The organism is Pseudomonas sp. GZD-222, from assembly GCF_049310525.1.
Lineage (GTDB): Bacteria > Pseudomonadota > Gammaproteobacteria > Pseudomonadales > Pseudomonadaceae > Aquipseudomonas.
This window is the reverse complement of record NZ_JBMOWO010000091.1, coordinates 1-43,825: the sequence shown is the minus strand read 5'-3', so window position 1 is coordinate 43,825 and position 43,825 is coordinate 1. Positions and strand designations below refer to the sequence as shown.

The 43,825-nt window shown below is 60.9% G+C and carries 44 protein-coding genes; 22 read left to right on the top strand and 22 right to left on the bottom strand.

The annotated features are described in order from the left end of the window. Nucleotides 1-543: 543 nt before the first annotated feature. Both ACO6VD_RS17570 and ACO6VD_RS17565 read right to left on the bottom strand, forming a co-directional pair. The gene (locus ACO6VD_RS17570) at nt 544-2,037 is read right to left on the bottom strand and encodes a CoA-acylating methylmalonate-semialdehyde dehydrogenase (RefSeq protein ID WP_400172615.1); all 1,494 of its coding nucleotides are present in this window, start codon (nt 2,035-2,037) and stop codon (nt 544-546) included. Nucleotides 2,038-2,110: 73 nt separating this feature from the next. Further along, nucleotides 2,111-3,457 (bottom strand): aspartate aminotransferase family protein, encoded by a 1,347-nt coding sequence (locus ACO6VD_RS17565; protein WP_422420908.1) that lies wholly within the window; start codon nt 3,455-3,457, stop codon nt 2,111-2,113. Between the two features lie 118 nt (nt 3,458-3,575). Here ACO6VD_RS17565 and ACO6VD_RS17560 point away from each other — a divergent pair, with 118 nt between their 5' ends. The 4 genes from ACO6VD_RS17560 to ACO6VD_RS17545 all read left to right on the top strand — a co-directional run bounded on the left by ACO6VD_RS17560 (nt 3,576) and on the right by ACO6VD_RS17545 (nt 6,832). Beyond that, nucleotides 3,576-4,493 (top strand): LysR family transcriptional regulator, encoded by a 918-nt coding sequence (locus tag ACO6VD_RS17560; RefSeq protein WP_422420906.1) that lies wholly within the window; start codon nt 3,576-3,578, stop codon nt 4,491-4,493. Between the two features lie 64 nt (nt 4,494-4,557). Then, a complete protein-coding gene (locus ACO6VD_RS17555) occupies nt 4,558-5,220 on the top strand; it encodes a TetR/AcrR family transcriptional regulator (RefSeq protein ID WP_422420904.1) in 663 nt (220 codons plus the stop codon). Between the two features lie 10 nt (nt 5,221-5,230). Beyond that, on the top strand, nt 5,231-5,815 hold the full coding sequence (locus ACO6VD_RS17550) for an IMPACT family protein (RefSeq protein ID WP_422420903.1): 585 nt from the start codon (nt 5,231-5,233) through the stop codon (nt 5,813-5,815). Nucleotides 5,816-6,151: 336 nt separating this feature from the next. Further along, complete coding sequence (locus tag ACO6VD_RS17545) at nt 6,152-6,832, top strand: SDR family oxidoreductase (protein WP_422420901.1); 681 nt, start codon at nt 6,152-6,154, stop codon at nt 6,830-6,832. A 15-nt stretch (nt 6,833-6,847) separates the two neighbouring features. Here the strand turns inward: ACO6VD_RS17545 and ACO6VD_RS17540 are convergent, their stop codons facing one another. Then, entirely contained in the window at nt 6,848-7,927 is a 1,080-nt protein-coding gene (locus ACO6VD_RS17540) for a calcium:proton antiporter (protein WP_422420899.1), read from the bottom strand. A gap of 147 nt (nt 7,928-8,074) precedes the next feature. Between ACO6VD_RS17540 and ACO6VD_RS17535 the strand changes: the two genes are divergently transcribed. After that, nucleotides 8,075-9,028, top strand: a complete 954-nt coding sequence (locus ACO6VD_RS17535) for an adenosine deaminase (RefSeq protein ID WP_422420897.1) — start codon at nt 8,075-8,077, stop codon at nt 9,026-9,028. Between the two features lie 46 nt (nt 9,029-9,074). On the opposite strand, the gene ACO6VD_RS17530 is transcribed toward ACO6VD_RS17535, so the two are convergent. Continuing rightward, entirely contained in the window at nt 9,075-9,791 is a 717-nt protein-coding gene (locus ACO6VD_RS17530) for an ArsR/SmtB family transcription factor (protein ID WP_422420895.1), read from the bottom strand. Between the two features lie 478 nt (nt 9,792-10,269). Continuing rightward, on the bottom strand, nt 10,270-11,187 hold the full coding sequence (locus ACO6VD_RS17525) for a LysR family transcriptional regulator (RefSeq protein ID WP_422420893.1): 918 nt from the start codon (nt 11,185-11,187) through the stop codon (nt 10,270-10,272). Between the two features lie 119 nt (nt 11,188-11,306). On the opposite strand from ACO6VD_RS17525, the gene ACO6VD_RS17520 reads away from it, so the two are divergent. Together ACO6VD_RS17520 and ACO6VD_RS17515 are read left to right on the top strand one after the other, a co-directional pair. Continuing rightward, a complete protein-coding gene (locus ACO6VD_RS17520; protein ID WP_422420891.1) occupies nt 11,307-12,320 on the top strand; it encodes a zinc-binding alcohol dehydrogenase family protein in 1,014 nt (337 codons plus the stop codon). 124 nt (nt 12,321-12,444) lie between these two features. Beyond that, nucleotides 12,445-12,609, top strand: coding sequence for a hypothetical protein (locus ACO6VD_RS17515; protein ID WP_422420890.1), 165 nt, complete (start codon nt 12,445-12,447; stop codon nt 12,607-12,609). Here ACO6VD_RS17515 and ACO6VD_RS17510 read toward each other — a convergent pair. Continuing rightward, nucleotides 12,593-13,774, bottom strand: coding sequence for a multidrug effflux MFS transporter (locus ACO6VD_RS17510; RefSeq protein ID WP_422420888.1), 1,182 nt, complete (start codon nt 13,772-13,774; stop codon nt 12,593-12,595). The two genes, ACO6VD_RS17515 and ACO6VD_RS17510, sit on opposite strands and share 17 nt — an antisense overlap. Before the next feature lie 102 nt (nt 13,775-13,876). Further along, nucleotides 13,877-14,074, bottom strand: coding sequence for a heavy-metal-associated domain-containing protein (locus tag ACO6VD_RS17505; protein ID WP_422420886.1), 198 nt, complete (start codon nt 14,072-14,074; stop codon nt 13,877-13,879). Nucleotides 14,075-14,221: 147 nt separating this feature from the next. Between ACO6VD_RS17505 and ACO6VD_RS17500 the strand changes: the two genes are divergently transcribed. Next, on the top strand, nt 14,222-14,608 hold the full coding sequence (locus ACO6VD_RS17500; RefSeq protein ID WP_422420884.1) for a hypothetical protein: 387 nt from the start codon (nt 14,222-14,224) through the stop codon (nt 14,606-14,608). Nucleotides 14,609-14,673: 65 nt separating this feature from the next. Next, entirely contained in the window at nt 14,674-15,078 is a 405-nt protein-coding gene (gene cueR / locus ACO6VD_RS17495; protein ID WP_400172601.1) for a Cu(I)-responsive transcriptional regulator, read from the top strand. A 4-nt stretch (nt 15,079-15,082) separates the two neighbouring features. Here cueR and ACO6VD_RS17490 read toward each other — a convergent pair whose 3' ends face one another. Together ACO6VD_RS17490 and ACO6VD_RS17485 are read right to left on the bottom strand one after the other, a co-directional pair. Then, nucleotides 15,083-15,976: a PA4780 family RIO1-like protein kinase gene (locus ACO6VD_RS17490; RefSeq protein WP_422420882.1), complete on the bottom strand. Its 894-nt coding sequence runs from the start codon at nt 15,974-15,976 to the stop codon at nt 15,083-15,085. Nucleotides 15,977-16,159: 183 nt separating this feature from the next. Continuing rightward, nucleotides 16,160-16,948, bottom strand: a complete 789-nt coding sequence (locus ACO6VD_RS17485; protein ID WP_422420880.1) for an AraC family transcriptional regulator — start codon at nt 16,946-16,948, stop codon at nt 16,160-16,162. Between the two features lie 87 nt (nt 16,949-17,035). On the opposite strand from ACO6VD_RS17485, the gene ACO6VD_RS17480 reads away from it, so the two are divergent. Then, nucleotides 17,036-18,055 (top strand): bile acid:sodium symporter family protein, encoded by a 1,020-nt coding sequence (locus ACO6VD_RS17480; RefSeq protein WP_422420878.1) that lies wholly within the window; start codon nt 17,036-17,038, stop codon nt 18,053-18,055. Here ACO6VD_RS17480 and ACO6VD_RS17475 read toward each other — a convergent pair. Beyond that, nucleotides 18,042-19,319 (bottom strand): acetyl-CoA C-acetyltransferase, encoded by a 1,278-nt coding sequence (locus ACO6VD_RS17475; protein ID WP_422420876.1) that lies wholly within the window; start codon nt 19,317-19,319, stop codon nt 18,042-18,044. The two genes, ACO6VD_RS17480 and ACO6VD_RS17475, sit on opposite strands and share 14 nt — an antisense overlap. A gap of 119 nt (nt 19,320-19,438) precedes the next feature. Here ACO6VD_RS17475 and ACO6VD_RS17470 point away from each other — a divergent pair, with 119 nt between their 5' ends. The 7 genes from ACO6VD_RS17470 to ACO6VD_RS17440 all read left to right on the top strand — a co-directional run bounded on the left by ACO6VD_RS17470 (nt 19,439) and on the right by ACO6VD_RS17440 (nt 26,093). Continuing rightward, nucleotides 19,439-20,791 (top strand): 3-oxoacyl-ACP reductase, encoded by a 1,353-nt coding sequence (locus ACO6VD_RS17470; RefSeq protein ID WP_422420875.1) that lies wholly within the window; start codon nt 19,439-19,441, stop codon nt 20,789-20,791. A 2-nt stretch (nt 20,792-20,793) separates the two neighbouring features. After that, on the top strand, nt 20,794-21,648 hold the full coding sequence (locus tag ACO6VD_RS17465) for a MaoC family dehydratase (RefSeq protein WP_422420874.1): 855 nt from the start codon (nt 20,794-20,796) through the stop codon (nt 21,646-21,648). 61 nt (nt 21,649-21,709) lie between these two features. Further along, nucleotides 21,710-22,015 (top strand): nucleotide pyrophosphohydrolase, encoded by a 306-nt coding sequence (locus ACO6VD_RS17460; RefSeq protein ID WP_422420873.1) that lies wholly within the window; start codon nt 21,710-21,712, stop codon nt 22,013-22,015. Further along, nucleotides 22,012-22,761, top strand: a complete 750-nt coding sequence (locus ACO6VD_RS17455) for a methyltransferase domain-containing protein (RefSeq protein ID WP_422420872.1) — start codon at nt 22,012-22,014, stop codon at nt 22,759-22,761. Before ACO6VD_RS17460 ends, ACO6VD_RS17455 begins: the two co-directional genes overlap by 4 nt. 19 nt (nt 22,762-22,780) lie before the next feature. Further along, on the top strand, nt 22,781-23,446 hold the full coding sequence (locus ACO6VD_RS17450; protein ID WP_422420871.1) for a DUF4136 domain-containing protein: 666 nt from the start codon (nt 22,781-22,783) through the stop codon (nt 23,444-23,446). 19 nt (nt 23,447-23,465) lie between these two features. After that, on the top strand, nt 23,466-24,026 hold the full coding sequence (locus tag ACO6VD_RS17445; RefSeq protein WP_422420869.1) for a DUF4136 domain-containing protein: 561 nt from the start codon (nt 23,466-23,468) through the stop codon (nt 24,024-24,026). A gap of 114 nt (nt 24,027-24,140) precedes the next feature. Beyond that, nucleotides 24,141-26,093, top strand: a complete 1,953-nt coding sequence (locus tag ACO6VD_RS17440; protein ID WP_422420867.1) for a pilus assembly protein TadG-related protein — start codon at nt 24,141-24,143, stop codon at nt 26,091-26,093. Here the strand turns inward: ACO6VD_RS17440 and ACO6VD_RS17435 are convergent. Together ACO6VD_RS17435 and ACO6VD_RS17430 are read right to left on the bottom strand one after the other, a co-directional pair. Continuing rightward, nucleotides 26,078-28,774, bottom strand: coding sequence for an ATP-binding protein (locus tag ACO6VD_RS17435; protein ID WP_422420865.1), 2,697 nt, complete (start codon nt 28,772-28,774; stop codon nt 26,078-26,080). The two genes, ACO6VD_RS17440 and ACO6VD_RS17435, sit on opposite strands and share 16 nt — an antisense overlap. Then, nucleotides 28,771-29,214, bottom strand: coding sequence for a TadE/TadG family type IV pilus assembly protein (locus tag ACO6VD_RS17430; RefSeq protein ID WP_422420862.1), 444 nt, complete (start codon nt 29,212-29,214; stop codon nt 28,771-28,773). Before ACO6VD_RS17430 ends, ACO6VD_RS17435 begins: the two co-directional genes overlap by 4 nt. Nucleotides 29,215-29,288: 74 nt before the next feature. Here ACO6VD_RS17430 and ACO6VD_RS17425 point away from each other — a divergent pair, with 74 nt between their 5' ends. Next, entirely contained in the window at nt 29,289-29,759 is a 471-nt protein-coding gene (locus ACO6VD_RS17425; protein WP_400172587.1) for a prepilin peptidase, read from the top strand. A gap of 131 nt (nt 29,760-29,890) precedes the next feature. Continuing rightward, complete coding sequence (locus ACO6VD_RS17420; RefSeq protein ID WP_422420860.1) at nt 29,891-30,673, top strand: response regulator transcription factor; 783 nt, start codon at nt 29,891-29,893, stop codon at nt 30,671-30,673. A gap of 26 nt (nt 30,674-30,699) precedes the next feature. On the opposite strand, the gene ACO6VD_RS17415 is transcribed toward ACO6VD_RS17420, so the two are convergent. Genes ACO6VD_RS17415 through cpaB form a run of 8 tightly spaced genes read right to left on the bottom strand, consistent with a single transcriptional unit; the run spans nt 30,700 to nt 38,136 of the window. Beyond that, complete coding sequence (locus tag ACO6VD_RS17415; protein WP_422420858.1) at nt 30,700-30,963, bottom strand: DUF3613 domain-containing protein; 264 nt, start codon at nt 30,961-30,963, stop codon at nt 30,700-30,702. Between the two features lie 7 nt (nt 30,964-30,970). After that, on the bottom strand, nt 30,971-31,699 hold the full coding sequence (locus tag ACO6VD_RS17410) for a tetratricopeptide repeat protein (protein WP_422420856.1): 729 nt from the start codon (nt 31,697-31,699) through the stop codon (nt 30,971-30,973). A gap of 14 nt (nt 31,700-31,713) precedes the next feature. Then, on the bottom strand, nt 31,714-32,601 hold the full coding sequence (locus ACO6VD_RS17405; protein WP_422420854.1) for a type II secretion system F family protein: 888 nt from the start codon (nt 32,599-32,601) through the stop codon (nt 31,714-31,716). Between the two features lies 1 nt (nt 32,602). After that, complete coding sequence (locus ACO6VD_RS17400; protein WP_422420852.1) at nt 32,603-33,484, bottom strand: type II secretion system F family protein; 882 nt, start codon at nt 33,482-33,484, stop codon at nt 32,603-32,605. After that, nucleotides 33,481-34,752: a CpaF family protein gene (locus ACO6VD_RS17395; protein WP_422420850.1), complete on the bottom strand. Its 1,272-nt coding sequence runs from the start codon at nt 34,750-34,752 to the stop codon at nt 33,481-33,483. The genes ACO6VD_RS17400 and ACO6VD_RS17395 overlap by 4 nt, the downstream gene beginning before the upstream one ends. Next, nucleotides 34,749-35,939, bottom strand: a complete 1,191-nt coding sequence (locus ACO6VD_RS17390) for a pilus assembly protein (protein ID WP_422420849.1) — start codon at nt 35,937-35,939, stop codon at nt 34,749-34,751. The genes ACO6VD_RS17395 and ACO6VD_RS17390 overlap by 4 nt, the downstream gene beginning before the upstream one ends. Then, a complete protein-coding gene (locus ACO6VD_RS17385) occupies nt 35,936-37,186 on the bottom strand; it encodes a type II and III secretion system protein family protein (protein ID WP_422420848.1) in 1,251 nt (416 codons plus the stop codon). The genes ACO6VD_RS17390 and ACO6VD_RS17385 overlap by 4 nt, the downstream gene beginning before the upstream one ends. A gap of 20 nt (nt 37,187-37,206) precedes the next feature. Next, nucleotides 37,207-38,136 carry a Flp pilus assembly protein CpaB gene (gene cpaB, locus ACO6VD_RS17380; RefSeq protein ID WP_422420847.1) on the bottom strand — a complete coding sequence of 310 codons (930 nt, stop codon included), beginning with the start codon at nt 38,134-38,136 and terminating at the stop codon, nt 37,207-37,209. A 321-nt stretch (nt 38,137-38,457) separates the two neighbouring features. On the opposite strand from cpaB, the gene ACO6VD_RS17375 reads away from it, so the two are divergent. Continuing rightward, on the top strand, nt 38,458-38,685 hold the full coding sequence (locus ACO6VD_RS17375; protein ID WP_422420845.1) for a Flp family type IVb pilin: 228 nt from the start codon (nt 38,458-38,460) through the stop codon (nt 38,683-38,685). A gap of 62 nt (nt 38,686-38,747) precedes the next feature. After that, entirely contained in the window at nt 38,748-39,155 is a 408-nt protein-coding gene (locus ACO6VD_RS17370; protein ID WP_400172578.1) for a response regulator, read from the top strand. Nucleotides 39,156-39,181: 26 nt separating this feature from the next. Here ACO6VD_RS17370 and ACO6VD_RS17365 read toward each other — a convergent pair whose 3' ends face one another. Both ACO6VD_RS17365 and pbpC read right to left on the bottom strand, forming a co-directional pair. Then, on the bottom strand, nt 39,182-40,846 hold the full coding sequence (locus ACO6VD_RS17365) for a ShlB/FhaC/HecB family hemolysin secretion/activation protein (protein ID WP_422420843.1): 1,665 nt from the start codon (nt 40,844-40,846) through the stop codon (nt 39,182-39,184). Nucleotides 40,847-41,004: 158 nt separating this feature from the next. Next, nucleotides 41,005-43,338: a peptidoglycan glycosyltransferase PbpC gene (pbpC, locus tag ACO6VD_RS17360; RefSeq protein ID WP_422420841.1), complete on the bottom strand. Its 2,334-nt coding sequence runs from the start codon at nt 43,336-43,338 to the stop codon at nt 41,005-41,007. 103 nt (nt 43,339-43,441) lie between these two features. On the opposite strand from pbpC, the gene ACO6VD_RS17355 reads away from it, so the two are divergent. After that, nucleotides 43,442-43,735: a hypothetical protein gene (locus ACO6VD_RS17355; protein ID WP_038615042.1), complete on the top strand. Its 294-nt coding sequence runs from the start codon at nt 43,442-43,444 to the stop codon at nt 43,733-43,735. The last annotated feature ends 90 nt before the right edge of the window (nt 43,736-43,825 follow it).

Sequence of the window (43,825 nt, the reverse complement as noted above, 5' to 3'; positions counted from 1 at the left end):
CTTGGCTCAGCAATCTCAAATGACTAATTCGAAGTCTTTCGACTTCTCGTGCAGTCACTTGTGATGCTGATAATCTTTCTGACTATCAGTCTGAGCCACAAGCACCCACACGAATTGCTTGATTCGATTGTTAAAGAGCGGTGGTTGAAGTCTTTCGCCTCAACCGAGGCGCGCATTCTACGCTTTCCTCAGAGTCTGTCAAGCGTTTATTTTGAAGTTTTTCAGAATTTCTCTTTCAACTTCAACCGCTTAACTCGCTGCGATCTCTCGTCAGCGGGAGGCGAATTCTACAGCGTTTCAATCCGCTGTCAACCACCTTTTTCACCGCTGCCGATCTTTCGATCGAAGCCCCTCCGACACTACCTGGAACATCTAACTCGTTGAATCACAAAGAGTTTTCCGTTCCGACTGCGCCGGAAGTGGGGCGAATTATAGAGAGATCTACAGGGGCGTCAAGGCCTTATTTCAATAAAACTGTCATAAAGGTCAAAAACCCCTAAAACAAAAGGGGAGGCCTATCGGCCTCCCCTTCTCTACCCAGCCTTACAGGCTAGGGAAAGCGAACTGCGACGCCTCGTGGCTGGCACGTTGCGGCCAACGCTGAGTGATCGCCTTGCGACGGGTGTAGAAACGCACACCGTCCGGACCGTAAGCATGCAGGTCACCAAACAGCGAACGTTTCCAGCCACCGAAGCTGTGGTAGGCCACTGGCACCGGCAGCGGCACGTTGACGCCGACCATGCCCACTTCGATCTCGTCGCAGAACAACCGCGCCGCTTCGCCGTCACGGGTAAAGATGCAGGTACCGTTACCGTATTCGTGCTCGTTGATCAGGCGCATGGCTTCTTCCAGGCTGTCCACGCGAACCACGCAGAGCACCGGGCCGAAGATCTCTTCTTTATAGATACGCATGTCCGTGGTCACACGGTCGAACAGCGTGCCACCGACAAAGTAGCCATCTTCATTACCGGCAACGCGGTAGCCACGACCGTCCACCACCAGTTGTGCACCGGCAGCAACGCCGTCGTCGATGTAACCGACCACTTTGTCACGGGCAGCGGCGGTAACCAGCGGGCCCATGTCCAGGCCACAAGAGGTACCGGCACCGATCTTCAGCGCCTTGATTTGCGGTTCCAGCTTGGCGATCAGTGCATCGGCGACCTGGTCGCCGACACAGACAGCTACGGAGATGGCCATGCAACGCTCGCCACAAGAACCATACGCTGCGCCCATCAGTGCGCTCACGGCGTTGTCCAGGTCCGCGTCTGGCATCAGCACAGCGTGGTTCTTCGCGCCACCCAGTGCCTGAACGCGCTTTCCGCGCTTGGTGCCTTCGGAATAGATGTATTCGGCAATTGGCGTCGAACCGACAAAACTCAGCGCCTTGACCTCTGGCGCTTCGATCAACGCATCCACCGCTTCTTTATCACCGTGCACCACGTTCAGGACGCCTTTAGGCAGGCCGGCTTCGTGCAGCAATTGGGCAATCAGCAGCGTCGAGCTCGGATCACGCTCAGAAGGCTTGAGAATGAAACAGTTGCCACAGGCGATGGCCAGCGGGTACATCCACAGCGGAACCATGGCCGGGAAGTTGAACGGCGTGATGCCGGCCACAACGCCCAGCGGCTGGAAATCGGACCAGGCATCAATGTTCGGGCCGACGTTACGGCTGTACTCGCCCTTGAGCACTTCTGGCGCAGCACAGGCGAACTCGACGTTCTCGATACCGCGCTTCAATTCACCGGCAGCGTCTTCAACGGTCTTGCCGTGCTCTTCGCTGATCAGTTGCGAGATGCGCGCTTCGTTCTGTTCCAGCAGTTGCTTGAAACGGAACATCACCTGGGCGCGCTTGGCTGGCGGGGTGTTGCGCCATGCCGGGAACGCAGCCTTGGCCGAGTCAATGGCCTGTTGCACGGTTTGCTTGCTGGCCAGGGCGACCTTGTGGATAGCCTGGCCAGTCGACGGGTTGAAAACATCAGCGGTGCGCTCGTTGCCAGCAACCAACTCGCCATTGATCAAATGTTGAACAGTGCTCATGCAAAACTCCAGAAAGGGGGCATATCTGGACGCGAGCTCGCTCGCGTCCTCTTCTTATATATAGGTATGAGAATCAGCTGACCTGGTTGATGGCCTCGCCGACCGCGTCGAACAGACGATCCAGTTCCTGCGGCTGGCTGTTGAAGGTCGGGCCAAACTGCAGCGTGTCACCACCGAAGCGCACGTAGAAGCCGGCTTGCCATAGCTTCATGGCAATCTCATAAGGACGCACGATGGCATCACCGTCACGGGCGGCAATCTGGATTGCGCCGGCCAGACCGTAGTTACGGATGTCGATGATGTTCTTCGCACCCTTGACGCCGTGCAGCACCTTCTCGAAGTGCGGCGACAGCTCAGCGGCAGACTGCACCAGGTTTTCTTTCTCGAGCAGATCCAGCGCCGCGAGACCGGCCGCGCAAGCAACCGGGTGCGCCGAGTAGGTGTAGCCGTGGGGGAATTCCACAGCGTATTCCGGGGTCGGCTGGTTCATGAAGGTTTGATAGATCTCGCTGCTGGCAATCACCGCGCCCATCGGAATCGCGCCGTTGGTGACTTGCTTGGCGATGCACATCAGGTCCGGAGTAACGCCAAAGGCTTCAGCACCGGTCATTGCCCCCATACGACCAAAGCCAGTGATGACTTCGTCGAAGATCAGCAGGATGTTGTGCTGGTCGCAGATTTCGCGCAGGCGTTTCAGGTAGCCCTTAGGTGGAGGCAGAACACCGGCGGAACCGGCCAGCGGCTCGACGATCAGCGCGGCGATGTTCGAGGCGTCATGCAGCTCGATCAGCTTGAGCATTTCATCGGCCAGGGCGATACCGCCCTCTTCCGGCATGCCCTTGGTAAAGGCGTTGCTGGCCAGTAGGGTGTGCGGAATATGGTCAACGTCGAGCAACTGGCCGAACATTTTACGGTTGCCGTTGACGCCGCCCAGGCTGGTGCCGGCGATGTTCACCCCGTGGTAACCGCGGGCACGGCCAATCATTTTGGTCTTGGTGGCCTGACCTTTGAGGCGCCAGTAGGCACGCACCATCTTCACCGCAGTGTCGGCGCACTCGGAACCAGAGTTGGTGTAGAAGACGTGATTGAGATTGCCCGGCGTCAGATCAGTGATCTTCTCGGCCAGCTGGAACGACAGCGGGTGACCGAACTGGAAGGCTGGCGAGTAATCGAGCACGCCCAACTGACGAGATACGGCTTCCTGAATCTGCTTGCGGGTGTGACCGGCACCGCAGGTCCACAGGCCCGACAGCGCGTCATAGATCTTGCGACCTTTGTCGTCGGTCAGGTAGCTGCCTTCGGCGGCAACGATCAGCCGTGGATCGCGCTGAAAATTGCGGTTGGCGGTGTAGGGCATCCAGTGGGCATCCAGCTTGAGCTGGCTGGCCAGACCGACAGGAGCGTTTTCAGGCAGATTCATCGGGCAAGTCCTCGCAAGGCAATTGGGCAGCGACAAGTGTTGTTGCGACTAAGTTGTCATGACGATAAAGTCTGGAAAACCCAACTTTTCTAATCTTCAGGTAGACGACTACTAAACTATGAGCCGCCGCCCCGATCCCCTCGCTCAAGTCAGCGACTTTGACATTCGTCTCCTGAAGATCTACCGCAGCGTGGTGGAGTGCGGCGGCTTTTCTGCCGCAGAGAACGTGCTGGGAATCGGTCGCTCGGCGATCAGCCAGCAGATGAGCGATCTGGAGCAGCGCCTGGGATTGCGCCTGTGCCAGCGCGGGCGTGCCGGCTTCTCGCTGACCGAGGAAGGTCGCGAGGTGTATCAGTCAGCCTTGCAGTTGCTCAGTGCCCTGGAAACCTTTCGCACCGAGGTCAACGGCCTGCACCAGCACCTGCGTGGTGAGCTGAACATCGGCCTGACCGACAACCTGGTGACTTTGCCGCACATGCGTATCACCCACGCCTTGGCCCAGCTCAAGGACCGCGGCCCGGATGTGCGCATCCAGATTCGCATGATCGCCCCCAGCCAGGTTGAACAAGGTGTGCTCGATGGCAGCCTGCATGTCGGTGTAGTGCCGCAAACCAGTCCACTCTCGGGCCTGGAGTATCAGCCGCTGTACAGCGAGCGTTCGTTGCTCTATTGCGCAGTGGGCCATCCGCTGTTCTATGCCGACGACCGCCAGCTGGACGACGAACGCCTGAATGCTCAGGATGCCATCGCCCCGACCTTCCGCCTGCCTGCCGATGTCCAGGCGCACTACCAGGCACTCAACTGCACGGCCAGCGCCTCGGACCGCGAAGGCATGGCCTTTCTGATCCTTACCGGACGCTATATCGGCTACCTGCCGGATCACTACGCCAGTTTCTGGGTACAACAAGGCAGGCTGCGCGCTCTCAAGCCGACACAGTGCTTCTATGACCTGAGCCTGTGCTGGGTAACCCGCAAGGGACGGCGCCCGCATCTGGTCCTGGAAAGCTTTCTGGAAAGTCTGGCGGCGACGCGCTGAAGGCTGATGCTGTGGTAGGTTAACCGATCAAAAACGATACCCATTGCCTTGTCTGGAACCGTCCATGTCCCTCGAAGTCCCTGCGCATCGTGTCACCGCCCCGGGCAAGCCCGCCGGCCGCATTCGTCAGAAGAATGAGCAAGCCATCATCCAGGCTGCCGAAGACGAGTTCGCCCGTCATGGCTTCAAGGGCACCAGCATGAACACCATCGCCCTCAAGGCCGGACTGCCTAAAGCGAACCTGCATTACTACTTCACCAACAAGCTCAGCCTTTATGTGGCGGTGCTGAGCAACATCATCGAGCTGTGGGACAGCACCTTCAATGCCCTCAACGTCGAAGATGACCCGGCACAAGCGCTGAGCACCTACATCCGCACCAAAATGGAGTTCTCCCGGCGCAACCCCCAGGCTTCGCGGATTTTCGCCATGGAGATCATCAGTGGCGGCAAGTGCCTGAGCGACTATTTCAGCCAGGATTACCGCGACTGGTTCAAGGGCCGTGCCGCCGTGTTCCAGGCCTGGATCGACGCCGGCAAGATGGACCCGGTCGACCCTGTGCACCTGATTTTCCTGCTCTGGGGCAGCACCCAGCACTATGCCGACTTTGCCACCCAGATCTGCCAAGTGACCGGCCGCAGCCGCCTGACCAAGCAAGACATTGAAGATGCCAGCAACAATCTTATCCACATCATTCTTAAAGGCTGTGGCCTGAAACTTCCCGACTGAATCTGCGTTTATGCCTTTTACCCTGCTCGACACCTGTGAATTTCGCGAAGAGATTCGCAAGAGCCGCTTCATTACCCTGGCAGCGCCGATCAACAGCGCTGCCGAGGCCATGGGCTTCATTGAACAACACAGCGACCCGGCTGCCACTCACAACTGCTGGGCCTGGAAGCTCGGTGCGCAGTATCGCAGCAGCGACGACGGCGAACCCGGCGGCACCGCCGGACGCCCGATCCTGGCGGCTATCGAAGCCCAGGACTGTGATCAGGTCGTGGTGCTGGTAATCCGCTGGTACGGCGGTATCCAGTTGGGCACGGGAGGGCTGGCCCGCGCTTATGGCGGCGGTGCCAACAAATGCCTGCAGCAGGCAGAAAAGAGGCTGCTGGTCAGCCGCAGCGAAGTCAGTTGCAGTTGCAGCTTCAGCGAGCTGGCCCTGCTCAAGCTGCGCGTGGCCGAGGCAGATGGCCTGGTACTGGAGGAGCACTTCACGGCCAACGGCGTCGACTTGTTGCTGGCGTTGGGTGAAGAACAGATCGAAGCACTGCAGCGTCAGTTGGCAGACCTGAGCCGCGGCCGGATCCTGCTGGAGCGACGCTGATCACTTGCCCACATTCACTGTGGGCCTGGCTGTGGATAAGCTCTGGGCATTCGCCTGAGCCCCTTTATTTACGTGGCTTACAGGCAAACGATCATATTTTGATCAAGATTTGATGACAGCGTTTCAACTGCCGAAAAATCAGTCAGTTATCCCCATTTATTACCCCCCGGAGGAAGCCTGCAGGCGCTTATATCCACATCCCGTGCTTGCGCACAGATACTGTGGAGCAATCTGTGGATAAGCCGTGTAACCCTTCACCAATAGCCTGCTCGGCCACGCTTTGACTAGACTGATCATTCTTTGATCAACGACTCATCCATTAAAAGGAGTTCCTTCATGCCCTCGAACAAGACCGCACTGATCATCGGTGCCTCACGTGGCCTCGGATTGGGTCTGGTGCAGCGCCTGCGGGAAGACGGCTGGGATGTCGTCGCAACCGTCCGTGACCCGGCCAAGGCGCCGGCATTGACGGCTATGGCTGGCGTTCAGGTGCAAACCCTGGAAATGAACAGCACCGAGCAACTCGATGCGCTGCAAGCGCAACTCAAAGGCCAGGTTTTCGACCTGCTGTTCGTCAACGCCGGGGTCATGGGCCCAGGCGACCAGAACGCCGAGCGCGCACAGCTGAGCGATGTCGGTGATCTGTTCATGACCAATGCGGTATCGCCGATCCGCGTCGCCCAGCGCTTTGCCCCACAATTGCGCGACGATGGAGTGCTGGCATTCATGAGTTCGATCCTGGGTAGCATCGCCATCCCCGACGGCAGTGAGATCTGCCTGTACAAGGCCAGCAAGGCGGCACTGAACTCGATGATCAACAGTTTCGTCACCTTGCAGCAGCCACAGCAGACTGTGCTGGCCATGCATCCGGGTTGGGTCAAAACCGACATGGGTGGCGAGAATGCAGAGATCGACGTGCTCACCAGTACCCGCGGCATGCTCGAACAGGTCAAAGCCAACGCCGGCAAAGGTGGCCTGCACTTCATCAACTACAAGGGCGACAGCCTGATCTGGTGAGTGCCGGCTGATACTTCAAAGGCCGAGAAACGCCAGCATGATAAAGGTGGCGAACAATACGAAGTGGGTCATGCCCTCGATCGCGTTGGTTTCGCCATCATTGAGGTTGATCGCGCTGACAATCAGGGTGATGGCGATCATGACCGTCTGCACCGGGGTCATGGCCATCTGAAAAGGCTGGCCGGTATACAGCGCCATCGCCTCCATCAGTGGCACGGTCAGTATCACCGTGGACAGCGACGCACCCAGAGCGATATTGACCACCGACTGCATACGATTGGCCAGCGCTGCGCGCAGTGCGGTAAGGATTTCCGGCGCTGCAGAAATCGTCGCCACCACGATGGCCATCAACACGGGCGGCGCGCCACTGCCCTGCAGACCAAATTCCAGCGGGTGCGACATCGCCTCCGCCAGCACACCGATAATCAGCACCCCGACGATCAGGATGACAATCGAGCGCACCTTGTTCACCGGAATTGGCAATGGGTTTCGGCGTTTTTTCTGCGGATAGCTGTAGCTGAAAAAATAGCTGTGGGGGCCGACCTGCATGCGCAGGAACAAGGTGTAGAGCAGCACCATCGCACCAATGGTGAACGCCGAATAAAGCTTCCAGTGTTCCCGCGCAATGAACTCGGGAACCACCATCGAAACGCCCATGGCGGTCATGATCATCACGCTGTATGTGCGTGCCGAATCATCGTTGTACGGCTGCTCGCCATGCTTGAGCCCCCCCATTAGCGCAGCCAGACCAAGGATCCCGTTGATATCGAGCATCACCGCCGAATAGATGGTGTCACGTACCAAGGTGGGCGAAGACTGGTTGCTCATCATGATCGCCAGCACCAGCACCTCGACCATCACCGCAGATAGCGTCAGGATCATGGTGCCGTAAGGATCGCCGACCTTCTCCGCCAGTTGTTCAGCATGTTGGGCGACACGCATCGACGCGCAGATGATCGCCACCACCAGCACCAGCCCCGCCACCAACGCGAACGTGTGCCCATGCCCGAGCAGCTGATCCTGAAGTGGCCAGGCGCAAGCCGCCAGCAGCATGGCCAACAATAAAGGCTTTTCCTGGTTAATCAGGGCAAACATCGGCGGCGTTGTTCCGGTGATGAAGGTCGAAGTGACTGTAGTCGCTTTGCAAGGATTCCGGCACCTTCCACCCGGTCAGCTTTCTCGGCCAGCAACGGGCAACCCCTGTAGAATGCTGGCAACCGCACCTGATGAGAAACAGACTTTATGTACGACTGGCTTAACGCGCTGCCCAAGGCAGAATTGCACCTGCACCTGGAAGGATCGCTGGAGCCCGAGCTGCTGTTCGCCTTGGCCGAACGCAACAAAATCGCCCTGCCCTGGAACGACGTCGAGGCTCTGCGCGCGGCCTACGCGTTCAATAACCTGCAGGAATTTCTCGACCTCTACTACCAGGGCGCCGACGTGCTGCGCACCGAGCAGGACTTCTACGACCTGACCTGGGCTTACCTGTTGCGCTGCAAGGCGCAGAACGTGATCCATACCGAGCCGTTCTTCGACCCGCAAACACATACCGATCGCGGTATTCCCTTTGAAGTGGTGCTCAACGGTATTAGCGCAGCCCTCAAGGATGGTCAGCAGCAACTGGGCATCAGCAGTGGCTTGATCCTGAGCTTCCTGCGTCATTTGAGCGAAGATCAAGCGCAGAAAACTCTCGACCAGGCCTTGCCGTTTCGCGATGCCTTCATCGCCGTGGGCCTGGACAGCTCGGAAATGGGTCACCCACCGAGCAAGTTCCAGCGCGTGTTCGACCGCGCCCGCGGCGAGGGCTTCCTGACCGTTGCCCACGCGGGTGAAGAAGGTCCTCCCGAATACATCTGGGAAGCTATCGACCTGCTCAAGATCCAGCGGATTGACCATGGCGTGCGCGCCATCGAAGACGAGCGGTTGATGCAACGGATTATCGATGAGCAGATCCCACTGACCGTTTGCCCACTGTCCAACACCAAATTGTGCGTGTTTGACCATATGAGCCAGCACAACATTCTCGACATGCTCGAGCGCGGCGTGAAGGTCACGGTGAACTCGGATGATCCGGCCTATTTCGGTGGCTATGTGACCGAAAACTTCCATGCCCTGCATACCCACCTGGGCATGACCCAGGATCAGGCTCGACGCCTGGCGCAGAATAGCCTGGATGCACGCTTGATCAAAGCGTAAACCCGCGGGTCAAGCCCGCTCCTGCAGGAGCGGGCCTCCTTCGGTACTAGCCGACGGACTGCAACGTCAACGGTTGGGCGATCCGGTTGATCTGATGCAAACCTGCCGCGCTGATCTGAAATCTGCGTGAAGTCTCACTTTCACGGATCCAGCCAGACTGCAGGAACAGTTTCAGCAAGCTGCTGCCCAACGCTCCGCCCAGGTGTGGACGATGGTCAGTCCATTCACTGCAGCACCGACAACTGCTGAAGCTCTTGCGTTGCTGCCGAGCCAGGGACTCAATGAAAATGCCGTAACGGGCAAACTGCACCCGCCCCTCCTGGGTCACCTCGATCTGCTGCTCCATCCCCTCCAGCCAACCGGCATCGAACAGGCGCTGATACAGATCGGCAGCCAGGTCCCCTCCCAGGTGATCGCCGCACAGGCGGGCCCGGCGCATAGACAGTGGAATACCAAGATCCTCACGTACCGCCCCTGTTTCTCGGGTGGTGACCTGAACGCTGGCCAGCGCTTCCACGGCAGCGCCAACCTCAGGCCCGGCAAGTCTGAAATAGCGTTTTCTCCCGCGCGGCTCCAGTTTGAGCAAGCCGCTGGCCGAAAGCCTGGCCAGGTGAGCGCAGGCCGAAGAAGGCGTCAGGCCAGCCAGGTCTGCCAGTTCATCAGTGGGCCGAGCCACTCCGTCGATCAATGCCCAAAGCATTGCGCTGCGCTTGGGGTCGGCAAGCAGGCTGGCAATCTGGCTGATACTTGTTACGGGTTTCATATCTCAACTCCCTGCGAGATCACATCTGAAATCGATTGAATAACCATGTCGGCAGCATTTACTGCGAGGTTCCCGATGCCAGAGCGGCTGGAAGTTTCAGTGATGACCCACCGGCAGTCTGCCAGTGCTGTAAACCAGGCAAAGTTAGCGCGGTCGCGATGTTTGCCGGCCGTTGACGTGGAAGTTCCTCTCGCTGGAAACGACTGCTGGAATCATTATAAGCCGCCTCAGGGATACAATTTCCGAGGCTGCAAACCGGCCACAGGGGAAAACAACCCTGCTTGGCCAAACCATGGCCATTACTCGACCGGATAGTTAGAAAGTTAACTTTGGAAACGAACCGCGCAGAACCGCAACCTATGCCCGCTAGTTAAAACTTATAAATAAATACTCATACAAAAATCAGACATTATCCCTACAACTAGCGTAATCAAAAGCCACAAACAATTCGGCAAGTTCTTGAGTACCCAAATACGTTCTACAGGCTTACAACATGCAACTGCTCGAATAACACCTGACAGCGTTCCCTGAGCAGACTACGCAGCAACTGTACCGGTTTACCCAATTGTGCCCGGTGAGTGCACATCAGATTCAGCGGCGCCGGCTCTCCCTCCAGATGCCCCAACAGCACTTTCAAGCGCCCTGCCTGCACATCGAACGCCACATCCAGCCAAGACTTGTAGGCAATGCCAAGACCTGCCAGCGCCCAACGGCGGACCACATCGGCGTCGTCGCAAAAGCGGTCACCACTGACAGTCACCCCTACCTCCGCTGCACCACGGCCAAATCGCCAGTGATCGTGAACGCGGCTGCCCAACTGGTAGAGCAGGCAATTGTGCTGAGCCAGGTCGGCTATCTCCTTCGGCTCGCCATGACGGGCCACATACACGGGTGAAGCGCAAAGCACACGCCGGTTGTCCAGACACAGAGGGAGCGCCACCAGGCTTGAATCCTCCGGCGCGCCATAACGCAGGGCAATGTCTGCCGCCTGACGAAACAGATCGGCATTGCGATCACCCAGCAGCAAGCGCACGGACAGTTTCGGGTGCTCGCGCTGCAGTTCATCAAGCCAGGGCAACAGGACATTGCGACCGAAATCCGAGGGCGCGGACAACTGCAAGACACCACTGACATCATCCTGTCCGCGCGCCAGCAGGCGCCGCCCTTCGTCCAGGCTGGCCAGGGCACTGCGCGCGTGCAACAAAAAAACCTCCCCTTCGGCGGTCAGGCGCAGGTTGCGGGTAGAGCGGGCGAGCAAGCGCGTGCCCAGTTGCTGTTCCAGGCGTTTGAGCGCAGCGCTGGCCACCGCCGGGGAGAGATCGAGCAAGCGTGCAGCAGCAGAAAGGCTGCCTAGCTCCGCTGTGCGAACGAAAAGCTGCAGGTCATCGAATCGCACAGGAGGGCCTCATCATTATCAAAAAAATATTGAAAGTATCTGTCGTTCTAGCGGCTTTTAACATGAAGTGAAAGCGCCAATCATGGCGCCCAACGATTTCCCTGTTGAGGACGCCCCGCATGAAAGCTATCGCCTACTACCATTCCCTGGCCATTACCGACCCAGCCGCGCTGCAAGACATCGAGCTGCCAGCCCCTGAGCCAGGGCCACGGGACCTGCTGGTAGAAGTGCGGGCCATTTCGGTTAACCCGGTGGATACCAAAGTCCGTCAGAACGTTCAGCCTGAGGCAGGTGTCGCCAAGGTACTGGGTTGGGACGTGGCCGGTGTGGTCAAGGCGGTGGGCAGCGAGGTCAGTCTGTTCCAACCCGGTGACAAGGTCTTTTACGCAGGTTCCATCGCCCGGGCCGGGGCCAACAGTGAACTGCATGTAGTCGACGAGCGCATCGTCGGTCATATGCCCAAGACCCTGAGTTTCGCTGAAGCAGCCGCCCTGCCCCTGACAGCAATCACGGCGTGGGAACTGTTGTTCGAACGCCTGCAGATTCCAGAAGGCCAGAACGACCTGGACCAACGCCTGTTGATCGTCGGTGCCGCCGGCGGCGTGGGTTCGATCCTGACCCAACTGGCCAGCAAATTGACCGGACTCACAGTGATCGGTACCGCGTCCCGCCCACACACCCAGGCGTGGGTCAGCGAACTGGGCGCCGACCTGGTGGTCGACCATCGCCAGCCACTGGCCGAAGCGCTCAAGGCGCAAGGCATCGAGCAGGTTACCCATGTGGCCAGCCTGACCCAGACCGACCAGCATCTGCCACAGCTGGTCGAGGCTCTGGCCCCCCAGGGCAAACTGGCGCTGATCGACGACCCCAAGCAACTGGATATCGGCCTGCTCAAGCGCAAGAGCCTGTCGCTGCACTGGGAGTTCATGTACACCCGCTCGTTGTTCGAAACCGATGACATGATCGAGCAACATAACCTGCTCAACCGGGTCGCCGAGCTGATTGATGCGGGCACTCTCAAGACCACCCTGGGCGAGCACTACGGCATCATCAACGCCGCCAATTTGCGTCGTGCTCACGCCCTGCTGGAGAGCGGTGCGGCCAAGGGCAAGATCGTTCTGGAAGGTTTCTGATGCAGCCTGCCCACCCCGGCAAGGGGTGGGCATGACCGTCAGTCTGACAACTGACCCAGGTCATTTCCCTGCAGCGAGGTAGCGCTACAATTCTTCAGCCAACGCTCACCGCAGGTATGCCACGATGATCATTCAAGTCAGTGCATCAGCCCAGAAGCCCGGCTGCCCATGGCAGGTTCGACTGGACCAGCAAGTAGTGAATTTTCGCAGTGAGGCCGAAGCCCGAGCCTTCGTCAACACCTTGCAGACCCGCTTGCAGGCGCCGCATCCACTTAGACGGGTCGGCTGAGCTGTAAGCGATGCGTGACCATCGATGCGCCTACCGCGCCTAGACCACACAGGCAGATGACCAGTGCCATTGGCACTGCACTGCCATCGTGCAACACGCCCACCATTGCCGCAGCGCCCGCAGCGACGCTGAATTGAATGCAGCCCAGCAGCGCCGAAGCGCTCCCGGCCCGTGCGCCTTGACCACTCATGGCGCATGCCGAGGCATTGGGGATGATGCAACCCAGGCTGGCAATACAGATGAACAGCGGAACCAGCAGCGGCCAGAGCTTGGTCGGTTGCAATGCGCTGATCGCCAGTAGCGTCAGCCCTGCGAGCAAATACAGCCATACCGCCCGCCTCAGCAAAAACGCCGGGCCGCGTTTGGCCAACAGCCGCGCATTGACCTGCGCCACCAGAATGAAACCTGCCGCGTTGCTGCCGAACAGCCAGCCATAGTGCTCGGCCGGGACGCCGTAGAGCTTGATGAAGACAAAGGGCGATCCGGCAATGTAGGAAAACATGCCGGCGATAGCGATGCCGCCGGTCAAGGCATGGCCAATGAAGACCCGGTCCTTGAGCAGACGCCCGTACTGACGCAAGGCACCCGACAGTGGCTGACGCGGCTGACTGGCGGGCAGGCTTTCCGGTAACCCCAAGGCAACTGCCAAGGTACACAAGGCACTGAACACAGTCAGCGCGACAAAGATCGATTGCCAGCCATACAGGTTGACCATCACCCCGCCCAGCATCGGTGCCAGGATCGGCGCCAGGCCCATCACCAGCATCAACTGGGAAAACACCTTGGCCGAGGCCACCGCATCGCATTTGTCACTGACGATGGCCCGTGACAAGACCATACCCGCACAGCCTCCCAGCGCCTGGACGAACCGCGCGACGATCAAGGTATCGAGGTTGGGGGCAATGGCACAGGCTATCGATGCCAGGGTAAACAGGCAGACACCGACCAGCAGCGGAATCCGCCGACCAAAGCGGTCGGCTACCGGCCCATAGGCCAGTTGTCCAATGGACAGCCCGAGGAAGTAGGCGGCCAGGGTGGTCTGGATATGTTTTTCATCGGTACCGAAGGCCAGCGCCATCGCTGGGAAGCCTGGCAGGTAAAAATCAATCGCCAGGGGCCCGAACGCACTGAGGGCGCCCAGAATCAGGATGGTTCGCAGGTTCATCGGAAATCCATAGCAGGCTAAGCAAGTCTGCTAGTTTAACCGCCCTGCCGGTGTTGCGCTGCGCGCCGTGACATTTTTATCCACAGCGCGGGCCTGTTCGCCTCAGACCGCTTCGGCCTGATAGCCCTCTTCGCGGATCAATTGAAGAATCTGCGGGGCTTGCAAGGTACTTTGCACCTTCACTTGTTTCTGGCCCAGATCGACTTCAACCACGGCGTTTGCATCTTCAGCCTGAACCGCGCGGGTCACGGCCTTGACGCAATGGCCACAGGTCATTCCTTGAACATTGAACACTTGCATAGGGACTGCCTCCTGTAGGTTTTGACACAGTTTCAAGCTTGCCACCGGGACAAGGTCAAGCGCCTATTCGCACGGCCGGGCTGGAAATCATCGCCCGGGTCGGCCAAGCTGCGAGCCTGACGATTGATGATGCAGGAGTTTCATTTCATGCGCAGGGCAGCTTTCGGCCTTTTCGGCCTGCTGGGTGTTTTCGCCGTGCTTCCCCAGGCCAGTGCCGCAGGACCAAGCGACTACAGCATTCTGACCATCTCCCGCGAACGCCTGGAAGTGGCGACCTCATGCGAGATTGGTGTGTACATCAATGATCAACTGGCCGGACGGCTGTTTCAGGAGCAATCCACCTCATTCAATCTGCCACCGGGAGAAGTCGATGTGCGCCTACGCTACCTGCCAGGGCAGGCGCCAGGCTGCCAGCCGGGCATCGAGAATCAACGCAGCAACCGATTGAAGCTGCAGGCCGGGCAGATCAATAAATACCGGATTGCAACCGATCAGAATGGCCTCACATTGATCAGAGCCGGCCTGGGCTATTGACCTTGCCCTTATGGAAAGGTTGATGCTGGGGGCCTGCCTGAACACTCAACACAGGACGACGCCCAATGAACATCGGCCAAGCCGCCCGGCGCTCAGGATTGAGCGCCAAGATGATTCGCTATTACGAGTCCATTAACCTGCTCAAGCCAGCCCTGCGCAGTGACAGCGGCTACCGCGTGTACCAGCAGGAGGACCTGCACCGCCTGGCCTTCATCAAGCGCTCGCGCGACCTGGGCTTCTCACTGGAGGAAGTCGCACGCCTGCTGACCCTGTGGCAGGACCGCCAGCGCGCCAGTGCCGACGTCAAGGCCCTGGCCAGTCAACATATCGATGACCTCAACCGGCGCATCGAAGAACTGGTAAGCCTGCGCGACACCTTGAGCGAGCTGGTCGCCCATTGCCAGGGCGACGACCGCCCGGACTGCCCGATCCTCAAGGACCTGGCAGCCGGGGCCAGTTGCTGTCACTGACGGCTTACTGCAACCAGGGCGGTGTAGGCTCTTCTTCCTTGCCCGCCCCCCGTTCGGCGTCTTCTCTGATGGCACGCCGACGGGCTTCGTCAAAGCGCGCCGCGTCGATTTCGCGCATGACCCCGTCGATATCGGCGCTGTGCTCGTCCAGCGCAAACTGCCCGGTGAGTTCGCTTTCCGGCAGCAAGTCGCCAGCCTGGTACAGGGCCCACATTTCCTGGGCGTAACGGGTTTCCCTGAGCTCCGGGGCAAAGCGCCCGAAGTAGGCCGCCATATTGCCGACATCGCGCTCAAGCATGCTGAAGGCATGGTTGTTGCCCGCCGCATCCACCGCCTGTGGCAGGTCGATGATCACCGGGCCATCAGGCCCGAGCAGCACGTTGAATTCCGACAAGTCACCATGCACAAGCCCGGTGCAGAGCATCAGCACGATCTGGCGGATCACGAAGGCGTGGTACTCGCGCGCCTGGTCAGGTTCCAGGTACACATCGTTGAGCCGTGGCGCGGCATCGCCATATTCGTCAGCCACCAGTTCCATCAGCAGCACGCCGTCGAGAAAGTCGTAGGGCCGCGGCACGCGCACGCCGGCGTTGGCCAGACGGAACAGGGCCGCCACTTCGGCGTTCTGCCAGGCGTCCTCAGCCTCTTTGCGCCCGTATTTGGAGCCTTTGGCCATGGCCCGGGCCTGGCGGCTGTTGCGCACCTTGCGGCCTTCCTGATACTCGGCGGCCTGACGGAAGCTGCGCTTGTTAGCCTCCTTGTAGACCTTGGCACAGCGCAATTCCTTGCCGCAGCGCACCACGTACACGGCGGCCTCCTTGCCACTCATCAACGGTCGAAGTACCTCATCGACCAGTCCATCTTCAACCAGTGGTTCAATGCGTTTTGGAGTCTTCATCGGCTTTTGTCGGGGGTCCTGTTCTGCCAGACACGAGATTTTTTGTAGGTCACCGGAGCTGCACCGGATTGTCGCTGTAGCAAGACCGCACTGCGTTGTAACGGCAATCCGTCTGAGTTGCCATAGTTTTTGTAAATGTTAGTGGACAATCGTTCACAAAAATCACCAGATTTCTTTACCACGCTACAGTCGCATGCCGCCCGGGGTAAAACCGAACAGGCTCTTGAACGCCGCAATGTAGGCCGACGTGGAGTCATAACCACAGCCCAGCGCGGCTTCGGTGACACTTTGTCCGGCCTCCAGGGCCGTCAGCGATGACAACAGACGCATGCGCTGACGCCAGCCGCGAAAACTCAAGCCGGTTTCACGCTGGAACAGGCGCATCAGGGTTTTCTCCGAGGTATTCAAGCGTTGCGCCCACTGTCCCAGGGTTTGTCCCCGGTCCGGGTGCGCGAGCAATTCGTTGCACAGTTCAAGCAAGCGTGGATGCTTAGGCAAAGGCAGGGAAAAACCGACCTCTGGCAGGGCCTGCAACTGGTCAAGCAAGACTGCCGCCAGGCGCGCTTCGGCGCTGTCACCTTCGGCATAGTCCACCGGCAACAAACAGAACTGCTTGATCAACTCACGCGCCAGTGGCGTCACTTCCAGTACCCGGCACTGCCCCGGTGCCCAGCAGGCTTCTTCGCGACGCACATACAGGCTGCGCATCTCGGCCTGCATTGAGGTCACCACCTCGTGTTCAACCCCCGCCGGAATCCATACGCCCCATTGCGGCGGTGCAAAGTAGCTGCCTTCGGCGGTGTACACACCCAGCACGCCGCTGATCGCATAGGAAAACTGCACCCAGTCATGCTGATGACGCGGTGTCCAGGAACCTGCCCCCAGGCTTTCCGCCCGCGCATAAAGTGCCCGGGGCAGTTGTTCTAGCGCCGGAATCGGGCGGGGAGAAGGTTGTTGTCCGTTAATCGGCATCACTTGGCCTTATGTCGCAAGACGGCATTCATCCGCCGAGCGTAGCCTGTGGGCTCAATGATTACAAAATGATTCGAAGGCCCGCCCATGCAAGCGCTCAAACACTTCAAACGCGTGGTAACCGACTGGTTTCTCTGCGGCATGTTCCTCGCCACCTTCCTGGCCTGGCTGTTCCCCGACTTTGGCCGCAGTGGCGGGGCGATGCACGCTGAGTACGTGATCAATGTCGGCGTGTTCCTGGTGTTCTTTCTGCACGGCATCAACCTGTCCAGCGAGCAGATCGGCCACGGTCTGAAAAACGGACGCCTGCATCTGATGGTTCAGGGTTTCACCTTCGTGGTCTTCCCGCTGCTCTGGTGGCTGGCGGACAAACTGATCGGCAGCCACCTGCCAGCGCTGCTGATGCTGGGGTTTTTCTACCTGTGCGCCCTGCCCTCGACCATCTCCTCTTCGGTGGCCTTGACCGGTAGTGCCGGAGGTAATGTGCCAGCGGCGATTCTCAATGCCAGCCTGTCGAGTGTCCTTGGGATCTTCATCACGCCCTGGCTGGTCAGCCTGGTGGTCGGTACCGGCAGCAATGGCATCGACCTCGGCGCTACCCTGCTCGACCTCTGTGCCCTGCTGCTGTTGCCCCTGGTCCTCGGCCAACTGCTGCGCCCATGGCTGGGCCGTTTCTTTGCCCGCCACAAGCGTTACACCAACATCATGGACAAGTTGGTGATCCTGCTGCTGGTCTACGCGGCCTTCTGCAACTCGATGGTCTCGGGCATGTGGCAGCAACAAGGCAGTTCGGTATTGATCACCGCGCTACTGGGCAGCGCCTTGTTACTGGCGGTCGTTCTCTGGCTGACCACCCGCAGCGCCCGCGCCCTCGGTTTCAGCCCTGCCGATGAAGTCGCAGCGGTGTTCTGCGCCAGCAAGAAATCGCTGGCCGCCGGCGCACCGATGGCGGCGCTGATCTTCGGCGCGCATCCAGGGCTGGGGCTGATCCTGTTGCCGATCATGATCTACCACCCCTTGCAGCTGATCGTCTGCTCGATCATGGCCGAGCACTACGCCAATCGCCCGGCCCCGGTGGCAGCGGCAACGCTGGTCAGCGCTCGATAATCGCCGTCACCCCCTGACCACCGGCGGCGCAGATCGAAATCAGGCCACGGCCTTTGCCTGCCGTGTCCAGTAGCTTGGCCATGTTGGCCAGGATGCGCCCACCGGTGGCGGCAAACGGATGCCCGGCCGCCAGTGAGCTGCCCTTGACGTTGAGCTTGCTGCGATCAATGGCCCCCAGCGGCTCGCTTAATCCCAAGCGGCGCTGGCAGTACTCGGGGTCCTCCCAGGCCTTGAGGGTGCACAGCACCTGAGCGGCGAAGGCTTCGTGAATTTCGTAGTAATCGAAATCCTGCAGGCTCAGGTCATTGCGCGCCAACAAGCGCGGCACCGCGTAGGCCGGTGCCATCAACAATCCTTCCTCGCCGTTGACGAAGTCCACCGCTGCGGTTTCGCCATCAACCAGGTAGGCCAGCACCGGAAGATCGTGCTTCCGCGCCCAGTCCTCGCTGCCCAGCAGCACCACCGAGGCTCCATCGGTCAGCGGCGTGGAGTTGCCAGCGGTCAGGGTGCCCTTGTCGCTGCGTTCGAACGCCGGCTTGAGGCTGGCGAGCTTCTCCAGGGTCAGGTCGGCACGCAGGTTGTTGTCGCGGATCAGCCCCAGGAACGGCGTGAGCAGATCGTCGTGCCAGCCTTCGGCATAGGCGGCTGCCAAGTGCTGATGGCTAAGCAGCGCCAATCGGTCCTGGTCCTCTCGCGGGATCTGCCAGGTCTGCGCCATCAACTCGCAATGCTGCCCCATGGACAGCCCGGTACGCGGCTCGCCATTGCGTGGCAGTTCCGGTTTCAGATGCCCCGGACGCACTTGCAGAAACGCCTTGAGTTTGTCCACCGTCGTCTTGCTGCGGTTGGCCTGCAGCAGAATCCGGCGCAAGCCTTCGTTGACGGCGATGGGCGCATCGGAGGTGGTGTCGACGCCACCGGCAATGCCGCTGTCGATCTGCCCCAAGGCAATCTTGTTGGCTACCAGCAGCGCCGTCTCCAGCCCGGTGCCACATGCCTGCTGCAGGTCGTAGGCCGGTGTCTGCGCCGACAGCCGCGAACCGAGCACGCATTCGCGGGTCAGGTTCATGTCCCGGGAATGCTTGAGCACCGCTCCGGCGGCGACTTCGCCCAGTTGCAGGCCATGCAGCCGATATCGCTCGATCAAGCCTTCGAGGGCGGCCGTGAGCATCGTCTGGTTGCTGGCGGTGGCATAGGCACCATTGGAACGAGCGAAGGGAATTCGATTGCCGCCAATGATCGCGACCCGGCGCAATGAGCGCATGCGTAACGTCCTCTTTTCACCAAACAGTCCGCTACAGCGTAGGTGTTTTTTCAGCGTTCGAACGACCAACCGGCAATCATGGTCCACACTTTGAAGCTAATTTTCAGGGAGAGCCGCACATGAGCGACCGTTATATCGACTTCGCCAACTCGGGCTTCGGCCGCCGTCTGGTCGGTGCCGCCGGTCTGCCCAGTCCTGCTCATCTGGAACGTTGGCAAGCCGGGCGCCTGCGGCCTGTGGAAGGCGCGTTGCTGCTCGGTGGTGGGCCATTGGCAAACAAAGTCGAGGCCTTTGCCCAACGCCTGACCGATGATGTCTACAGCTTTGCCAGTCCCGACCTGAGCGTGAAGGAATGGGTCGCGGGTTTAGGCAGCAAGCTCAAGGCAGTGGTCTTCGACGCCAGCGAGCTGGATGACATCGACCAGCTCAAGCAGCTGCGCGAATTCTTCCAGCCGCTGCTGCGCAGCCTGGAGCCCTGTGCACATATAGTGATCCTTGGCCGCGCACCGGAGCAGCTCGATGATCCGCTGGCCCAGGTAACCCAACGCGCCCTGGAAGGTTTCAGCCGCTCGCTGGCCAAAGAACTGCGCGCTGGCGGCACCCTGCAGTTGCTGTACGTCAGCGATGACGCCGAAGACCAGCTTGAAGGGGCCTTGCGCTTTTTCCTCTCGCCCAAGAGCGCCTTCGTTTCCGGTCAGGTCCTGCGCCTGGAAGCCTGTCCGGCTCAGGTTCAGGACTGGACCCGGCCCTTGGCCGGGCGCAAAGCCCTGGTCACCGGGGCCGCACGCGGCATCGGCGCGGCCATTGCCGAAACCCTGGCCCGTGATGGCGCCGAGGTTGTGTTGCTCGATGTACCTCAGGCCAAGACCGATCTTGAAGCCCTGGCCGCACGCCTGGGCGGACGCAGCCTGCCCCTGGATATCTGCGCAGCCGACGCTGCGGCGCAACTGATCGAAGGGCTGCCGGAAGGCATCGACATCGTCATCCACAACGCCGGCATCACCCGCGACAAGACCCTGGCCAACATGACCCCGGAATACTGGGACTCGGTGCTGGCCGTCAATCTCAAGGCGCCGCAGCTGTTGACCCAGGCCCTGTTCGACAGTGGCACCCTGCACGACAATGCGCGCGTCGTGCTACTGGCATCGATCAGCGGCATCGCCGGTAACCGTGGCCAGTCCAACTACGCCGCCAGCAAAGCCGGAATGATCGGCCTGGCCCAGGCCTGGGCGCCGAAATTGGCTGCGCACGGCAGCACTATCAATGCGGTGGCCCCCGGTTTTATCGAAACCCGCATGACCGCCGCCATCCCCTTCGCCCTGCGCGAAACCGGACGGCGCATGAGTTCCCTGGGTCAGGGCGGCCTGCCTCAGGATGTTGCCGAAGCCATCGCCTGGCTGGTGCAACCTGGCAGTGGCGCGGTCAATGGCCAGGTACTGCGCGTCTGCGGCCAGGCCGTGATGGGGGCCTGAGCATGACTCGACACTGGCACGACCTGAGCAACACCGTAGCCCTTTCCAGCCTTTACCTGCGCGCGGCACGCAAGCGCAAGATCAGCGGCGATACCCTGCCCGACATCGGCTTGCGCGCCTATCTGGAGGTCGATTCGAAGCAGCTTGAGGCGTATCGCAAACTCTGTCATTTCAGCGACGATGGACGCCTGCCGCCCACCTTCCCTCACGTAATGGCGTTTGCCTTGCAGCTGCAACTGTTGACCGACAAGGCGTTTCCCTTGCCGCTGCTCGGCCTGGTCCATCTGCACAACAGCATCCGCGTCGTGCGCCCATTGGGTGGCATCAGCCGCCTGCGCTTCTCGGTGCATGTGGATAACCTGCAGCCGCACGAGAAAGGTGCCACCTGCGACATGATCACCGAGGCCGAAGACGGCCTCGGCCTGCTCTGGTCGCAAACCAGCCGCATGCTCTGTCGTGGCCTGAAGCTGAACGGCGAGCCTGCCGCCAACCCGGAACCTGCCAGCGAAGCGCTGGACGAGTTGACCCGCTGGTACGCCGACAGCGATATCGGTCGGCGTTATGCCAAGGTCTGCGGCGACTACAACCCGATCCACCTGAGCGCCGCCAGCGCCAAGCTGTTCGGCTTCCCCACCGCGATTGCCCACGGCATGTGGAGCAAGGCCATGACCCTGGCGGCCTTGCGCGGCCATCTGCCGGCCAGCGGTTACGAGCTCGAGGTGAGTTTTCTCAAGCCCGTGCGCCTGCCCAGTGAAGTGATCCTCAACGCCAGCCCCAGCGCCGACCAGGGCCAACTGCGCCTGGACGGTCATGGCGAGCTGATCCACATGCGCGGCAGCTGGCGACCACTGGACTGAAACGGCCCTCTTGCGTTGTGCAGGCGCGCACCTGAAGCTATGCGGCTTGAGGAGAGCTTTGATGAACCTGCACGAACTGACCCAACGCCTGCACCGCATCCGTGACGACAACGACTGGAGCGGTTATCACAGCCCGAAAAACCTGGCCATGGCCGCCAGTGTTGAAATGGCCGAACTGGTGGAGATTTTCCAGTGGCTGAACGAAGAGCAATCTCGCCAGCTCTCACCTGAGCAATTGCAGCACGCTGGCCAGGAGGTCGCCGATGTAGTGCTGTACCTGTTGCAGTTGTGCAGCGAACTGGGCCTGGACATGGAGCAGGTGGTGCGCGCCAAACTGGCCGACAACGAAAGGCGTTTCGCGCGATGAAAGACCGCCATTTCGATGCCCTGGCCACACGCTTTGCCGAGAAAATCTACGGTGGCGCCAAAGGTGCTATCCGCCTGGCGGTGCTCCAGGCTGATCTGGCCGAAGCCCTGCCGCAGCGCCCCTTGCGCGTGCTGGATATCGGTGCCGGCCTGGGGCACATGGCCCTGTGGCTGGCCGAACGTGGCCACCAAGTGACCCTGGCCGAACCCGCCGCGCCGATGCTCGAAGGCGCCCGCGCGCGGTTTGCCGAAGCCGGCCAGCCGGCGACCTTCATCCAGGCGCCCTGGCAGGACCTGCTCGGACAACTGACCGAACCCTACGATCTGGTGCTCTGCCATGCGGTGCTGGAATGGTTGGCTGAACCGGAAACCATCCTGCCGGTTCTGCACCAGTTGACCCGCAGCGACGGCCTGCTGTCACTGGCGTTCTACAACCGCGATGCACTGGTGTATCGCAACCTGCTCAAGGGCCATTTCCGCAAATTGCGCCGTGATGACATGGCCGGTGAAAAGCAGAGCCTGACCCCGCAGAAACCACTTGATCCGCGCACGCTCAGGGCGCAACTTGAAGGTCTGTGGCAAGTCGAAACAGAGAGCGGTGTACGGGTGTTTCACGACTACATGCCGAGTGAGTTCCAGGCCAAGGCCGAGCTGCTCGACCTGCTGGAAATGGAACTGGCCCACCGACGCCATCCCGCCTTTGCCGGGCTCGGGCGTTACCTGCACTGGATCTGTCGACCACGCTGAAACACGCCGGGAGGGTGACATGTCGTACCGTTTGACCCTGGGTCTGGTGTGCCTGGTCCTGGCAGGCTGCCAGAGCCCCAACCCCTATGTCGCCAGCTCCCGCCCGCTGCCACCGGCCCCGCCGCACGCGGCCAACACCTTCGACGCCAGCGCATATCCTGCGCCCCCCAGGGACTTTGGTCGCTACCGCAGCTGGGCCTGGCAAAACGGCCAGTTACCGCAAGGCGGCGCCCTGGCTGAACCTGCGCAACTGGCCGACGCGGTCAGCAACGCCCTCGACCAACGCGGCCTGCGCCCAGCGCGCAATGGCCAGGCCGGCGATCTGCTGGTCAGCGCCAACGTACAGCTGGAACGCCGCCTGCAGCAGGTGCGCGACGATTACTACCCCTACGGAGCTTATCCCTACGGAGGTTATCCCTATAGTGCTTACCCCTATGGCGGCTACGGCACTTATGGCAGTGCCGGCCGTTACCACAATGGCTATGGGGCTTATGCCAGCGTTCCACTGGTACGCACCTACGAAGTCGAAGTGATGGTGGTCCGTGTCGACCTGTATGACGCCCGCGACGGTCAAGCCGTCTGGAGCGCCAGTGCCGAGACCGCCAGCCAGGGTTCCCAGGGTGAACGCGAGGATGCCCTGCGCGAATCAGTGAAAAAGGCCCTCAACGGCTATCCTCCCAGCTAAAGGCAATTGGAGATCCATCATGTTGTGCCGTCTCGCTTTACTTTCACTCGTGGTTTTGCTGGGTGCTTGCCAGAGCCACAACGTAACTCAGGACTATGACGCCAGCCGCGACTTCGCTGCCTACCGCAGCTGGGTCTGGCAGGAACCGGCGTTGCAGTACCGCCCCGACGATCCGCGGATCAAGAGTGACCTGACCGAACAGCGCATTCGCCAGGCCGTCACCGGCCAGCTTGATCAACGTGGCCTGCGCCCGGCTCAGGGCAGTAGCAACGGCGATCTGAAAGTGCAGACCTACCTCATCGTCGAGAACCGCCAACAGCAGATCACCACCAACTATGGCGGTGCCTGGGGAGGCTACTGGGGTAACTACTGGGGCGGGCCGATGTACAACGAAACCCGCAGCGTCGACTACAAGGTAGCGACCATCCAGGTCGACATGTTCGACGGCAAGGACGGCAAGCTGGTGTGGCGCGGCAGCGCTGAACAAATTATGAACAACTACCCGCCAAGCCCCGAAGAACGTAGCAATGCCATCCAGAAAACCGTGACCAATGCCTTGTCGAACTATCCGCCACACTGAAGGCGTATAGCCATTACGGGAGCTACACTCAAACGCGGGGCAAACCCGCTCCTACACCCTGTGGGAGCAGGCTTGCCCCGCGTTTGACGGCCATGCGCCGGCAAAGGAGTGCTTGTGTCCTCTCGTTTCCCGGCAAAGCAACGTGGTGCCATAGGCCTGATGGCTGCCTTGACCCTGGGCATGGGCCTGCTGTTCATGCTGATGGTGATCGATAGCAGCAGGCTGTATCTGGAACAGCGACGCTTGCAGCGGGTAGCTGACATGGCGGCGCTGGAAGCGGCAGGTCAGGCTGCGGTCTGCTCGGGCGTGGGCCCAAGCGCCGATTCCCTGGCGCGTGCCGCTGCCGTTCGCAACGGCTTTGCGCAAGGTGCCGGACATACCCTTGCAACCACCTGCGGTGCTCTGCAGACCGGAACCAACAGCTTGCGCCGCTTCAATGTCGATGCCGCCCGCAACGAAGCCATCCGGGTGATTGCCACTACTCAGGTCACCACCAGTGTTGCCGCAGGTGTGTGGGCCCTGGTCAACGGCAACCCGATACCTGACACCACGATCCTGAGCGCCAGCGCGATCGCCGCCACCCCCAGGCCGCCCCAGGCCATGTTGCGTATTCGCAGCACACTGGCGACAGTCGATACCCGCCAGTCTGCCCTGCTCAACGCATTGCTCGACCCGCTTGGCGGCCACGTCCAGCTCGACCTCCTGGGCTGGAAAGGCATAGCCGATACCAAGATCAACCTGCTCAGTTACCTGGACCAGTTGGCTATCGGTGTCGGCGTGAACGCGGGCGACTATCAACAGTTGCTGCGCGCGGACGCCACCGCGAGCAAACTGATCGAGGCCGCCGTCAAGGTCTTGCAGAAGGGCGGCGCCACCGTTGAAGTCGTGACCAATCTGGGCAAGGTTGCCGCCGGCGCCAACGACACCCAAAAACTGTACCTGGGCGACATTCTCGACCTGCAAACCGGCACGACAACAGCGGGTCTTGACGCTACCGTACAACTGCTCGATCTGGTGCAAAGCGTGATCCTGCTGTCGACCAAAAACAGCGCGGCAATCGTTGAAATGCCCATCAATGTATTGGGGTTGGTCAACGGCAAGGTGCGCCTGAAGGTCATCGAGCCCCAGCAGATTTCCGCCATCGGCAACCCACTAACCGACACCATCAAGGTGCACACGTCGCAGGTACGGGCACTGGTCTCTCTGGATTTGCCGGTGCTGACAACCATTGCCAACCTGGTCAACAAAGTAACCAGCCTCGCCACGCCCTTGACCAACCTTCTTAACGACCTGCTGAGCCTGAATCTGGCCGGTACCGTGCAGTCCTTGACCTGTCTGCTGGGTAATGAATGCACTTTCAGCGACATAAAATTGCTGCCAGGCATCGTCAGTCTGGATGTGGGTATCCATGTAACAAAAGCCACCAGCGAACTCACTGGTTACACCTGCGCCCCCGAGAAAACCCTCACAGCCCAGACCAAGAGCGCGGCATTGGACTTGGCTGTCGGTCAATTCAAGAATAAAGATGACTTCTTCAACGACGGCATAAGGGCGGTCACGCCATTTCCGCTGATTGATATCGGTACCCAGAAATGCCGGTTCGTCCTCGGTATTCTTGGCTACTGCGATGCACGCAAGGCCTTTGGCGGTGGCGGTATCGGTGTGAAGGTCAGCGCGCCCTTGCTGGGCAGCAATTCCACCGACCCGGCAAGCAACCTGAAGTTCGCGCCGACCGACCATACGCCGCCCGACATCAATCAGCCGCCGGCCTACCTGGGGACCACGGCCAGTAACATCGTCAGCAGCCTGAACACCACCATTGCAGGCATTGAGCTGCATGCCTACAAGCCACTCAATGGCAACATTCTGGGCAGCGTACTGGAGTTGACGGGCACTGTGCTCAACGGTGTCAAAGCGATCCTTGAGCCGCTGATCGAAAACCTGCTCAGTCCCTTGGTCGACCCTTTGATCAATGCCTTGTTGAAGACCTTGGGTATCGACCTGGTGAAGGTCGAGGTAGGCGCCAATATGACCTGCTCCAGCTCCCGCGCTCAGCTGGTACTGTGAGTCGGTAACTCGATGGTGAACCGCGCCCCTTTGGCGCTGTTCTGCACACTCAGGCAGCCGCCCATGGATTCAATGATTCCATAACTGACCGACAGCCCGAGCCCGGTGCCGACGCCCACCGGTTTAGTGGTGAAGAACGGCTCGAAAATGCGTTCGAGCAGACGCGGATCGATTCCGCCACCGTTGTCCTCGACCATCAACCGCACCTGGCGCTCATCCGTTTGCATGCGCAAGGCGATCCAGGGCTGCAACTCGCGATGCTGTTCGCGCTGTGCCAGCAACGCGTCACGGGCATTGACCAGCAGGTTGATCAGTACCTGTTCCAGCTGGTCCTGATGACCACTCACCGCGCGTTGCTGCTGTACGGTATCGACCCGCAGCTCCACGCCTTTGCCGCGCAAACCATCAGCTAGCAATGACAAGGCACCCTCCACCGCCTGCCAGGGATCGAACAGCTGCTGTTCGACAGCCGAGCGGCGTCCGAACACCCGCATATGATCCACCACCCTTGAGGCACGCAGTACCTGGGCGTCGATACGCTTGAGTTTGTCTTGCAGGTAATCAATCTGCACATCGCCGTTTTCCAGGCGTTTGAGCGCGTTGACCACGGCCATGCGCATCACGTTCAGCGGCTGGTTGATCTCATGGGCAAGACCGGTAGCCATCTCGCCAAGGGTGGCCATTTTGGCACTTTGCATCAGTTGTTGCTGGGTACGCCTGACCTGAGTGTTATCGCGGCCCACAGCCTGGATTTCCACCAGCCGCCCCTGCTCGTCAAACAACCCCCGATCAGCCCACACCCACCAGGCATGCTCGCGTCCCGGCAGCTCCAGGCAGATTTCCGCAGTGCTCACCGGCTGCTCCACACTGAGCCCGGCCAGGCGCTCGACGAAGGCCTGGCGCTGGGTTGCCGACATCCACTGGCCCAGGTTGATTCCGGGTAATTGCGCGGTCGAGCATTCCAGGTAATCGGCCAGCGGCTGGTTGCCGAACACCAGGTTCAGCTCAGGGGTGTAGCGACAAATCATCGCCGGTGAGTCCTCCACCAGCACCCGGTAGCGTTCTTCGCTGACACGCATGCGCTCGGCGGCTTCGGTAGCCTCGGTGACGTCCAGCCAGATGCCGACCACTTCCACCGGCAGGCCGAGGTCATCACGCAGCAGGCGCGCCTCATCGAGCACCCAGTGATAACCACCGTGACGATCACACAAGCGATAACGACTGCGCACCTGCCCTTCGCGCAACAAAGTCCGGGTTCGCGCCAGCCACAGCGCCTGGTCCTCGGGGTGAACCCATTGACCAGGCTGCAGCGGCGCATCAGCCGATTGCTCCCAGCCGAGCATCGGTTGCAGGCTGGCACTGAAGAACTCGGCCTGCAAGGCGCCCTCGACATAACGCTGGATGTAAATCACTGCCGGCGAACTGGCGATGAGGTTTTCCAGGCGCGCCTGGGCGGCGCTGGCCTGCAACTGCTGGCCTTTGATATCGCTGATGTCGAGCATGAATCCTTGCAGGCGACGTTGCGTACCGCTACCGCGCACTTGTCCACACAAGCGATACCAGCGCGGATTGGCTGGCAGGTTGCTGTCGAGCAGACGCAGGCTCAGGTGCAAGGCACAACCATCGCGCTGCAGCTCGCCAAAGGCCAACTGTGCAGATTCCCGGTCGGCCGGGTGCACGCGGCTCAGCCACTGGCTGATGGTCAATTGGGCCGGCATCCCCAGACTGGCCGCCAGCCCCGGATCCAGTCGCAGGCTTGTCTCGCTCAGTCGCCACTGCCACCACCCCGCCCCCAGTTGCAGTTGCAGGCTGTCCAGACGTTCATTCTGCTGTTGCAGGTCGAATGCGGCCAGGCGGCTGACCAGCGGCTCGGCATAGGCGGCACAGGCACTGAGTGCATCCGCTGCGCTCAGGGCTTCATGCGGCCCGACACACACCAACCAGGCCTGGACAATGTGCCCCTGCGCATAAGGCAGCAGGTAAGTTTCGGCCTGCGGAAACAATGTGCGCAAACCGGCATGCGTGGTACTTGAGACCATCTGCCCTGGCGCCAGTCGATCCAGCAACGGTCCTAGCAGTTCATCACGCGGCCAGGGTAATGGATCACTGCTGCTGGCATAGGTTTTCCAGCCCTGCTCCCCTTGCAACAGAACTCGCCCGCCGTTGGCCCGCCAGTGTCGTACCAGCCATTGCAACTGCTCCTGAGCCACATGACCAAGGCGTTCGATACTGCACTCACGCAACTCTGCTGCCAGATGGCTGGTCAGGTGGCGTTGACGCTCTGCACCCAGTGACTGCTGTCGGTGCTGCATCAGGTCGCCAATATCGAACAGCTGCAACAGCCAGCTGCCGGGCTGGCCCAGCAACCAGCCACGGGTATGCAGGGTGCCGCCACCGGCGGCCTTGAAATCCAGATCCAGAGGCAGCGCCTGCCAATCCATCGGTTCGCCTTCGAGCACCAGCAGACTGTAGGGCTGCACGTAGTCCTGCAACCGCGCATCGCTGTGCGCCGGCAAGGCCAACGCCGCACGCAACGGGCCGGCCAGACGCTGCACCCGGGCCCCGTCATCCAGCCACAGCTGCAACCCCACGGCGGACACATTGGCCGGTGGCTCCGGTTCAACAGCGACCGGTGTCGAACGCCCGCGCCAACGCCCGAACAAGCGTGGACCGCCGCTCAAAGTTGCAGGCTCGCTTCGGCCTTCAGGCTCGTTGGCAGCCGTGGCACTTCACCGATCACCGGCAGATTGAGCACCGGCAGCACTGTGGTCAGCTTGGCTTTGGCGTAGTTGATTTTCACGGTTAACAGCCGGCCCGGTGTCAGGGTCACGCTGGTATCACTGGCAAGCTTGAAGCCCAGCGAACCGGGCATCCACGCCAGTTGTTCGCCAAGCACGGTCTTGGCGAGCTTTTCGACGTCGTCGCTGTAACTTTTGCTGGAGGGGTCCAGCGCAACGCAGCGGCGCACCGCTTCGCTACTGGCCTGGTTGAATGACTGCAACATCAGCATGGGCAGGCCATAACTGACCACACCATAGAACACTGCAAAAAAGATCACGAATACTGCTACGAACTCCAGCGCCGCAGCGCCTTTTTGCCGTCTGACCAAGCTTGCTTTCATGATCGCGTCTACCCTGACAGTGACACCGTACTGACAGCATAGAATCATTCACCACAAAGGGATGCATTTCGCCAATGCAAAGCATTGTCCTGTTGTTGTGGCTTGCCTTGTGCGCTGAACAAGATATGCGTGAGCGCCAGATCGCCAACACCCTTACCCTTGGCGCAGCAGCCTGCGCCCTGGGCTACTTATTCATTACCGGACACACCTGGATCGGCGCCGATGCCAGCGAAGGCGGCTGGGCGCTGGCCATCGTCATGCTCCTGACACTGCCCGGCTACATGCTCGGCCGCTTCGGCGCCGGTGATGTGAAGTTGCTCGCGGCGCTGGCGTTGGCGACTGATCGCATGTATATCCTGGGTACCTTCATCGGTGCCGGGATTGCCGTAGTGATCTGGCTCTCCAGCCGTCGCTGGCTATGGTCCCTTTTAAGTCAGAAGGTTAAAAACCGACTTAAACAACTGACCGAAGAGTCGTCAAAAAAACAACCCTTTGCACCCTTTATCCTGGCGGGCTTTATCCTGGCTGCAGTGTGGGTTCATTAATCACCCTGGCAGGCATAAAAGTCGTACAAGACTTGTACATAATTGCAAAGTAAGACTACTTTCAAGTGAGCCAGCGGCCATGTAAAGACGCCAGGCTCCAGGAGAAAGAAGCTTCAAGCAGGGAGTAACGCGTGAACAATACCGTCAGTGAGGTAAAGGTGTTGGTGGTGGATGACCAACCCCCGATCGTTGAAGAGTTGTGTGAGTTTCTCCAAAGCAGCGGCTATCGCTGCGTGCCCTGCTACTCCAGCACCCAGGCCATCGAAAGCTTTGCTTCTGACACCGCCATTGGCCTTGTACTGTGCGATCTACACATGCCGGAGTGCGATGGCATCGAGCTGTTCAGGGCACTCAAGGTGATTGCCGGGCAACAGCGAATTTTCGAGGCCATCATGCTCACCGGTCGCGCCGACAAGCAGGACGTGATCAGGGCCCTGCGCGAAGGCTTTTCCGATTACTACCAGAAACCCGTGGACCTGAACGAACTGCTCGAAGGTGTTCAACGCCAGGAAGCAGCGCTGCAGGAGCGCCAGAAAAACTTCCAGGACCTGGGCAACCTGAACCAGAAACTGCAGTTCCTCGCCGATTCGATTGATGACCTCTACCAGGACCTGGAAAAAGCCCGCGGCCTGGGCGCGCAACGCCGCGCCACCGACGTCGATAACGAGGTAGACAACGACAGCCTTCCAGCCATTTTTGAAAAGTTGTCACCGCGGCAACTGGAAGTGGCGCGCCTGGTCAGCAAGGGCAAGACCAACTACCAGATCGCCTGTGAACTGGGCATCACCGAAAACACCGTCAAACTCTATGTGTCCCAGGTACTGCGCCTGACCCACATGCATAACCGCACGCAGCTGGCACTGGCCTTGTCACCGGGCAACTCGCCGCTGCATCTGCGCGCAACGACGCACTAGCGGCGCCGCTGCTGCAGCCCACCGGTCTATTTGTCGGACGAACCGACCGCCTCCCAGCGGTAGAAGTCCGGGATTGCATATTTGTAGCTATCCAGCCAGCGCTGCATGCTCTGTTCGCGCTCCTTGGGCGTGGCCGTCTGCGGGATCTTCGAGGCCTGCTCGTTACGGGCCTGCATCTGCAACCAGGCCTCGGTGACCGATTGCGCCTTGGATGAAGGCCCCGGTTCAATTGCCAGGACCGTCAACGGCAGTGAACTCAAGCCAAGCAGTAGTATCCATGCGGGTTTCATAAACACCTCACTGTTGTCTGAGTGTCGGGATTGGCTCCTGCACCGCCGCCACCTGGTCGGCGCGCGTCGGTTTCGACTTACCTGGCGCCTTCAACAGCTCGGCACGTGAGCGGGCCTCGCTGAACTGGGCAGGGCTGAGATTGAAGCGTGACACCAGGTCGGCCGCTTGCTGCCACTTGTCCTGATACAACAGCAAACTGACCAGATTCACGGCGGCCAGGGCGTTGTGGTCCTTGAGCTCGATCGCCGTCAGGAACTCGAAACGCGCCTGTTCGACATCGCCCTGGTTGAGATAAACCACGCCCAGGTCATTGCGTACTTTCTCGTTGGTCGGCGCCAGGCGCACCGCCCGCAGAAGATGACGCTGGGCCTGGAGATTATCGCCGCGAGCCGCCGACAACTGGCCCAGGCCGTGCTCAGCCTCGGCAGCCAGACAGCCGCCGAGCAGGCTGCGGTACAACGGTTCGGCCTCGCTGCGCCCGAGCAGCCGCAGCACCTTGGCCTTGCGCAGGCGCACCTGGGCCATGTCCGCCGGCAGCGCCTCCAGGTGCGCCAGACTGGCATGTGGGCGGCCTTCGCCGAGCATCTCGTCGGCCATGTTCAGCGCCAGTTCCTGGCTTGAATCGGGCTTGGCGCAACTGGCATTGCTGCCCGGCAGCGCCAGCCAGGGTGCGCCCACATCGCTGGCGCAACCGCCAAGCAAGATCAGGCTCATGACTACCATGACTGCTTTCATCCATGCACCTCCATTCATGAGCCCATCGCCTTGGCCAATGCCGTGAAGCCGGGACCGGCCAGCACGATCAGCAAGGCGGGAAACAGAAACACCATCATCACCATCGACATCTTTCCGGACATCTTCGATACCCGCTCCTGCATCCGCGTCAGACGCCGATCGTCGAGCAGTTGCTTGAGCGCCAGCAGTGACTTCATCGCCCCGCCGCCCTGGGCGAGCAACTGCTGAAGGATCACGCAGGTATCGCTGAATTCATCCACCGCCAGCAACTGCGCGGTTTTATCCAGCTCGGGGGCCAAAGCCAGGCCGGAATCCACGCGCAGGAGGATGCTGCGCAACTCTTCACTGAGCACCGGCAGCAGTTGTTGCGACTCCTTGCTCAACACCCGCAAACCTTGCTCCACCGCCAACCCGGATTCGAACAGAATGCGCAGCAACGGAATGAAGGTCGACACCTCACGAACGATCTGTTGCTGACGCCGGGCTGCCGCCACTGCCAGCAGGCGTTTGGGCAACAGATAGCCAACCCCCAATGCGCACATCGGCACCACCAGCCAGGCGCTCTGGCTGTCGCGGTAGAAGGTTTCTTCAAGCAGCACGCCAAAGCCCAAAGCCAGCACTGGCACGCCGACCTGACAGGCAGCAAACAAAGCACGCTGACGGCTACGCCGCCAGCCGAGCCGATCGAGCAGCAGCCGGGTTTCGCCGTCGTAGTTCAGCAAGCGTTGCGCCACCGGGCTGCTGCCCAGATGCTGCAGCCAGTTGCCCAGGCGGCTGTCATTGTTCAACTGGCCTTGCAGACGCCGCGCCACCAGGCGCTGTCTGCGCTGCTGGCGCATGAACTGGCTGAGCAACAAGACGAACGCGGCGAAGAACATCACTGCACTGAGCATCAAGGCCATTTCAGATACTCCGCAACATGCGCCACAGCGCCAGGCAGCCGAATACCTGCAAGCCAAACGCACCCAACAACATGAACTGACCGTTACTGTCGTTCCACATGGTCAACAAGTACTTCGGATTGCTGATCAGGAAATAGCCCGCCATACCCACCGGCAGCAAGCCCAGGACAAAGGCGGTCATGCGCGTTTCACCGGTCATCGCGCGCAACTGCCGGGCACCCTGTTCGCGCTCGCGGATCAGCTTGATCAGGTTTTCCAGCAACTCACTGGCGTTGCCTCCGTAGCGATGATTGATACGCAAACCCAAGGCGAACAACCGTAGCTCGTCCTGATCATAGAGTTCGGCCAGATCCTGCATGGCATCGTCCAGGCCAATGCCCATCTGCACGTTGCGCCGCACCCGCAGCATCGCGCCGTGCAACGGCTCGCGGGAGGCATCGATGGCCCCCAGCACGGCGTCGCTCAGGGTCCGCCCGGACTTGAGGCTGCGTACCGTGTGATCGAGCAGTACCGGCAACTGCTCGACCATGCGCCGCACACGACGGTGGTAGCGCCACCCCAAGTACAGGCGAAACAGCAACGGGCCTACCAGCAGCAAGACCGCGCCAGCCAGCCACCCCACTGCCAGCGCAACCAGCAGCGACAGCAGTGTCCATAGCGCCAGCCACGACACCAGGCGATCATTGCGCCGTTCCAGGCCGGCACGCTGCAACAGCCGGTCCAGCCAGTCACGACCACTGGCCGCTACCGGTGAGCTGTCCTGCACCCGGCCAAGTCGCTCCAGGGTGCGCTCGGCGCCAGACTTGCGCATGCCGCTATAGAACAGGCGCACGGAGAGGCCCAGCATCGCCAGGCAGATAACCCCCAGCACTACAGCGATCATGGCTGAAGCTCGGAAAATTCGCGGCGCAGTTTGTCACTTGCCGGGTTCTGCGCCTCGCGCAAAAATCCCTCGCCGCTACGCCGGTCAAGGCGGAACAAGGTGTTGGTGACATACACATCGTCACGTACACCCACCACTTCCAGCACCTCACTGACGCAACGCCGGCCGTCGGCCAGGCGGGTCAGCTGAATGACCACATCGAGGGCAGCACAGATCATCTGGCGCAGGGTCTTTTCCGCTACCTGCCGTCCGGTCAGGCCGACCAGGGTTTCCAGACGCAGCAAGGCATCCTGGGCGGTGTTAGCGTGCACGGTGCTCATCGAGCCATCGTGCCCGGTGTTCATCGCGGTCAGTACATCGAGTACTTCCACACCGCGAATCTCGCCGAGCAGGATGCGGTCCGGACGCATCCGCAGGGCATTGCGAATCAGCTCACTGGACTTGATTTCGCCATGCCCCTCGGCATTCGGCGGCCGGGTTTCCAGACGCACCACATGGGGATGGTCCAACTGCAGTTCGGCGACATCCTCGATGCTGACCAGACGCTCATGTGGACTGATCAACTGGCTGAGGATGTTGAGCAAGGTGGTCTTGCCGGTACCGGTGCCGCCACTGACGAGAATGTTGCAGCGCCGCGACACGGCCAGTTGCAGAAAGTCGAGAATGTTGTGATCGATGGTGCGCATGGCCAGCAGGTCGGCGCTCTTGAGCATGTCCTTGCGAAACTTTCGAATCGACAGGCAAGGGCCGTCCAGCGCCACCGGCGGGATAATCGCATTGACCCGGCTGCCATCGGGCATACGCGCATCGACCATCGGCGACGACTCATCCAGACGCCGGCCCAAGGGCGCAAGAATGCGCTGCATGACCCGCTCAACATGATGCGCATCAATAAAGCGCAGGTCGGTCTGTTGCAGCACTCCGCCGCGCTCGACGAACACCCGGTGCGGGCCGTTGACCAGAATCTCGGTGACGCTGGTATCGCGCAACAGCACTTCCAGAGGACCGAAGCCGGTCAACTCATCGACAATCTCTTCGGCCAGGCGCTCCATTTCATAGCGTGACAAGGCCAGGTGCAGGCGGGCGATATAGTCACCCACCTGCTCCATGACAAATTGCGCCAGCGCCGGACGCGAACCCTCGAGCAAGTTGCGACCGCTGTCCTCGATGGCATCGATGATAAACCGGTGCAACGCACGCTTGAGCGCCTGGGGATCGTTGCCCAGGTTATGGCGTACGCCACCAAACAGCTCGTCGGCGCTGCTCATTTGTGCCCCCAGAGCCGGTTCAGCCAGGTGCCACCGACAGGTTTGTTGTGTTCCGAGCGCCGGGCCAGGCGCTCACCCAGCGCTTTGAGGTGTTGCGTGAGGTTTTCCCGCGGGGCGAGCTCGAACAGGGTCAGGCCCTGGTTCTTGGCATTCAGACGAACTTCAGGGCTATAAGGCAACACCACCAACAGCGGCAAACCATAGCGCTTGGCCAACGCCTCTGAATCCGGCGCCACGCCCTTGAGATAGCGGTCGACCAGTAGGCTGGCGTGCTCAAGTTTCATGCCCTTTTCCCGCCACATCGCCAGCACTTCCAGATTGCGTCGGCAGTCCAGAACGTTCTGGTCGGTGTACCAGATCAGTTTGTCGCAATGGCTGACAAAGGTGCGCAAGGCCTCGCTGTCAGCCTGCCCGGTGAGGTTCACTACGATGTGCTGGAAGTGCTGGCGCAAGGCGCTGAGCAACATGTACAACTCGGCCGCACTGGTACGCTCCAGTGGCTCGTCGCCTTCGGTGTAGGCCAACAGCCGCAAACCGGAGCTGTCGCGGGTAAAGGCACTGTCGATCAGGGTGTTGTCCAGACGCCGCAGGTGACGCAGGGCATCACTGAAATGAAATGACGCCTCAAGGCCGAGCAACGCCAGGCTATCGCCGCGCGGCAAGCCCAGGTCGAGCAACAAGGTCTGCTGGCCGCTGTTCTGCACCACCCGTGCCAGATGGGTGGTGAGCAACGCGCCATCGGCGGCACTTTGCGCGCCGTACAGCACGGTCAGCCCACCAAGGCTCGGGTTGCTGGTGACTTGTGGCAAGCGTTTACTCAGGCGCCGTACCAGCCCGGCCACTTCGCTCGAACGCGAGCCATAGGCAACGAAATCACGAGCGCCGGCTCGCATGGCGTTGAGCACCAGCTGGTTGTCCATGCCATCGCCGAGGGCAACGATCGCCAGCATCGGCTTGGCTTCCAGCACGCCTTCGATCATGGCGCACTGGTTGACCACGTGATCACGATCGAGGCCGACGAACACCAGATTGGCAAAGGTGACATCGACCAGCGCCAGCAGCTCATCAAGGCTGCCACTGCCGGCACCGACCACCTGCCCCAACGGCGCCAATGCACCTTGCAGCCACTGCAGGTCGCCATCGTTGCGGGTGATGGCGAGAAAAGTCTGACTCAAACTTTCGCTCATTGGGATAACCCGCTGCGACCTTCGAAGTCGCCGTTCTCGAGGAAAAACAGTCGGCCCCAGCTCGGATCGTAGTTGCGCAATCCTTCACCCGGCAGGGTCGGCAACTGCGCATTGGCTGCCAGTGGTTGCACCAGGTGCGGGGTGACGATCATCAACAGTTCGGTTTCATCGCGCATGAGCTGCGACTGGCGGAAAAACGCGCCAAGGATCGGTATGTTGCCCAGCCCGGGAAACTTGTCCACCGCCGAGCGTGTGGTGCTGCTGATCAAACCGCTGATGACAAAGCTCTCACCATCGGCCAGTGAAATGCTGGTATCGGTGCGCCGCACGGTCAGCCCCGGCACCCGGGTGCCGGCGATGGTCACGGCATTGGCGAAATCCAGCTCGCTGACTTCCGGCGCGACCTTGAGGGTGATGCGATCACGGCTGACCACCGTCGGTGACAGCGCCAGGCGGATACCAAACTCCTTGTACTCGATCGACACGCTGTCGCTGCCGCTGCTGGGTACCGGAATGGGAATCTCGCCACCGGCCAGGAAGCTGGCGGTCAAGCCACTGAGCACCACCAGGCTGGGACGCGCCAGGGTGTAGGCAAAACCGCTGTTCTCCAGGGCATTGATCGCCGCTAGAAAGCGACTGCTGCCACCGCCCCAGACGATGTTGAACACATCGTTGTCAAGCGGCACACCGCCTATCACGTCAGCCACCTGACCCGGCCTGGCGATGGTGTTGAAGGTTGTCCCCGGTGATCCGATCAGCGAGTTGTTCGAGCCTTTGAAGAACAGCCGTGCACCGGCTTCCTTGAACTTGGTGCGGTTGACCTCGACGAAGCGGATGTCGGCCTGCACCTGGCTAGGCAACGTCGGATCCTGCGACGGTGGCAGCGCGGTCTCGGCCATGTCTGCAGTAGCCACGCCTTTGACAAACAACATGGCCTGGCGCGGGCTGCTGGAGCAGGCCGTCCACAGCATCAGGCTGGTGGCGCCAGGGCTCAGCGCCGTCAACACAATGGCTTGGTCACCGCTGGCCTGGACGTCGGCAATTTTCACATCACCCACCGCTACCCGGGTAATGCTGACCGGCGCGCGCAACTCCTGCTGCAAGCCCTGATCGATCTCGATGACGCCTGGCAATTGTGCCAGTGCTGCGCAACCGTTACTGGCCGCCTGGGCCATGGATACAGTCGTCCCCGTCCACAGGGCGACCCACAGCAACTGCTTGATTACCCGCACGGAACGACTGCTCATTTAAGGGCATCCTTGCTTGGTCAGGGAGTGGGTTGGCTGGCTTGATTTCCGCGGATGATTTCCATGCCACGACGTGGCGTTGAGCTGGCGACAGCTACAGTGGCCGGCGTCTGGGCCAACTGACTGAAGCGATAGAGTTCGCGGTTGGCGTTGTCCACCTCTTGGCCGCTGCCTTGCGGGTCGGCCCAATAGCGGGCCAGGCGTTTTTCTTCGGCGCTGCGCACGGCCAGACGCAGACTGCCGGCCTGGGCGGCGAGCAGCAGACGGCTGGCCAATGCTTCGGGTACCGCCAACACTACGGTGCGAGCAGACTCGCGTTGTTGGTCCTGACGGGATTTCTCATCCTGTGCCGCCTCCACGGGCTGGCCGTCATTGCCCAACCCCAGGTGCTTGCCGACACTGAGCAGTCGCAGTGCGGGCAGCACCACTTGAGCGGAAGCCTGTGGGTTGTTGTTCTCTTCGCGCAGATAGAGCAATACGTCAACGTAGTCGCCCGGGCTCAACTGCCCTGCCGCCCCGACCACATCATCGATTGCCAGGGCCAGGGCGCGCTCATGGGGACGGATCATGCGCGCCAGCGGGCCGCCGCTTTCAAAGCTGCCGGGTTCAAGCCAGGTGCCGGCGCTCAGAGGGCGCCAGCTGCTGCGCCCGAGCACTTGTTCGAGGGTCTGAAAGCTCCCGGCAGGTGCCACTTGCAGGCGTTCCACCAGCAGGTCATCGGCCGTCAGCGGGGTGTAGGGGGCTACATCACGGCGCAGGACCACCACCGGTTTGCGCACTTCATCTGCCGCCTTTTCCACCACCTGCACCGCTGCCGGGGTGGGCGCGGGTGCGGCGGGAGCAGCGATCGGCTCAGCCGGAGGACGGCTCAATACCAGCCCCCAATAGCCAGCCAGCAGGGCACCAATCAGAAAAAAGCCAGCGAGGATGATGGTAATGCGACTACTCATGCCGGCCCTTCCTATAACCCTTGTTCATCCTTTGCACCCGGCGGTGAACCCGCCGACACCATGGACATCGGAAGTAACGATTTCGCTATTTGAAGGTAGTTCAGGTAAGTCAAAACGCCATTAGCCGTCAGATTATTTTCCGTCGCATATCCGACACCCTCTGAAAACAATGGCTTGTTGGCGCCAATAAGCCACTATCACTTTAGTATTAATGCTTTGTTACATTTGCTGGATTTTCAAGCGTTGACGATGCTGTGGTGGCAAAGGGGAATCATCGAACAGTCCCCTGCCATCTGCGCCTTGCGCGCCAGGAGAAGTACCATGCGTGTTTCCCGAATCCTCAGGAGTGTCAAAGATTTCTTCTACCGCAAGGATGGCGCATCGGGTATCGAGTATGCGATTGCTGCGGCGATGGTGGCGGCGGTGTTGACTACGTTTATTACGCCTATTTCGACAAATGTTTATTCGATCTTCGATAAGGTCAAAGCGTCCATGGTAGACGCAGGTAAAACAGGCACCGGCGGCGGTGGTAGCGGTGGTGGTAGTTGATTCCTGGCGTGGCGTTGCATGAACCGCACTGTCTGACTTTTGACCTGTACCGGAAACACACCATGCCAACCTCTTCCCTGCGTCAACAGATTCTCCTGGTGGATGACGAAGAGGACGCGTTGCTGGAACTTGCTGAACTGCTTGAGGGCGAGGGTTTCTGCTGCTACACCGCCACCTCGGTGAAACTCGCCCTGCAACAGCTCACCCGCCACCCGGACGTGGCTCTGGTGATCACCGATCTGCGCATGCCGGAAGAAAGTGGCATTTCATTGATCAAGCGTCTGCGTGAGCACACTGCCCGCCAGCACTTGCCGGTGATCGTCACCTCCGGCCATGCCGACATGGACGACATCAGTGACCTGCTACGCCTGCAGGTGCTGGACCTGTTCCGCAAGCCGATCTATCACACTCGCCTGCTGGAAACCCTCGACAACCTCTTTCCCAAACCTCGCCTGCATCTGGTGAACTGACCGCAATCGCGGGGCAAGCCCCGCGATTACAGCTGCACGCTGAAGCTCAAGGTAAATCGCGGCTGCCGATTGAGGCTGTCGAGCGCGACATCCGCCATCGGTTTTGCCGCTTCCAGGGAAATATTGAAATAACGCGCATCGCCAACCCGCAGCCCCACCGCCGCCGAGGACAGGTGTGAATCACGCACCTGCAGCTCGTTGAACCAGCTACGCGCCGCGTCCACGACCACGTAGGGCTGCACCAGCTGGAGCCAGTCGCCGTCGGGCTCGAAGCTGTAGTTCAGCTCGTAGGCTGCCCCCCAACCCTTGTCACCCGAAGCCTGGTCGTTGGGATATCCACGGCCAAAGGTCTGGCCTCCGAACACCGCCCGTTCGCTGTCAGGCAAGCTGTCGTTGCTCCAGTACAACACTGCGGAAACCACGCCCTGCCAGCTGTCGAAATAGCGGTCGCTCTGTAACCCGGACACACGCAGGCGCAGAAAGTCCAGGTCGATATCACTGTCGGTGTTCGCCCCCAGGTAGTCCATGCCTTGATAGGCACCGGCACTGACGATGCGCAAGCGCCGGGCATCGCTCTGGCGCCAGTCACCTTCGAATGCCACGGCACGCAGGTCGGTCCGGCTGCTGAGTTCGAGGGGCAAGCCGACAGCTTCGTAATCGGTGTTGTCATTCACCGCATAGAGACGTCCGGCGATACTCAGCCATTCGTTGGGGGCAGCCGTCAGCGTCTGGCTCAGACCAACCGAATAGCGGTCGTTTTCGCGATGCTGCCTGAGATCGATGCCATTGTTCAGGCGCACCAGCGCGCTGGGGTCACTGCGGTAGCGCGCAGCTGACAGGTTAAGCTGGGTGCCTTCGCCATCTACATACTGGGCGTAATCCAGGCGATAGTAGTGCGCGTGGTCGTCACCGGGTGGAAACAGCGCAGTGAAGCTCAGCTGTTCGGCCAGTGAAGTCTGGGCATTGCTGCTGACACCCAGCAGCGCCTGGAAGTCCGCCCGGCTGCCGTCGCTCAGGTTCAGCGTTGCACTGACGGATTTGCGCGAGACCTGGGCGATCAAGGTACTTGCTCCGTCAGCAGTACCGGGCAACACCTGAGCCTGCAGCGTGACGCCGGGCACGCGGCTCATCAGTGCGGTGTAACGCTCCAGCGTCTTGCGCGTGAGCGGGCGCTCGGCCTTGAGCCTGGTCGCCAGCGTGTCCAGATAGGCCGACGCGGGGCCAATATCACCCTGCAGTTCATAGTCTCGAATGTAGCCCTCGACCAACACCACCTGCACCCGCCCATCGGCAAAGTCCTGTGGTGGCAGATAGGCGTAGGACAACAGGTAGCCATCCTGCTGATAACGTCGGGTCAGGCGCTGGGTTGCGGCGATCAACTCACCCAGGGTGATTTCGCGATTGACCAGGTCCTGGTAATTGTCCCGCAGGTCGCTCAGCGGGTAGATCGTGCCGCCTTCGAAGCGCACCTTGTGCAGCAGGATCCGGGTATTCGTCGGCAATTGCGGCGACTGCGGCGCTGGTATGGCCACTTGCAAAGCGGGCATGGAGGGTCGATAGCTGTCGGCAGGCAGGTTTGGCGCGGGCAGGCTGCGCTCGACTTCGTTGCTATTGAGAAAATTCGGCAGAAGCTCGGCGCTCAGCCCGCTTGCCCAAGAAAGACTGAGAATGGCGACGGCCAACGGACGCATGTGACGCTCCATGATCCCGACAGATACAAGAGCACCAGGACGGCTCCCTCGTCAGGCTCAAGCGTAGGTGCTGCCCGCCCTATCGTCTAATCCGAATCAGCCTGCACTACCCCTGTGGGAGCTGGCGAAGCCGGCGATGGGTCGCACAGCGACCCCACTCAATCATTGACCTGAAACTCGACCCGAGCCGTCTGCCCACTCTCATCCAGCGCGCTCAATTCCACACGCCCGGCCTGTTCGAAGCGGGCACTCAAGTGCTCCTGTCCCAGCGACTCGCCTAACGGCGCGCCATTGACAAACCACCAGCGCCGGCCACTACCGCCCAGCGCAGAAACCTCAAGACGCAACGGTTCGCTGCTGGTCGCCGGACGACGCAACTGATCACCCTGGCGCACACCAACGATGGACAACGGCGGTGCACTCGCCGGCACCTGTGGTGGACAATCCGGGTCAACCTTGGGCAGCCGCGCTTCGCGGCGTTCCACCCGTGCCAGCCAGGGCTCCAGCGGCGCTGGCCACAAAGCGATCTCGCGGGCTTGCGCCCCTGCGCAACTGGCATCGACCCGCTCTCCCCGCGCGTTGACCCAGACCGTTTCGCGCAAGCCGACGCTCAAGGGCTGGTCGGCCGCCTGCAAGGTTGGCGGCGTGGTGCCATCCAGAGTCCAGGCAAACCGCTGGCGGCGACAGTTGGCATCCTGGCGGGCCAGCGGCTGCCCGAGCGGCCAGCAGATCGCGGCAACCCCGACATTGTCCGGTACTGCGGCAACCGGCACGGCGATGCCTCGCTGGCTGTCACGGTTGCTCAGTACATCATGCACCTGCACCATCAGCGGCGCTGCCGACGCCAGGCCGAACTGCCCCGGTACCGGTGTGCCATCGGGCCGACCGATCCAGATGCCAATCAGATAACGAGGCCCGACGCCAATCGACCAGGCATCGCGGAAGCCATAACTGGTGCCGGTCTTCCAGGCCAGCTGCGGACGCTGTACCAGTTCGGCATGGGGATCACGATCCGGCCGTGCCTGACCACTGAGAATGCGCCGGATGATCCAGGCACTGCCCGGCGACAGTAGCCGACGTTCGAGCAGCGGCGCCTCCGGTTGCAAGCGCATCGGCGCGCTCAGCCCGCCACGCGACAGCGCCCCGTAGCCTGCGACCAGATCTTCCAGGCGACTGCCGGCACCGCCCAGAATCAACGACAGGTTCGGTTCGGCCAGCGGTGGCAGTGTCAGCGGCACACCGCCGTTGCGCATTTGCGCGGCAAAGCGTTTGGGGCCGTAGGCTTCGAGCAACTGCACCGCAGGCAGGTTCAACGACAGCGCCAGGGCCGAGCTGGCTGCCACCGGACCGCTGAAGCCCATGGAGAAGTTCCCGGGCCGATAATCGCCGTAGCGCCTTGGCACATCCTGCAGCAAGGACTCGGAATGAATCAGGCCATCGTCCATGGCCATGCCATACAAAAACGGTTTGAGGGTTGAACCGGGAGAGCGCAGCGCGGTGATCATGTCAACATGCCCGAAGCGACGCTCATCATTCAGATCGACTGATCCCAGGTACGCACGCACCGCCATGTTCTGTGCCTCCACCACCAGGATCGCTGCCGACGTACGCTCGGGCAGGCGCGCGCGCCAGCCCAGCAGCAAGTCTTCCAGTCGCCGCTGCAATGAGGCATCGAGGGTAGTGCGAATCAGCGGCGGGCTGTGCGGACGGTTCAAGCGCCGCGCCAGCAACGGTGCCAAAGCGGGCTCCTGACGAGGTGCCAGCAACAGCGGCTCCTCCATCGCTTCGACAACCCGCTGCGCTGGCCATACCTGATACTCGGCCAGACGTTTGAGCACTTTGTCGCGGGCCAGCTGCGCGCGTGCCGGATGACGGTCCGGACGCAACCGGCTCGGTGCCTGCGGCAGTACCGCCAGCATCGCCGCTTCAGACGGCGTCAGATGCAGGGGCGACTTGCCCAGGTAAGCCCAGCTGGCGGCGGCCACGCCCTGTAAGGTGCCGCCAAAGGGTGCGCGATTGAGGTAGATCTCCAGAATCTGTGCCTTGGACAAGTGCCATTCCAGTTGCGCGGTGCGCCACAACTGACGCAGCTTGCCCGGCACGGTGCGCGAATGCGGATCGAGCAGACGCGCCACCTGCATCGACAGGGTGCTACCGCCCGACACCACCCGTCCGCCGCGCAGGTTCTGCCAGGCGGCACGGCCCAGGGCCAGCGGGTTGACCCCGGGGTGCTGATAGAACCAGCGATCCTCGTAGGTCAGCAGCGCCTGCACATAATACGGCGACACCTGATCGGCGCTGACCGGATACCGCCAGACCCCGTCGGCATCGGCGAAGCGCCACAAGGGTGTGCCATCCTCGGCCAGCACCACCCGCGCCAGGTCATCAGCTGGCAGCGGCAAAGGCCACAGACGGTCAGCCCCCCACAGCACTGCGCAGAGCAAAAGCACGACAGCCGATACGACTTTGAGGCGTTTAGCTAAGATGGGCATCAGGCCTCCTTGTCGCTGGCGACAGACAGGGAACTGAGCAGGCCAATACACAGCCAAAGGTTTGGCAACGGCAGACCGCCGCCACGATCATCAGGAAGCAACTATGCATGTAGAAGGTTTTTTCGAGTGGCTCGGCCAGGCCTTGGGGGCACTGATCCGCTTTGTCGTCGATGGCTTGAGCGGGTTGTTCAACCTGCTGGCCAACGCCGGTGGCAACTTCATCGATGGCCTGGCACGTACACTGGGCATGGACACCTCGCTGGTCAGCATCGTGGCCCTGATCATTGGCTTGATGCTGCTGTACTCGGCCATCCGTGCCTTCATGCGTGCCTCGATCATACTCGGCATCATCTGGCTGGTGCTGGGATTGTGGGTGCTGAGCTGGATCATTCACTGACAGTGGGTGAGTGGGAGCGGGGGGGGGGGGGGGGGGGGGGGGGGGGGGGGGGGGGGGGAAGCGAGGACGGGGGGGGCGAGGGGGGAGAGC

Bases quoted from the DNA above. Each gene is read 5' to 3' on its own strand.
- ACO6VD_RS17565 (WP_422420908.1), bottom strand. From the start codon at position 3,457: ATGAATCTGCCTGAAAACGCTCCTGTCGGTCTGGCCAGCCAGCTCAAG.
- ACO6VD_RS17480 (WP_422420878.1), top strand. From the start codon at position 17,036: ATGCAAGCGCTCAAACACTTCAAACGCGTGGTAACCGACTGGTTTCTC.
- ACO6VD_RS17430 (WP_422420862.1), bottom strand. From the start codon at position 29,214: ATGAAAGCAAGCTTGGTCAGACGGCAAAAAGGCGCTGCGGCGCTGGAG.
- ACO6VD_RS17520 (WP_422420891.1), top strand. From the start codon at position 11,307: ATGAAAGCTATCGCCTACTACCATTCCCTGGCCATTACCGACCCAGCC.
- cueR (WP_400172601.1), top strand. From the start codon at position 14,674: ATGAACATCGGCCAAGCCGCCCGGCGCTCAGGATTGAGCGCCAAGATG.
- ACO6VD_RS17410 (WP_422420856.1), bottom strand. From the start codon at position 31,699: ATGAAAGCAGTCATGGTAGTCATGAGCCTGATCTTGCTTGGCGGTTGC.
- ACO6VD_RS17375 (WP_422420845.1), top strand. From the start codon at position 38,458: ATGCGTGTTTCCCGAATCCTCAGGAGTGTCAAAGATTTCTTCTACCGC.
- ACO6VD_RS17485 (WP_422420880.1), bottom strand. From the start codon at position 16,948: ATGCCGATTAACGGACAACAACCTTCTCCCCGCCCGATTCCGGCGCTA.
- ACO6VD_RS17515 (WP_422420890.1), top strand. From the start codon at position 12,445: ATGATCATTCAAGTCAGTGCATCAGCCCAGAAGCCCGGCTGCCCATGG.
- ACO6VD_RS17395 (WP_422420850.1), bottom strand. From the start codon at position 34,752: ATGAGCAGCGCCGACGAGCTGTTTGGTGGCGTACGCCATAACCTGGGC.
- ACO6VD_RS17390 (WP_422420849.1), bottom strand. From the start codon at position 35,939: ATGAGCGAAAGTTTGAGTCAGACTTTTCTCGCCATCACCCGCAACGAT.
- ACO6VD_RS17490 (WP_422420882.1), bottom strand. From the start codon at position 15,976: ATGAAGACTCCAAAACGCATTGAACCACTGGTTGAAGATGGACTGGTC.
- ACO6VD_RS17505 (WP_422420886.1), bottom strand. From the start codon at position 14,074: ATGCAAGTGTTCAATGTTCAAGGAATGACCTGTGGCCATTGCGTCAAG.
- ACO6VD_RS17510 (WP_422420888.1), bottom strand. From the start codon at position 13,774: ATGAACCTGCGAACCATCCTGATTCTGGGCGCCCTCAGTGCGTTCGGG.
- ACO6VD_RS17460 (WP_422420873.1), top strand. From the start codon at position 21,710: ATGAACCTGCACGAACTGACCCAACGCCTGCACCGCATCCGTGACGAC.
- ACO6VD_RS17450 (WP_422420871.1), top strand. From the start codon at position 22,781: ATGTCGTACCGTTTGACCCTGGGTCTGGTGTGCCTGGTCCTGGCAGGC.
- ACO6VD_RS17560 (WP_422420906.1), top strand. From the start codon at position 3,576: ATGAGCCGCCGCCCCGATCCCCTCGCTCAAGTCAGCGACTTTGACATT.
- cpaB (WP_422420847.1), bottom strand. From the start codon at position 38,136: ATGAGTAGTCGCATTACCATCATCCTCGCTGGCTTTTTTCTGATTGGT.
- ACO6VD_RS17550 (WP_422420903.1), top strand. From the start codon at position 5,231: ATGCCTTTTACCCTGCTCGACACCTGTGAATTTCGCGAAGAGATTCGC.
- ACO6VD_RS17415 (WP_422420858.1), bottom strand. From the start codon at position 30,963: ATGAAACCCGCATGGATACTACTGCTTGGCTTGAGTTCACTGCCGTTG.
- ACO6VD_RS17555 (WP_422420904.1), top strand. From the start codon at position 4,558: ATGTCCCTCGAAGTCCCTGCGCATCGTGTCACCGCCCCGGGCAAGCCC.
- ACO6VD_RS17500 (WP_422420884.1), top strand. From the start codon at position 14,222: ATGCGCAGGGCAGCTTTCGGCCTTTTCGGCCTGCTGGGTGTTTTCGCC.
- ACO6VD_RS17570 (WP_400172615.1), bottom strand. From the start codon at position 2,037: ATGAGCACTGTTCAACATTTGATCAATGGCGAGTTGGTTGCTGGCAAC.
- ACO6VD_RS17540 (WP_422420899.1), bottom strand. From the start codon at position 7,927: ATGTTTGCCCTGATTAACCAGGAAAAGCCTTTATTGTTGGCCATGCTG.
- ACO6VD_RS17455 (WP_422420872.1), top strand. From the start codon at position 22,012: ATGAAAGACCGCCATTTCGATGCCCTGGCCACACGCTTTGCCGAGAAA.
- ACO6VD_RS17465 (WP_422420874.1), top strand. From the start codon at position 20,794: ATGACTCGACACTGGCACGACCTGAGCAACACCGTAGCCCTTTCCAGC.
- ACO6VD_RS17355 (WP_038615042.1), top strand. From the start codon at position 43,442: ATGCATGTAGAAGGTTTTTTCGAGTGGCTCGGCCAGGCCTTGGGGGCA.
- ACO6VD_RS17400 (WP_422420852.1), bottom strand. From the start codon at position 33,484: ATGATCGCTGTAGTGCTGGGGGTTATCTGCCTGGCGATGCTGGGCCTC.
- ACO6VD_RS17470 (WP_422420875.1), top strand. From the start codon at position 19,439: ATGAGCGACCGTTATATCGACTTCGCCAACTCGGGCTTCGGCCGCCGT.
- ACO6VD_RS17370 (WP_400172578.1), top strand. From the start codon at position 38,748: ATGCCAACCTCTTCCCTGCGTCAACAGATTCTCCTGGTGGATGACGAA.
- ACO6VD_RS17475 (WP_422420876.1), bottom strand. From the start codon at position 19,319: ATGCGCTCATTGCGCCGGGTCGCGATCATTGGCGGCAATCGAATTCCC.
- ACO6VD_RS17385 (WP_422420848.1), bottom strand. From the start codon at position 37,186: ATGAGCAGTCGTTCCGTGCGGGTAATCAAGCAGTTGCTGTGGGTCGCC.
- ACO6VD_RS17530 (WP_422420895.1), bottom strand. From the start codon at position 9,791: ATGAAACCCGTAACAAGTATCAGCCAGATTGCCAGCCTGCTTGCCGAC.
- ACO6VD_RS17365 (WP_422420843.1), bottom strand. From the start codon at position 40,846: ATGCGTCCGTTGGCCGTCGCCATTCTCAGTCTTTCTTGGGCAAGCGGG.
- ACO6VD_RS17445 (WP_422420869.1), top strand. From the start codon at position 23,466: ATGTTGTGCCGTCTCGCTTTACTTTCACTCGTGGTTTTGCTGGGTGCT.
- ACO6VD_RS17545 (WP_422420901.1), top strand. From the start codon at position 6,152: ATGCCCTCGAACAAGACCGCACTGATCATCGGTGCCTCACGTGGCCTC.
- ACO6VD_RS17405 (WP_422420854.1), bottom strand. From the start codon at position 32,601: ATGGCCTTGATGCTCAGTGCAGTGATGTTCTTCGCCGCGTTCGTCTTG.
- pbpC (WP_422420841.1), bottom strand. From the start codon at position 43,338: ATGCCCATCTTAGCTAAACGCCTCAAAGTCGTATCGGCTGTCGTGCTT.
- ACO6VD_RS17535 (WP_422420897.1), top strand. From the start codon at position 8,075: ATGTACGACTGGCTTAACGCGCTGCCCAAGGCAGAATTGCACCTGCAC.
- ACO6VD_RS17425 (WP_400172587.1), top strand. From the start codon at position 29,289: ATGCAAAGCATTGTCCTGTTGTTGTGGCTTGCCTTGTGCGCTGAACAA.